Consider the following 56264-nt stretch of genomic DNA (forward strand, 5'->3'; position numbering starts at 1 on the left):
ATGCCGAGCAGCGCCAGCACCGCGAAATAGAGCGCCATGATCGGCCCGAACCAGGCAGCGACGCGCGCAGTGCCGCGGCGCTGGATCAGGAACAGGCCGGCGAGGATGGCGATGGCGAGCGGCACCACGAAGCGGTCGAAGCCGGCCTCCACCACCGTCAGCCCCTCGACCGCGGACAGCACCGAGATCGCCGGGGTGATGATCGCATCGCCATAGAAGAGCGCTGTGGCGAGCACGCCAAGGGCTGCGACCACGCCCCTCCAGCCATTGAGCTTGCTCCGCCGCATCACCAGCGCGAGCAGCGCCATGCTGCCGCCCTCGCCCTCATTGTCGGCGCGCAGGATCAGCACGACATATTTGAGCGTGACGATGATCGTCATCGTCCAGAACACCAGCGAAAGCACGCCATAGATGTGCGCCTGATCGACGGCGAGCGGATGGTGGCCGACGAAGCTTTCCTTCAGCGCATAGAGCGGCGAGGTGCCGATATCGCCGAACACGACGCCCAGCGCGCCGAGCGCCAGCGCGTGGAGGCCGCCCTTGGGCTCATGATGCGGCTTGGCGCCGGTCTGGTCGGTCATTCCCACTCCGCTTGCATCGGTCGGCATAGGATCTCCAGAGGGGTTTCCGGTCACCGGCATAGGATTGGCATAGGATTTCGCGCCGCGCGATCGATCCTTGCAGCGCATCCTACGCAATCCCTACGCAAAGCCCGGCCCCTCGATCTCGAATAGCTATGTCGCCCCCCGTAACTCCGCGGCGTGCAAAGGAGTTGCGTAACCATGGCGAACTGGCGGGGGCGCCGCGACGTCGATCTGACGCTGCGGCTGGCGGGGCTGCTGCTCGGCGGGCTCGCCTTCCATCTTTCGGCGCTGCTGGCGCGGCATCTGCACGGCCATGCGGCCGGTGGCGTCGGCGCGCTCGACCTGCTGCTCGCGACTTTGTTGTTCCTGAGCGGCAGCGCGGGCGCCGCGCTGTTCTTCATCGGCCGTCACCTGCTGGACGAGGTGCGCGTGTCGCAGCGCTGGGCGCCCCGCGGCTGACCCCATTTTTCACCCTTTTTCCCCCCTTCCTCCCCCTTCGGACCCCATGAGCCCCGCCGACGTTCCTCCTGCGTAGGAATGACTGGGCCGGCGCGACCAGCGCCGGCCCCCTTTTCGATTTTGTCGAATGAGCGCCATGAATCTTTGCGACTGATCCGGCATGGGGCGGCACGCTATCCCTCCTCCCACGGACAGCGCAGGAGGATGCCATGCCTGAGGATGGGTATCGGCACCGATCGCCGCCGGTTACAACCCCGCGCAGATCGATGCGATCGCGCAGCTCGCCGCCTGAAACCGAAAGGAAGCACCATGGCCCACGGCACCGCCCATATCGGGCGCGACACCTATCGCACCAAAATCGAGGTCAGTGGCCACAGCCTGGTCGCGGACGAGCCGTCCACGCTCGGCGGCGCCAATGCCGGCCCTGCGCCCTATGACCTGATCCTCGCCGGGCTCGGCGCCTGCACCGCGATCACCTTGCGGATGTATGCCGATCGCAAGGACTGGCCGCTGGAGAGCGTCGATGTCGCGCTGCGCACCGTGCAGGGCGAAAACGGCCTAGAGATCAAGCGCACGCTGACCATCGCCGGGCTCGACGAGGAACAGCGCGCGCGGCTGGCAGAGATCGCCGAACGCACCCCCGTCACCTTGACACTCAAGGGCGGGCTCCCGATCCATACGACCCTCGCCTGACCGCCAATCGCGCCACGGAGATCTGCTTGCCCACGCGCCCGTTCGATTTTGTCGGCTCGGCCGGCCACCGCCTCTCCGGCCGCATCGAGATGCCCGAAGGGCGCCCGCGCGGCTGGGCGCTGTTCGCCCACTGCTTCAGTTGCGGCAAGGAGAACATCGCCTCCGTCCGCATCGCGCGGGCACTCGCCGGCTGCGGCATCGGCACGCTGCGCTTTGACTTCGCAGGGCTCGGTTCCAGCGAGGGCGCGTTCGGTGAGACCAGCTTCGCTGCCAATGTCGAGGACATCGTCGCCGCGGCGAAAGCGATGGCAGAAGCCGGCCTGGCGCCGGCCCTGCTCGTCGGCCACAGCCTCGGCGGCGCCGCGGTGATCGCCGCCGCGGGCGACTTGCCGAGCGTGACGGCGGTCGCGACAATCGCGGCGCCGTTCGACGTCGCCCACACCCTCCACCAGTTTGAACCCGCCGCACTCGCCGCGATCGAGGCGAATGGCCGGGCCGAGGTCTCGCTCGCCGGCCGCGCCTTTTTGGTCGACAAGGGCCTGATCGACGATCTGCGCCGTCATGATCAGGGCGCGCGCATCGCCGGGCTGCGGCGCGCGCTGCTGGTGATGCACGGCCCGCGCGACGACACGGTGGGCATCGAGAATGCCGAACGCATCTTCGTCGCCGCCAAGCATCCCAAAAGCTTCATCTCGCTCGACGACGCCGACCATCTGCTGCACGACCGCGCCGACGCCGACTATGCCGCGCAGACGATCGCGAGCTGGGCGGCGCGCTATCTGCCCGAACTGCCCGAGGGGCCGGCGCTCGCGACCGACGCCGAAGCGGAAGAGACCCGCGCCGGCAAGTTCCAGGTTGCGATCCAGGCCGGCGGCAAGCGCTTCCTGGCAGACGAGCCGGTAAGCGTGGGCGGGATGGGCACGGGGCCGACGCCCTACAACCTGCTCTCCGCCGCGCTCGCCGCCTGCACGACGATGACCTTGCGGCTCTACGCGGATGGCAAGGGCTGGCCGGTCTCACGCATCCGCACCGCGGTGGGCCACCAGCGCCGCGCCGGGCAGACGCCCGCGGACTTCTTCAGCCGCCGCATCTCGATCGAAGGCCCCCTGGACGACGAACAGCGCGCGCGGCTGCTGGAGATCGCCGACCGCTGCCCGGTGCATCGCACATTGGAGCGGGGATCCACGTTTGCCACTGTGGAGGGTGAGCCGCCGGCCGAGGCCGAGCCGGCGGAGGCGCATATGGAGGCGATGGAGCATATCGCAACGCCGGTGGAGTAGGCATTTCCTCCCCGGCGCTGCGCGCCGGGGAGGAAATCAAGTTACGCCACGAAATTCCCGGCGAACGCGATCTCGCCCAACGGCTTGCGGTCGCTCGGCACTTCGCGCTGACGCAGGCCCTCGGGCAGGGTCGCGGGGTCGCCAATCTTGCCAAGCGCAATCGCGGCCTCGACGCGGAAATCCTCGGGCACGCCCAGTTCGGTCTGCGCGCGCGGGAAATCGACGCCGCTCATGCCGTGGGTGACATAGCCGGCGATATGCGCCTGCAGCGCGAGCTGCGCCCAGGCGGCGCCGGCATCGAAGCTGTGGCTGTGCGAAGGCTTGTCCGGCGCGCCCATCGTCGTCGCGGAAACGACGAAGATCAGCACCGACGCGTCCTTGGCCCAGCCCTGGTTGAACGGGATCAGCAGATCGAGGAAGCGCGCCCAGTTGGCGTCGCCGCGATGCGCGTAGAGGAAGCGCCAGGGCTGATAATTGTAGGCCGAGGGCGCCCAGCGCGCGGCATCGAGAATGAGATCGAGATCGGCCTGCGGCATATCCGATCCGTCGAACGCGCGCGGCGACCAGCGGTCGAGGAACAGGCGGTCGAGCGCAGTGTCGGTGGTACGGTTGGTCATCAGATCCCCCATGAGGCAAGCAAAGGAAAAGCCGGCGCCGCAGGACGCGACGCCGGCTGTCTAAAGCAGGTTAGCGGCGCGCGTCGAGCGCAACGCGGCCGGCGCCGAGCGCGACGATCTGGAGCAGACCGCCCGCAATCGCGATATTCTTGAAGAAATGGATGAACTGGTTCTGGTCGGCGAGCTGGTTGTGGAAGCCGAACGCAGCCGCGACCGAGAAGATCGCCAGCGCTGCGGCGACGAAGCGGGTGCGATAGCCGAGGATCAGCGCGATACCGCCGAGCAGCTCGACCGCGACCGCGATCGCATAGGCGACGGTCGGCAGCGGCAGGCCGGCGGAGGCGATATAGCCGATCGTGCCGGCGGGCGCGGCAATCTTCGACGCGCCGCTGAGAATGAAGATCGCCGCGATTGCGATGCGGCCGCCGAACGCCGCGACGCCGGCCGCGCGATCGGCGGAGTGGGGCGCCGCCGCAGCGGCAAGGGTGGTGCTGTTCATCTCGAATAATCCTTGTCCAAAGCGGCGGCTGCGACAGCGCGGCGCCGTTGAGGAGAAGATGGACCTGCACCGGCGCATCAAACAGCCGAATAAACTCAATTGAAATGTTCGAAAAATCGGAAAAGCCGATGACGGAACCCATCGCCCGGACTGCCGTTGAATAGCCGTAATGACCCGCGTTGCCGTTCTCGCCTTCCTCATCCTCATCACCGGTTGTGACGCCCTGCCGCGCGATCCGGGCGGCACGCTGAAACGCGTCGAGACCACGCACCGGCTCATGGTGGGCGTGGCCGCCGGCCTGCCGATATCCCGCAACGACCGCCCCGTGCGGCTGATCGAGGCGCTGGAACGGCACACCGGCGCACGCGCCGAGATCAGCCGTGGCGCGGCGGAGCCCCTGTTTACGGCGCTGCGTGCCGGCCGGCTGGACCTGGTGATCGCGCCGGTCGCCGCGGACAGCCCGTGGGCAACCGAGGTCGCGTTCGGCCCGCCACTTGCGATCGCCGGCACGGGCGACGAGCGGCTCGAACTCGTCGCCGCAATGCGCAACGGCGAGAATCGCTGGATCATGCTGGTCGAGCGCAGCAGTCGCGCGGTCGCACCCGCGGCGGCAGGCCGATGAGCGGCGGCACCCTTCCCGCACCGCTCGCGCGGCCCATGCGCCGCGCGATCCGCCTCGAATGGTGGAACATCGGCTGGACGATCAGCATCGTCATCGTGATGGGCCTCGTGCTCGGCCAGAGCCAGACGATGAAGACGGCGTGGATCGAGGACATGCTGGGGCTGGTGCCGCCGGTGATGTTCCTGATCGCCGCACATTTCGAAACGCACCACGGCCGATCCGCGCGCTTCCCCTTCGGCTTCGAGCGCGTCAACGGGCTTGGCTTTTTCCTTGCCGCCGTCGCGCTGACCGCAGTGGGCGCCTTCCTGCTCTACGACGCGGCGAAGACCCTGGTCACTGCCGAGCATGCCACAGTCGGATCGGTGCGCCTGTTCGGGCGCGACATCTGGCTGGGCTGGCTGATGATAGGTGCGCAGACTTATGCGATCATCCCGCCGCTGATCATCGGCCGCAAGGAACTGCCGCTGGCCAAGACCCTGCAGGATAAATTGCTGCACACCGACGCGCTGATGAACAAAGCCAACTGGATGACGGGCGCTGCCGGTCTTGCCGGCATCATCGGGCTGGGGCTCGGCTGGTGGTGGGCGGATTCGGTCGCGGCGGCGGCGATCTCGTTCAGCGTGCTCAGCGACGGCATCAAAGCGCTGCGATCGTCGACCGCCGAACTGGTCGATGGTGCGCCGCGCGGCCTTTCCAGCGCCGATCTGTCCGAGGATGCCGAAGCGGTGAAGAAGACGCTGGCGGCAGCGTTTCCGGGCACCGAGGTGCGGCTGCGCGAGACGGGCCGCCTGATCCGTGCCGAGGTGCATGGCGCCGCACCGCCGGCCGAAGCACTGCCGCCCGGCACCTACTGGCCGCATGAAGAGGAGCGCGCATGGCGGCTGGCGCAGGTGAGTTTCGTTCCGCCCGCCGAGGATGAGAGCGTCGCGCACTAGCCCGGACGTAGCGGGCGGCCGAGAGAAGCCGGGACAGGAAAGGTGCGCCAAGCACCATTGTCCCGGCTTCGCTTAAAAGATAGGAAGAGCCTTCACCCGTCACAGGTCCGCCGTACAGACAATTCCGGCCGAGCGCAGGCGGTGAAAGCATCCGCCACTATAGGGGGCTGATTCAGCCGACAGGCTTCAGATGCGGAGAGATGAGCTTGTTCATCTCGAACATCGTCACCTTATCCTTGCCGAAGACCTTGGCGAGCTTTTCATCGGCCAAGATATCACGCTTGTTGGCCGGATCCTGCAGATTGTTCTTCTTGATGTAAGCCCACATCGCGCTGACCACCTCTGCGCGGGTCAATGGCTTGGTGCCAACGACGGCGCCCAGTTCGGGCGAGGGCTGTACGGGACGATTGAGGCCGTCGGTCTTCTTCTTCTCTGCCATGGCTTTATCCTGTCCTAGCGTTATCCGCTGAACTAGCGATGGCGCGATTGGCTCCCTCGCGCAAGCATTGCGTTATTCGCGGCGCCGCTCGACCGGGGGCAGCAGCAATTCGTCGCGATCGTCGCGCGGCGGCGGAGGGGCGTTCTCGGCCGGGCGCGTTTCCAGTTCGATGCCCTGCGGGCCGATGCGTAGACCGACGCCGACATCGCCGATCTTGCCGTCCACAGACAGGCTGTCATTGCCGATGTTGACACCGATATCGCCGGCATTGCCGATCAGCGCGCCTTCATCCTCATCCTCACCCTCTTCGATCGCGCGCGGCGCCGCGCGCGATTTCACGCCGAGCGCCGATGCCATGAAGTCACGCCACACCCGCGCCGGCAGGCCGCCGCCGTTGACGCCGGAAAGCGGGCTGTTGTCGTCATTGCCCACCCATACGCCGGTAACCAGATCGCCGGCGAAACCGATAAAGATCGCGTCGCGATTGTCCTGACTGGTGCCCGTCTTGCCATAGACGGGGATCGACAGCGCAGCCGCGCGGCCGGTGCCGCGCTTGACCACCGACGACAGCAGATCCTTCAGCGCCGGCAGCATCTCCTCGTCGAACGGGCGCTGCCTGTCCCACACCGAATCGAACCAGCTTTCACGCGCATCGGGCAGCCCGCGCGGGCGCACCGGATAGCGATCCCCGGCAACCGCAGCATAGGCGGCGGTCATTTCGAGTAAGGTGGTGCCCGAACTGCCCAGCGCCAGCGTGGCATCGTCGGCGAGCGCGCTGCGCACCCCAAGATCGCGAGCGGCGCGAATCACATTCTTGCGCCCGACCTTTTCCGACAGCCGCACCGCCGCGACGTTGGAAGAAACCGCGAACGCTTCCCTGAGCGTGATCTCCCCGCGGTAGCGGTCGCCGGAATTGCGCGGGCTCCATTCACCGATCGTCAACGGCTTGTCTTCCACCTTGTCGTCAGGACGCATGCCCGCGCGCAACGCGGCGAGATAGACGAACAGCTTGAAGGTGGATCCGGGCTGGCGCCGCGCCTGCGTGGCGCGGTTGAACGCGCCATCGGCATAGGTGCGTCCGCCGATCATCGCGACCACCTGCCCATCCGGGCGCATCGCCACCAGCGCGACATCCGCCTTGCGCAGGCCGGCGTTGCGCACCGCGCGCTCGGCATAGCCCTGCAGCTTGCGGTCGAGCGTCGTCTTCACTTCCTGTTCGGCGTAGACCGCGCCCGAACCGTCGCGCGCCTGCGCCATCGCCCAGTCCGAAAACCAGGTGCCGGTGGGCAACGCCTTGACCTTGCGGATTTTCAGCCGTGCGGGACCGGCGCGATCGGCGACCGCCTTTTCGATGAAGCCGGCATCGAGCATCGCCGCGACGACCAGCTTCTGACGCGCACGGGCTCCCTCCAGGTTGCTGCTGGGCGCCAGCCGCGACGGCGCCTTGAGCAACCCGGCGAGCATTGCCGCCTGGCTGACGCTCAGATCCTCCGGCGGCACGCTGAAATAATGTTGCGCGGCGGCGCGCAGACCATAGACATTGTCGCCGAAATAGACGTTCGACAGATAGCGGGCGAGGATCTCGTCCTTAGAGAGCCGCGCCTCCAGCCAGAATGCGATCAGCACCTCGCGCGCCTTGCGGCCGAAAGTGCGATCGGCATCGAGGAAGGCGACCTTGGCGAGTTGCTGGGTGATCGTGCTGCCGCCCTCCCGCACACCGCCGGCGCGCAGATTGTTCCAGGCAGCGCGCATGATCCCCCAGGGATCGACTCCCCAATGCTGGCGAAAGCGCCGATCCTCGATCGCCAGGAAAGCATGTGGCACGTGCGCGGGCAGTTCGGCGATGACGACCGGCTTGTCGATGATCGCCCCACGCCGCGCGATCGGCGTACCATCCGCCGCGAGCAAGGTGATCCGCGGCGCCGCGACCGGCTGCAGCGAGCGCGACAACGGCGCGGTGACCGCGAGATAGCCGACCAGCAGCACGAAGATCAGCAGGAAGGCGAGCAGCCCCAGCTTGATCCGGCGGATGACCCGCGGCAGCCGCGACGGCGGAAGTGGTACCGGTTGCCCGGGCGAATCGACCGGCGGCGCCGCATAAGTGTCGGCCGGCGGCGGACCTGCGGGAACCGGCTCGGGACGGCGGTCTCGCGACCAGAACATCAGCGGCGAGACCCGGAAAATGGCATGGTGGCTGCTGTCATACCTTGGCAATACAGCCAATGCGAGACCGAAAAATTGCCGTACGTCACAGTTTGAGCTAACAGCCGCCGCGCCAGAGGATCGGGCGGCCGCTGCCTTCGCTTGTCGGGGGGAGAGGAAAGTCCGGGCTCCACGGAAACACGGTGCCGGGTAACACCCGGCGGAGCACGCAGCTTCGGCTGCGCGCTTCAGGGACAGTGCAACAGAAAGCAGGTCGCCGAAGCTTCGGCCAGGTGACATTGAAAGGGTGCGGTAAGAGCGCACCGCGCCCCCGGCAACGGGGGTGGCATGGTAAACCCCACCGGGAGCAAGACCGAATAGGGGCGACACCGGGTTTCGTACCCGAGGGCCTGGTTCCGGCCCGTCGCCCGGGTTGGTTGCTTGAGGCACGGAGCAATCCGCGCCCTAGAGGAATGGTCGCCCAGTCCCCCTTGGGGATGGACAGAACCCGGCTTACAGATCCTCTGGCATGAGATTCCGACGCGCCGCCCGGGCGGCGCGCCCCGTGAGGAGAAGGCAAGAGCGATGCTGCGATGGCCCCACCCCGTCCCCGCCGCCACGCCGCGCCGGAGCGCGCGATGCGCAGCCTGAACCGCGGCGAACGCGCGCTGGCCTATGCGCTGGCCGGCATCGCCGGCTTCGTCGACGGCGTCGGCTTCGTCTGGCTCGGCGGCTATTTCGTATCCTTCATGAGCGGCAACTCCACCCGGCTGGCGGTCGCCGTCGCGGGCGGCGCCTGGGAACAGGCGCTGTTCGGGCTGGGACTGGTGGCGCTGTTCATCGGCGGCGTCGCCGGCGGCCACCTGATCGCCGCGCGGGCCAGCGGCGAACAGGCGCGGATCCGCCGGCTGCTGCTGGTGGAGGCGCTGCTGCTGCTGGTCGCCGCCTGGCTGTTCCGGATCGGGATGGGCGGCAGCGCGATCCCGCTGATGGTGCTGGCGATGGGGATGGCCAACGCGATCGTCGCGCCTGACGGTCAGGGCTTCGCCGTCACCTACATGACGGGCGCGCTGGTGCGGATCGGCGAAGGCATCGCCAACAGCAAGACCGGCGCGCGCCGCACGATCCTACCCTGGCTGGTGCTGTGGCTGGCGCTGGTCGGCGGCGCGATCACCGGCGGCGTGCTGAGCCTGCGCTGGGGCGGCATCGTGCTGGGGCTGCCCGCGGCGGCGCTGCTCGCGCTGGCGCTTGCCGTGCGCACCCCTGCACTCAAGCCGGGCGCCGGCTCAGGCACGGGATCGGGCGATGGCCCATGGCAAAACCATCCGCCCGCCTCTACATGAGCAGGGATGGCGCGTTCCTCCCGATCCTATGACTGGGGCTTCCCCCGCTGGCGTGGCTATGGCTCCAAGCGGGAGGCGGTCGAGGTGCGCCTGTGCGACCGGCACGGCTGCGACCGGCCGGGCGATCGGCCCGCGCCGAAATCGCCCAACAGCCCCGAGCGCTGGTATTTCTGCGAGGAACATGCCGCGGAATACAACCGCAACTGGAACTATTTCGAGGGCCTGAACGCCGAGGAGGCCGCCGCCCGCGAGGCGCAGGAGCGGCGTTCGGCCTCCGGCTATGCCGAAGCATCGCATTATAGCTGGGGCGGCGCCGGCGACGGCAGCCGATCACGCGACGAGTTGCGCGCGCTTTCGGTGCTGGGGCTGGAGAGCGACGCCGATTTCGACATGGCGAAATCCGCCTGGCGCGCGCTGGCCAAGGCGAACCATCCCGACATCAAGCCGGGCGACGCAGAAGCAGCGGTGCGCTTCCAGGCGATCCAGGCCGCCTATGAGGTGCTGCGCGCAGCCGAAGAGCGGCGGAGCCAGCCGAGCCGGCCGCGTTGAAGACGAGCGTGAGATCCGACTGGCGCGGCGCCGTGCTGGTCTGCGCGAAATGTTCGAAGAAAGTGGGCGGCGGCTTCGGCGATAAGGGCAAGACGCCGCTCGCCAAGGCGCTCAAGAAGCATCTCGGCGCCCGCAACGGCCGCAAATCGCCGATTGGTATCCTCGAAGTGCGTTGCCTGGGTGTGTGCCCCGGCGGTGCGGTGACGGTGGTTGACGGCAACAATCCTCGGCAGTGGCTGCTCGTCCGCCCGGGGACAGACATCGACGAGGTTGCCGCGCAACTGGCCGACACGCCGGGGCCGACCGGCTGACCACTCTCGACGCCGGTGCGACGCTGGGGCATGGTCGCCCCGCACCGCCGACCATCGGCGACACGCCAAGGGGACCCTGGAATGATCGCTGCGCACGGGCGGGCCTTGCTCGCTTCGACCCTGATTCTTGCCGCCGCAGCGGGCGCCGGGACCCGGCTGACCGCGCAGTCGCGCAGCGCCGACCCGGCCGTGCAGCGCGGCTATGACGCGTGGACGCGCAGCGATTATGCGACGGCGGTGTCGGAATGGCGCAAGCCTGCCGCGGCGGGCAATGCCGACGCGCAATATAATTTGGGCCAGGCCTATAAATATGGCCGCGGCGTGCCCGCCGACCTGAAGCAGGCGGAAGACTGGTTCCGCCGCGCAGCAGTGCAGGGCCATTTGCAGGCCGCCGACAATTACGGGTTGCTGCTGTTCCAGAACAATCGCCGCGCGGAAGCGATGCCGTGGCTGGAGAAGTCTGCGGCACGCGGTGAGCCGCGCACGCAATATTTCCTTGGTGTAGCGCTGTTCAACGGCGATGGCGTGCCGCGCGACTGGCCACGCGCCTATGCGCTGATGACCCGCGCCTCCGCCTCCGGCCTCGCGGCTGCAACGCGCGCGCTGGGCGAGATGGACAAGCATATTCCGGCCGACCAGCGCCGCCGCGGCACCGAGATGGCCGCCGCGATGGCACGCGGCGCGCCGGCGCCCAAGCCCGCTTCCACACCGGCGCCGGTGCCGAAGCCCACACCAGCACCGGAACCGAAACCGACGCCGCGCCCCACGCCCGTCCCTGCACCGACCCCGGCGCCGCCCCGCCCCGCCCCAGCCCCTGCGACCGGCGGCGCGTGGCGCATCCAGCTTGGCGCGTTTGGTGACGCTGCCAATGCCGACAAGCTGTGGGGCCGGCTGTCACAGCGCGTCAGCGGCCTTGGCGGGCTCACCCCCTACAAGATCAAGGCAGGCGCGGTGACACGCCTGCAGGCCGGCCCGATCGCGACCAAGGCGGCGGCCGACCGGCTGTGCACCGCGGTGACCGCGGCGGGGAACCCGTGCATCGCGGTGAAGCCGTAGACTCTTTCTTTCGCCGGCGCGCAGCGTCGGGGGCCTTATCAGCCCCTCCCCTGAAGGGGAGGGGCTGAAACGCGTCAGCGCTTGCCAACTCCGTTCAATCCGCGCTTGCCCACTCCGCGCGCGGCAGGCCCATCGCATAGAGCAGCACACTGAGATCGCCGTTGCGCACGCGTGCATCGGCGGCAGCGGCGACCTTGGGCTTGGCGTGGTAGGCGACGCCGAGGCCGGCGACGCCGATCATCAGCAGGTCGTTGGCGCCGTCGCCGATGGCGATGCTCTGTTCAGCGCCGATGCTCAGCGATTCGAGCGCGCCGATCAGCACTTCGCGCTTGGTTTCGGCGCCTACGATCGGCCGCGCGACGGTGCCGTCGAGCCGGCCATCGGCGACGCCGAGGCGGTTGGAGATGGCGCGGTTGAAGCCGATCTGTTCGGCGACTGAATCGGCGAAATGGGTGAAGCCGCCCGACACGAGGATCGCAGTGCCGCCGCGTGCGCGCACCGTGCGGACAAGCGCCTTGGCGCCCGGCATGATCTTGACCCGCTCGGCGAGGCAGCGGTCGAGCACCGTGGCATCCATGTCGCGCAGCAGGCCGACACGCGCGTCGAGCGCCGCCTCGAAATCGAGTTCGCCGCGCATCGCGCGCTCGGTGACCTCGGCGACCTGCGGCTTGATGCCGGCATAGTCGGCCAGCTCGTCGATGCATTCCACGGTGATCATCGTCGAATCCATATCGGCGACGAGCAGAGTCTTCAGACGGTGTTCGGGTCTCTGGACGATCACATCGATGCCGGGCAGCGCCGCCTCGATCGCATCGCGCGCCACGAACGGCTCGGCGCCGAGCGCGAGATCCGCGGCGATGCCGGATTCGATCCAGCGCGCCTCACCCGGCTGGCCGCCCGCGGCGACCGCCGCGTCGCGCGCGATGTTCAGGGCGCTCTCTTCAAGCCCCGTCAATGCTATCAGCGTCGCGATGTACAAAGATCTTCCTCCCACCGGAACCCGGGTGGCGCTCATCGCAGGGCCGACCGCCAGCGGCAAGTCGGCATTGGCGCTGGCCCTTGCCGAACGCCTGCCAGCGACCATCGTCAACGCCGATTCGGCCCAGGTCTATGGTGACCTGCGGGTGCTTTCCGCCCGTCCCTCTATCGAAGAGGAAGCGCGGGCGCCGCACGCGCTGTTCGGCTATATCGACGGCGCGGAAGCCTGCTCGGCGGCGCGCTGGGCCGCCGATGCCCGCCGCGCGATCGCCGACAGCACCGCCGCCGGCAGCCTGCCGATCCTTGTCGGCGGTACCGGCCTCTACCTGCGCACCTTGCTGAACGGCATCGCGCCGATTCCCGACATCGATCCGGACGTGCGCGCTGCGGTGCGCGCGCTGCCGGTCGCGGACGCGCACCAAGCGCTGAGCCGCGAGGATCCGGCCGCCGCAGCCCGGCTCGCCCCCGCGGACACCACCCGCGTCGCCCGTGCGCTGGAGGTGATCCGCTCGACCGGGCGAACGATCGCGGCGTGGCAGACGGATCTCAGCGGCGGCATCGGCGATCGCATCCGCCTCACGCCTTTGCTGCTGCTGCCGCCGCGAGACTGGCTGCAGCGGCGCTGCGACGAGCGTTTCGTGACGATGCTGGAAACCGGGGGAATCGAAGAGGCCGAAGCGCTGGCGGCGCGCGATCTGGACCCCGCCCTGCCGGTGATGCGCGCAATCGGGGTGCCCGACATCATCGCCTGGCGAAAGGGTGACATCGATCGCGAAACCATGATCGTTCGCGCGCAGACCGCCACCCGCCAATACGCAAAGCGCCAATACACTTGGTTCAGCCGCCAGCCGCCGGCGGGCTGGCCACGCGCAGTCGCGCAATTGAATGGCGATGACATCGTCGATTTAGCAATAAAATTAGCCAATGAAGCATTGACACTATAGTTTATTACCTTTAGCGGAGCCGGCCTTGCCAAGCCTCTCGTCCGTTGCGAGAGGCCCGGCGTTCTGACACGAGGATGACATGGCCACCGAATTGAGCGGCGCTGACATATTGGTCGAAGCCCTGAGCGATCTCGGGGTCGAGGTCGTATTCGGCTATCCCGGTGGCGCGGTGCTTCCGATCTACGACGCGATCTTCAAGCAGAAGCGCATCCGCCACATCCTGGTGCGCCACGAACAGGCGGCGACGCACGCGGCGGAAGGCTATGCGCGCTCCACCGGCAAGCCGGGCGTCGTGCTGGTCACCTCGGGGCCGGGCGCCACCAACGCGATCACCGGCATCACCGATGCGCTGATGGATTCGATCCCGATGGTCGTCATCACCGGGCAGGTCGCGACGCACCTGATCGGCAGCGACGCATTCCAGGAAGCCGACACGGTCGGGCTGACGCGCCACTGCTCGAAGCACAACTACCTGGTAAAGTCGCCGGCGAAGCTGGGCGACACGATCCACGAGGCATTCCACATCGCCACCTCCGGCCGTCCGGGCCCCGTCGTCATCGACATCCCCAAGGACGTCCAGGTCGCGACCGCGCCCTATCGCAAGCCCGGCGCGATCCAGCACAAGACCTATCGCCCGCAGGTGAAGGCCGACGCGAAGCAGATCGAGACCGCCGTCGACATGCTGGCAGCGGCAAAGCGGCCGATCCTCTACACCGGCGGCGGCGTCATCAACGCCGGCCCGGCGGCATCGGCGGTGCTGCGCGAACTGGCGCGGATCACCGGCGCGCCCGTCACCTCCACGCTGATGGGTCTCGGCGCGTTCCCCGCCTCGTCCGACCAGTGGTTGGGCATGCTCGGCATGCACGGCACCTATGAGGCGAACCTGGCGATGAACCAGGCGGATCTTATCGTCTGCCTGGGCGCGCGCTTCGACGATCGCGTGACCGGCCGGCTGGATGCGTTCGCGCCCAGCTCGCGCAAGATCCACATCGATATCGACCGCTCCTCGATCAACAAGACGGTGCGGGTGGACCTGGGCATCGTCGGCGATGTCGGCCGCGCGATGGAAGACATGGTGCGCATCTGGAAGGCGCGCCAGAATCCCAAGGTCGATCTGTCCGGCTGGTGGCAGCGGATCGAGGAGTGGCGCGGCCGCAAGTCGCTTTCCTACCCCGAATCCAAGACCGAGATCATGCCGCAGCTCGCCATCCGGCGGCTGTGGGAAGCGACGCGGGATCGCAAGCCGATCATCACCACCGAGGTGGGCCAGCACCAGATGTGGGCGGCGCAGCATTTCGACTTCGAGGGGCCGAACAAGTGGCTGACCTCGGGCGGGCTCGGCACGATGGGCTATGGCCTGCCCGCCGCGATCGGCGCGCAGGTCGGCAACCCCAACGCGCTGGTGATCGACATCGCGGGCGAGGCCTCGATCCAGATGAACATTCAGGAGCTGGCGACGGCGGTGCAATATCGCCTGCCGGTGAAGGTGTTCATCCTCAACAACGAATATATGGGCATGGTCCGCCAGTGGCAGGAGCTGACCTATTCCAGCCGCTATTCGGAAAGCTACAGCGAGGCCCTGCCGGACTTCGTGCGGCTGGCCGAAGCCTATGGCTGGAAGGGCATCCGCATCGACGGCACGCAGGAACTGGACGCCGGCATCGCAGAGATGATCGCCTACAACGGGCCGGTGATGGTCGATTGCCGCGTGGCGAAGCTCGCCAACTGCTTCCCGATGATCCCGTCGGGCGCCGCGCATACCGAAATGATGCTCCATTCGGACGAGGTTTCCGGCGAGCTGAACGACGAAGCGAAGGCGCTGGTCTGATGCACATCAAGGAAGAAGCGAAGGAGCGGCACACGCTCTCGGTGATCGTCGACAACGAGGCGGGCGTGCTCGCCCGCATCGCCGGCCTATTCACCGCGCGCGGTTACAACATCGAGAGCCTGACCGTCACCGACATCAGCGCCGACGACCTGATCAGCCGCATCACCATCGTCACCTCCGCCTCGGCATCGGTGATGGAGCAGATCATCGCCCAGCTGGAGCGGCTGGTGCCGGTGCACAAGGTGATCGACCTCACGGCGCTTGGCCCCCATGTCGAGCGCGAGCTGGCGCTGGTGAAGGTGGCCGGCACCGGCGACCATCGCATCGAGGCGCTGCGGCTGGCCGAGGTCTATCGCGCGCGTGTGGTCGATGCGACCACCTCGAGCTTCGTGTTCGAGGTGACCGGCGGGACCGAGAAGATCGACAAGTTCATCGAGCTGATGCGCGAGGTCGGCCTGATCGAGGTCGCGCGCACCGGCATCGTGGCGATCGCGCGGGGCCGGGAAGCGGCCTGAGCCCCCCGCTCCCCGATGGAGCGCCGACCAACACTGATCCTGACGCCCCGACCGGGCGAACCTATTTGAAAGAGGGAATGACAATGCGGGTTTATTACGATCGCGACGCCGACCTGAAGCTGGTCACGGGCAAGAAGATCGCCATCGTCGGCTATGGCAGCCAGGGCCATGCCCATGCGCAGAACCTGCGCGATTCGGGTGTGGAGCAGGTCGCGATCGCGCTGCGCGCCGGTTCGGCGACCGCGAAGAAGGCCGAGGGTGCCGGCTTCAAGGTGATGTCCAATGCGGAAGCCGCGCAGTGGGCCGATATCGTCATGATCCTGGCGCCGGACGAGCATCAGGCCGCGATCTATGCCGAAGACCTGCACGCCAACATGCGCCAGGGCGCGGCGATCGCGTTCGCGCACGGCCTCAACGTCCATTTCGGCCTGATCGAGCCGCGCGCCGACCTCGACGTGATCATGATCGCGCCGAAGGGCCCTGGCCACACCGTGCGTTCGGAATATGTCCGCGGCGGCGGCGTGCCCTGCCTGATCGCGGTGGCGCAGGATGCCAGCGGCAACGCGCATGACGTGGCGCTCGCTTATGCCTCGGCGGTCGGCGGCGGCCGTTCGGGCATCATCGAGACCGACTTCAAGGAAGAATGCGAAACCGACCTGTTCGGCGAGCAGGCGGTGCTGTGCGGCGGCCTGACCCACCTGATCCAGGCGGGCTTCGAGACGCTGGTCGAGGCCGGCTACTCGCCTGAGATGGCTTATTTCGAGTGCCTCCACGAGGTGAAGCTGATCGTCGACCTGATGTATGAGGGCGGCATCGCCAACATGCGCTACTCGATCTCGAACACCGCCGAATATGGCGACATCACCACCGGCCCGCGCCTGATCACCGACGAGACCAAGGCCGAGATGAAGCGCGTGCTGGCCGACATCCAGTCGGGCCGGTTCGTGAAGAATTTCGTGCTCGATAACCGCAGCGGCCAGCCCGAGCTGAAGGCGGCGCGCAAGACCGCGGCAGCGCATCCGATCGAGAAGGTCGGCTCCGAACTGCGCGCGATGATGCCGTGGATCGGTGCCAACAAGCTGGTCGACAAGGACAAGAACTGATCTTTGACGGGGAAGGTCGCCCGTGCGGCCTTCCCCGTTTAATGGCCGGGCGGCTGGGCCTCAGCGGCGGGCGTCGAGCGCCTTCGCGATGATCCCAGCCAGCACGCGCGTTCCCTGCGCCGACGGATGGATGTCGTCGACATAAAATGCGGGGCTCCACGCCCCGTCGGCCTTCACGCATCGGATGATGACGCCCGGGACGTGCGCCACAGGCGGCAGCGGGAACCCGCAGGGGTCTGCGCTGCCGGTCTGAAGCCGGTTGGGATAGAAGACCAGCAACACTGGCTTGCGCGCGCGGGCGACCAGCGCCATCAGATCGGCGAAATTGTCCCGTCGGGCGACGCGCATGTCGTCTGGAACCCGCACGGGCACCGGATCGGGCCTTGTACCGGTCAATCTGCGAACACGGCGCATGATCGCCTCCCCCAGCAGGAAACGCGGCGGCGGCGGCAGGGGATGGCGCTGGTCCGTCTTCCATTCGGATGGATCGCCGAAATCCAGCCAGTTGAGAACGAAAACGATCTGGTCCGCGCCCGCCACGACCTCGGGATGGTCACGAAGATATTGGAGTTCGTTCTGCAGCGCCCAGCTCGGCGCACCGATCGGCCAGACGGTGGCACCGATCGCCTTTTCGAGCTGCGGCCCCAGCTTGTCCGGCTGATCCAGTTGCGCACCGAACACGATACTGTCCCCCACCAGCGCGATATCGCGCCCGGCGGTCGGAGCAAACGGCTGTGCGGTGCCCATGCTGCGTTCGTTGAGGACCCAGCGCGCGCCGCGAAAGACGCCCGACTGGCCGGGAAGCGGAATATAGCCGATGCGGTCGTCGGCATGGTAATAGGGCAAGCTGTCGGTATGCACCGGCGCCCTCAGCCGCAGGATCATTTCCGCGCCGGCAACCATCACCACCGCGGCCGCGCCCATCATGAGCGCCGTCCTCGTCATGCCCGCCATTCCGTCCGCCCCTTCGTCGCTGGGACCAGCCGTCACCGCGCCACCCGCGCGATGCCCGCTCGGTCCCTCCCCCTTTGATATTCCCCGCCGGACTGCCCGCGCCTATCTGACGCCCCCGAGAGGATTTTGGATGATTCGTCGCAGATGAAGACCAGCTATCACCGGATCGCAACCGGCGCGACGGCGCACGCGGCGCAACTAATGGCGCTTGCGGAGGAAAGCCGGCTTCGCACGCTCGCCCCGCGCAAGGGGCTCGACTTCGCATCCAACGACTATCTCGGGCTTGCCGGCAGCGCGGATTTGCGCGCGGCGGTGGCCGATGCTGCGGCGGCGGGCATCCCTGTCGGTTCGGGCGGATCACGGCTGCTGCGCGGCAATCACGAAGAGCATGAGGCGGTCGAAGCGGAGGCAGCGCTGCATTATGGCAGCGAGGCGGCACTCTTCCTCGCCACCGGCTTCGCCGCCAATGCGGCGCTGTTCGGCACATTGCCGCAGCGCGGCGACCTTGTCGTCCATGACGAGCTGATCCACGCCAGCACCCATGACGGCATAAAGCTGGGCCGCGCCGAGCGCGCCGCCGCGCGGCACAATGACGTGCAGAGCTTCGCAGACGCGATCGCGCACTGGCGTGCCGCCGGCAATACCGGGCAGGTCTGGATCGCGGTCGAGAGCCTCTACAGCATGGACGGCGACCAGGCGCCGCTCGCCGACCTCCTCGCGCTCGCCCGTGCCGAGGGCGGCTGGCTGGTGGTGGACGAAGCACATGCCACCGGCGTGTTCGGCCCGGCCGGGCGCGGCCTTGCGCACGCCATCGCCGGTGAGCCCGACGTGCTCAGCCTGCACACCTGCGGCAAGGCGCTGGGCGTTGAGGGGGCGTTGCTCTGCGGGCCGCGCGTGCTGATCGACTTCCTTGTCAATCGCGGCCGGCCCTTCATCTTCTCGACCGCGCCCTCCCCGCTGATCGCGCATGCCGTGCGCCACGCGATCCGGCTGAGCGCCGCCGCGGACGATCGCCGCGCCGCGCTCAGCGCCCAATTCGACCATGCCAATGCGCAGCTCGCCGCGCGGCTGGGCGTGCCGCGCACCGGCAGCCAGATCATCCCCGTCATCATCGGCGACAACGGCCTGACGATGCGCACCGCCGCCGCGCTCCAGGCGGGCGGCTTCGACGTGCGCGGCATTCGCCCGCCGACCGTGCCCGAGGGCACCGCGCGGCTGCGCCTGTCGATCACGCTCAACGTCACCCGCGCCGATGTCGACGCGCTGGTAGACCTGATGGCGGGATCGCTCGCCGAGGCGGCATGACCACGCGCTTCGTCGTCACCGGCACCGATACCGGCATCGGCAAGACGCTGTTCAGCGCCGCGCTGTGCGGCGCGATCGGCGCAACCTACTGGAAGCCGGTGCAGTCCGGGCTGGAGGAAGAGACCGACAGTGAGGCCGTCGCCCGGCTCGCAGGCGTGCCTGTGCTGCCGGAAGCGTGGCGGCTCGCGCTGCCCGCCTCGCCGCATCTCTCCGCCGAGCGCGAGGGCGTCACCATCGATGTCGATGCGCTGGTGCCCCCCGTCACCGATGCGCCGCTGGTGATCGAGGGCGCGGGCGGCGCGCTGGTGCCGCTGACCCGCGAGATGCTCTACGCCGACCTGTTCGCGCGCTGGGCGATCCCGGTGATCGTTTGCGCGCGCACCGGGCTCGGTACGATCAACCACAGCCTGCTGACGATCGAGGCGCTGAAGACGCGCGGTGTGCCGATCCACGGCATCGCCTTCATCGGCGAGGCGGTGGAGGACAGCGAAGCGATCATTCCCGCGCTGTCCTATGTGCGGCGCCTCGGCCGGCTCGACCGGCTGGCGAACGTGACCCCCGATACACTGACCGTCGCCTTCGCGCGCGGTTTCGACCCGCAGGATTTCCGATGACCGATTCCCCCGTCTGGCACGCTTTCACCCAGCACGGGCTGGGCGAACCGGTGCCGCTGATCGCACGCGCCGAGGGCGCCTGGCTGTATGGCGCGGAGGGCGAGCGCTGGCTCGATGCCATCTCTTCCTGGTGGGTGACGACGCACGGCCATTGCCACCCCCGCATCATGGCGGCGATCCGCGCGCAGACCGAGCAGCTCGACCAGTTAATCTTCGCAGGGTGGACGCACCAGCCGGCGGAAGACCTTGCTCTGGGGCTGCGCGCGATCATGCCCGAGGCGCTGACCCGGGTGTTCTTTTCGGATAGCGGCTCGACCGCAGTCGAGGTGGCGCTCAAGATGGCGCTTGGCCACTGGGCCAATCTCGGCACGCCGCGCCATCGCATCGTCGTGATGGAGCACAGCTATCATGGCGACACGATCGGCGCGATGTCCGTTGGCGCGCGCGGCGTGTTCAACCAGGCCTATGCGCCCTTGCTGTTCGACGTCGTGCGCATCCCCTTCCCCGCCGCAGGCGCGGAACAGGCGACGATCGACGCACTGGAAGCGGCCTGCCGCGAGGGGCCGGCGCCCGCCGCCTTGATCGTCGAGCCGCTGCTGCTGGGGGCGGGCGGGATGCTCGGCTATGGCGCCGCGACGCTCACCGAACTGGCGGCGATCTGCGCGCAGCACAACGTGCTGTTCATCGCGGACGAGGTGATGACCGGCTGGGGCCGCACCGGCACCTTGCTGGCATGCGAGCAGGCGGGCGTGGTTCCCGACATCCTCTGCCTCTCCAAGGGGCTGACCGGCGGCGCGGTGCCGCTGGCGGTGACGATGGCGGCGGAGCGGATCTTCGAATCGCATTATTCTACCGATCGCACCAAGACCTTCTTCCATTCCTCCAGCTACACAGCCAACCCGATGGCCTGCGCCGCTGCCAACGCCAACCTTGCGATCTGGAAGGAAGAACCGGTGCTGGAGCGGATCGCGGCGCTCGGCACGTTGCAGGCGGAGCGGCTGGCGGACATCAGCCTCCACCCCCGCGTCGAGGCGCCCCGCCGAATCGGCACGATCGCGGCGTTCGAGATCGCCGCGCCCGAGGCCGGCTATCTCGCGGCGATGGGGCCGAAGCTCACCGCCTTCTTCCGCGATCGCGGGCTGCTGCTGCGACCGCTGGGCAACACCGTCTATGTCATGCCGCCCTATTGCGTGACCGGCGACGAACTGGACATCGTCTATTCGGCAATCGGCGAGGCGCTCGACGGTTGAACCGCGCCCATGCTAGGGCAGCATCCGGCGATTTCCGCCAGAAATTACAGGGATGTTGATCGATGCGTGCACTCCTGATCGCAAGCGCCTGCCTCGCCGCCGTCGCGGTTCCCGTCGTCGCGCAGCAGACGATGTCGGTTCCGGGCGCGAAGGATCCCAAGCGGGTCACCGCCGGCACCTACACCGTCGATTCGGGTCACACCCAGGTCGAGTGGCGCGTCAACCATCTCGGCTTCAACGATTATTTCGGCCTGTTCGGCAGCGCCACCGGCACGCTGGTGCTGGATCCGGCGAAGCCTGCCGCCTCCACCGTTTCGATCGAGATCCCGATCAACAAGGTGGCGACCAGCCATGACGGGCTGACCAAGCATCTGATGGGCGCCGATTTCTTCGATGCGGAGAAATTCCCGACGGCAAGCTTCAAGTCGACCTCGGTCACCGTGCATGGCGAACATGCGATCGTCGCGGGCAATCTGACGATCAAGGGCGTGACGAAGCCCGCCACGCTGGACGTGCAGTTCAGCGGTGCGGGCAAGCTGCCCGAGCAGATGGGCGGCAAGGAAGGCCTGGGTTTCCATGCCACCACCAAGATCAAGCGCAGCGATTTCGGCATCAGCTATGGCATTCCGCTGGTGCCGGACGAGGTGCCGCTGACGATCAGCGTCGCCTTCATGAAGCAGTGATTTCGGGCAGCGGGCGGTAGACACGGCCCGCCATTCCGGATTAAGGGGGTCGCGATGGCACTGCATCGCGGCCTCCTTCTGCTTCGACTTACGCGCCCTTAGGCGCGTGCGTTCCTGCGCGGCCCGAGGGGCTGTGCCGCCGCCTAAGGGCTGATCCGAACCGACCGATCAACCGCCTGCCGCGGCGCGGGCGATGCAGAACGAGACTTGAGCCATGTTGCGCGATCCTTCCGTAAAATACCGCCCCTTTCCGCAGGTCGATCTGCCCAACCGGCAGTGGCCTACGCGCACCATCACCAAGGCGCCGATCTGGCTCTCCACCGACATGCGCGACGGCAACCAGGCGCTGATCGACCCGATGGACAGCGAGAAGAAGACGCGCTTCTTCGACCTGCTGGTGAAGGTGGGGCTGAAGGAGATCGAGGTCGGATTCCCCTCCGCCGGAGCGACCGAATTCGATTTCATCTCCGGCCTCGTCCGAAACGATCGCATCCCCGAGGATGTGACCGTGCAGGTGCTGACCCAGTCACGCGCGGACCTGATCGAGACCAGCTTCAAGAGCCTGGAAGGCGCGAAGACCGCGATCGTCCACCTCTACAACGCGGTGTCGCCGGCGTGGCGCAACATCGTGTTCCGCATGAGCCGCCCGGAAATCCGCGACATCGCGGTGATGGGCGCCAAGCTGCTGCGGGACGAGGCGGCCAAGCGCCCCGGCACCGACTGGCGTTTCGAATATTCGCCCGAGACCTTCTCCACCGCCGAGCTGGATTTCAGCCTGGAAGTGTGCGCGGCGGTGATGGATATCCTCAAGCCCACGCCGGAAAAGCCGCTGATCCTGAACCTGCCGGCGACGGTAGAGGCGGCGACACCCAACATCTATGCCGACCAGATCGAGTGGATGCATCGCAACCTGCCCAACCGCGACAGCGTGCTGATCAGCCTGCACCCGCACAATGATCGCGGCACCGGCGTCGCCGCGGCGGAGCTGGGGCTGATGGCCGGCGCCGACCGCGTCGAGGGCTGCCTGTTCGGCAATGGCGAGCGCACCGGCAATGTCGATCTGGTGACCTTGGGGCTGAACCTCTACACGCAGGGTGTGAACCCCAAGCTGGACTTCTCGGACATCGACGAGGTGATCCAGACCGTCGAATACTGCAACGCGATCCCTGTTCACCCGCGCCACCCCTATGCCGGCGACCTGGTGTTCACCGCCTTTTCCGGTAGCCACCAGGACGCAATCAAGAAGGGTTTCGCCGCGCAGGAACAGCGCAACGACGAATATTGGGAAGTTCCCTACCTGCCGATCGACCCGGCCGATCTGGGCCGCAGCTATGAGGCGGTGATCCGGGTCAATTCGCAGAGCGGCAAGGGCGGCGTCGCCTGGGTGCTGGAACAGGACAAAGGGCTGAAGCTGCCCAAGCGGCTGCAGGCCGACTTCAGCCGCCATGTGCAGGCGCTGGCCGACGAAACCAGCCGCGAACTGCACGCCGGCGACATCTGGCAGGCCTTCGCCAGCACTTATCGGCTGGAGGGCGAGCAGCGTTTCACGCTCGACGCCTATGACGAGACCCGCGCGCCCAATGGCGATCGCGTGTTCGCCGGCCACATCAATGTCGATGGCGAGATGCGCTCGGTCAGCGGCCGCGGCAACGGGCTGATCTCCAGCGTCGTCGCAGCGCTGCGCGACCAGTGCGACATCGACCTCGACGTCGCCGACTATAGCGAGCATGCGATCGGCAAGGGCTCCAACGTGCAGGCGGCGGCCTATGTCGAGTGCCGCACCGGCGAAGGTCGCACCGTATGGGGCGTCGGTATTGACGAGGATGTCGCCACCGCCTCGGTCCGCGCGGTGCTGAGCGCGGCAAACGCCATTTAAGCGTCCTCCCCCTTTCCGAACGACGCTCGGAAAGGAAAAGGGAATGCCCGCCATGCCACGATCCTGGCTGATCACCGGCTATGCCATGTCCGCGATCGGCGCGATGCTGTTCGCGACCAAAGGCATCGTCGTGAAGCTCACTTATGCGCATGACGTCAGCGTGCTCGCGCTGCTGGCGCTGCGCATGCTGCTCTCCACCCCGGTGTTCGTCGCGGTCGGCATCGTCGAATGGCGGCGGCGACCGGTGCATGAGCGGCCGGGCGTGAAGCCGCTCGGCGCCGCCGCCGCGGTGGGCATGATCGGCTATCACCTCTCGTCCTGGCTGGACTTTGAGGGGCTGGCGCTGCTCGACGCGCAGTCCGAGCGGCTGATCCTGTTCACCTATCCCTTCCTCGTCATCCTGTTCGGCCGGCTGATCTTCAAGCGCCCGTTCGCGCCGCACGCGGTGCTGGGCGCGCTGATGAGCTATGCCGGCATCGCCGCGATGTTCGGCGGCGCGCCCGCGCGAATGACCGACGACGCGCTGACCGGTGCCGCCCTCGTCCTGACCGCCGCGGTCAGCTTCGCGCTCTACCAGTTGTTCGCGCGCGAGCTGATCGTGAAGTGCGGTGCGGCGCTGTTCACGGCGGTCGCGATGAGCGCCGCGGGCGTATCGCTGCTTGCACAATTTTTCCTGACGCACCCGGTGGGCGAACTCGCGGTTGAGGCGTCGGCCTGGCCGCTGATCGTCACATTGGTGCTGCTCGGCGAGCCGTTCGGCTGGCCCGAGGCGCTGGGTACCGTGCTGGTGCTGGGCGGTGTCGGCCTGTTCATGCTGGTCGATGCGGCGCGGGCGCGGCGCGCCGCCGCGCCATAGCCGCCGATCATGGACGAGGGCGGCTGAAGGGCCTTCTCAGCGCGCCGCCAGCGCCTTCCGCGGCCGCGGCGTAACCGCCATCGCCCGGATCTTCGCTTCCGGCGCGTTGACGATCTGGAGCACATAGCGGCCCGGCACCACATCGAACTCGACGATCTTGGCGATCCCCGAACAGTCCGGACCATGGCCGTGCGCAGCCGATGCGACCGGCGCCCAGCGCTTCGGCCCCACGACCAGATCCACCCATGCGCGGCCGTCGAGCGCGACCTTGAGGCGGCCGGCACGCTCGACGCGGATCGCCATCAGCCCGCCATGCGTACCCGGCGCCACCGGTTTTGCGGGCTTAACGAGGAACGCGACCTTCTCGACCGGGTAGAGCGAGACGCGCGTTGCGAGCCCGCGCAGCAGGTGGGCATCCGGATAATATTTGGTCATCGCCCGGTCGGTGGCGGGTGCCGTCCAGCCGATCAGGTCGTCGGGCAAGGGGGCGGGCTTTGCCGAGCAGGCCGGCGCAGCAGCCTCGGGCGCGGCGGGCGTTTTCTGCGCACTTGCCGCGACCGGCATCGCCGCCGCCATCAACATCATGCCGGACCAGAGCCGCAACCGATCGCCCATCGTTCGTCTCCCCTTACGCCACATGGCGCTGATATCATGTTCGGAGGAAAGGGGGAGACCCGTCTTTTCCTCACCGGCGCGCAGCGTCGGCGGACGGGAAATGTGCCCTTCACTTCCGCCCGAACAATTTCTCGATATCGCCATGCGCCAGCTTCACCCAGGTGGGGCGGCCGTGATTACACTGGCCGGAGCGGGGCGTGACTTCCATCTCGCGCAGCAGCGCATTCATCTCGGCGACCGACAGCACGCGGCCGGCGCGCACCGAGCCGTGGCAGGCCATGGTCGCGGCGACATGGTCGAGCTTCTCGCGCAACGAAAGCGCCTCACCGAACGCGGCGAGTTCATCGGCGAGGTCAGCTACCAGCCCCTTCACATCGCTCTGCCCCAGCATCGCCGGCGTCGCGCGGACGAGCATCGCGGCGGGGCCGAAGCGCTCCAGCTCAAGCCCGAATTCGGAAAGCTCGGCAGCGCGCGCCTCCAGCCGGTCACACGCGGTTTCCTCCAGTTCGACGACTTCGGGAATGAGCAGCGCTTGTCGTGAGACCGCGCCGCCATCCATCGCCTTGCGCATCCGTTCGAGCACCAGCCGCTCATGCGCGGCGTGCTGATCGACGATGACGAGGCCATCCTCCGCCTCGGCGACGATATAGGTCTTCGCCACCTGCCCACGCGCGACGCCGAGCGGATGGCTGACCGTGGCGGGCGGCGGCGTATAGGCCGGCTCGGCGCGGCCCACGGGCGGCGGCGCGGTAAAGCCCGCGCGGCGTTCCCACAGCATCGTCGGCGCGCGCGGCGGCGGCGCGGCGGTGACGGGGGCGGCATAGGCAGGGCCGCCATAGCCGGAATGGTCATAGGCGGGATCGTCATAGACCAGGTTCGGCTGTTCGATCGGTTCGGACTGCCAGGCGGCGAGCGCGTTTTCGGCCGGCCGCTGGACGCTGCGCTGCCCTTCCGCCTCCAGCGCGCGGCGCAACCCCGAGACGATCATGCCGCGCACGAGCTGCGGATCGCGGAAGCGCACTTCGGTTTTCGCCGGGTGGACGTTGACGTCGACTTCTGCGGTGGGGAGTTCGAGGAACAGAGCGACCACCGCGTGCCGATCGCGCGCGAGCATGTCGGCATAGGCGCCGCGCACCGCGCCGGCGAGCAGCCGATCCTTCACCGGGCGGCCGTTGACGAATAGATATTGATGATCGGCGACGCCGCGGTTGAAGGTCGGCAGCCCGGCGATGCCGCCCAGCCGCACGCCCTCGCGCGCCAGATCGACCGCGACGCTGTTTTCCCGCAATGCCCGGTCGGTCAGCGCCGCCACCCGCTGCGGCGCATCCTGCCCGGACTGGACGGAGAGCGCGACGCGCCCCTCATGTTCCAACGTGAAGCCGACATCGGGGCGCGACATCGCCAGCCGGCGGATCGCATCGACGCAGGCGGCGAACTCGGAGCGCGCCGAGCGCAAGAACTTGCGGCGCGCCGGCACGCGTTCGAACAGCGATTCGACGCGGACGCGCGTGCCGGGCGGCAGCGCCGCCGGCCCTTCCGAAACCACCGCGCCATTGTCGACCACGCGGCTCCAGCCATCGCCACCGCGCACGCGGCTTTCCAATGTCAGCTTCGCGACGCTGGCGATCGACGGCAGCGCCTCCCCTCGAAAGCCCAATGTCGTCACCGCCTCGATCGCCTCGTCGGGCAGCTTGGAGGTGGCGTGGCGCTCGAGCGCAAGCGCCATGTCGTGGGGCCGCATGCCGCAGCCATCGTCGCTCACCTCGATGAGATCGGTGCCGCCGGCGGCAAGCTTGATCGCGATCCTGAGCGCGCCGGCGTCAATCGCGTTCTCCACCAACTCCTTCAACGCACTGGCTGGTCTCTCCACCACTTCACCGGCAGCGATACGGTTGACAAGATGCTCGGGCAGGCGGCGTATTGACATGCAGGTTGGTCTAGCCCAAGCGGCCCCATCCTGCGACCCGGTGCGACACAAAAATCAGGGCATCCACATCCTCGATCGGCGGCGTATCGGGCACATCACGGGCGCACACAAGAAGGTTGGAAACGGACAGGCGATGGTCTTTTCGCGTTGGTTCAAGTTCATGTCCCACGACATGGCGATCGATCTGGGGACGGCGAACACCGTCGTCTATCTGCGCGGGCGCGGGATCGTCCTCAATGAGCCGTCGGTGGTCGCGATCGAGACCTTGAACGGCGTCCGCAAGGTGAAAGCGGTCGGCGACGACGCCAAGCTGATGATGGGCAAGACCCCGGGCACGATCGAAGCGATCCGCCCCTTACGTGATGGCGTGATCGCGGACATCGACGTGGCCGAGCAGATGATCAAGCACTTCATCCACAAGGTGCATGGCCAGCGCCGCTTCCCGTCGTGGCCCGAGATCGTGATCTGCGTTCCGAGCGGCTCGACCTCGGTCGAGCGCCGCGCGATCCGTGACGCCGCGCAGAATGCCGGCGCCTCCAAGGTGTGGCTGATCGAAGAGCCGATGGCGGCCGCGATTGGCGCCGACATGCCGGTGACCGAGCCGATCGGCTCGATGGTCGTCGACATTGGCGGCGGCACCACCGAGGTCGCGGTGCTCTCGCTGCGCGGTCTCGCCTACACCACCTCGGTGCGCGTGGGCGGTGACAAGATGGACGAGGCGATCGTCTCTTACGTCCGCCGCAACCACAACCTGCTTATCGGTGAAGCAACCGCCGAGCGCATCAAGCAGGAAGTGGGTGTCGCCAAGCCCCCGATCGACGGCGTCGGCACCACGATCCAGATCAAGGGCCGCGATCTCGTCAACGGCGTGCCCAAGGAGATCCAGATCAACCAGGGCCAGATCGCCGAGGCGCTGGCCGAGCCGGTCGGCACGATCGTCGAAGGCGTGCGCATGGCGCTGGAGAACACTGCGCCGGAACTCGCCGCCGACATCGTCGACCAGGGTATCGTGCTGACCGGCGGCGGCGCGCTGCTGCAGGGTCTGGACGAGGTGCTGCGCGACGAGACCGGCCTGCCGGTGACGGTGGCGGACGATCCGCTGACCTGCGTCGCGCTGGGGACGGGTCGGGCACTGGAAGACCCGATCTACCGCGGCGTGCTCCTCACCGCCTGAAGGAGTCTCGAGGATGGCGCTCGGAACCACGCGCCAGCCCGGTTATTCGCGCCGCCTGCGCTATTCGCTGTTCGCCGCCTATGTGGCGGCAGTGGCGGCGGCGGTGGCGGGACTGCTGCTGTTTGTCGTCTCGATCATAGATCCGACCGGTTTTGGCGCGATTCGCGGCGCCGCGAGCGACGTCACGGCACCGATTTCCGCCGGCGGCCGCTCGGTCATCCGCTGGTTCGGATCGGTGGGTGACGCCGTGGGCGCCTATATCAATGCCGGCGCGCAGAACCGCCAGTTGAGCGAGGAAGTGGCCGCCAGCCGGCCCAAGCTGATCGAGGCCAAGGCGCTGGCGCATGAGAATGAGCGGTTGCGCAAGCTGCTGAAACTCGTCGACCGCGATCCTGGCGCAGTCGCGACCGCGCGCATCGTTAGTTCCAGCGCCACCAGCACGCATCGCTATGCGATATTGACCGCAGGCCGTTCCAACGGCGTGCGCCCCGGGCTGCCGGTACGGTCCAGCGAGGGGCTGGTCGGCCGCATCGTCGAGACCGGGCTATTCTCGTCGCGCGCGATGCTGATCCTCGATCCGGCAAGCGTGGTACCGGTGCGCCGGCTGACCGACGGCATGCCCGCGATCGCCACCGGGCGCGGCGATGGCTCGCTCGACATCCGGCCGCTGGCCGCCGCGCGCAATCCCTTCTCTCCCAAGGATATCTTCGTCACCTCCGGTGTCGGCGGCATCTATCGCCCCGGCATTCCGGTGGCGATCGCGCTGCGCGTCGACAGCGAGGGCGCGATCGGGCGCCCCTTCGCCGACCCCGACCGCATCGACCTGGCGGTGATTCAGGATGTGTATGTGCCGCTGGAAGTCACGCCGCCGCCCGCGGTTGCCATCGGCGGCAACTGACGCGTGACGATCGCCGGCCGATGATCCACCCGCTACGGGCCCGCCTTACCCCGACGATCTCGGTGCTGGTCGGCAGCCTCCTTACGATCGTGCCGGTCGTCGCCGACGCGCCGGTGCTGCCCCCGTTCGGGCTGTTGATGCTGATCGCCTGGCGTCTGCTGCGGCCGGATTACTGGCCGATCTGGGCGGCCGCGCCCTTCGGCCTGTTCGATGACCTGTTGAGCGGCCAGCCGGCCGGCAGCGGCGTGCTGCTGTGGAGCCTGATCTTTATCGCCGTCGAGGCGGTAGACAGGTGGCTCGTCTGGCGCGATTATTGGCAGGACTGGCTGATCGCCGCCGCCGCCATCGTCTTCGCGCTGTTCGGCGGGCTGATGCTGGTCCTGTTCTCCGGGGGCGGAGGCCATGCCCTGCTGATCGTTCCGCAAGTCGTCATGTCGATCCTGCTCTATCCCCTCGCCGCGCGCACCGCCGCGGCGCTCGATCGCTGGCGCCTCAGCGACCGATGAACAATCGCCGCAAGATCGTCACCGAAGCTTCGCAAAGCTTCACGCTCACCCGCCGCGCGCTGTTCATCGGCGGCGTGCAGGCGGCGTTCGGCGCGGTGCTGGCGGGCCGCATGGGGTGGCTCGCGATCGCCGAGAACGAGCGGTACAAGCTGCTCGCCGAGAGCAACCGGGTAAACCTGACATTGATCCCGCCGCGCCGCGGCTGGATCGTCGACCGCAACGGCCGCCCGATCGCCGACAACCGTACCGACTTCCGCGTCGACGTGATCCCCGATCGCCTGCGCGACGTGGAAGCGACAATCCAGACGCTGCAGCACCTGATCGGCTTCGACGAGGACGAGCATCAGCGCATCCTCGACGAGATCAAGCACAGCCCCGGCTTCCGCCCTGTTGAGGTCGCCGCGAGCATGGATTATCAGCGCTTCGCCGCGATCAGTGTGCGCCTGCCCGACCTGCCCGGCGTGGCGCCGACCCGAGGCTTCACCCGCAATTATCCGACCGGCGCCGCGGTGGCGCATCTGATCGGCTATGTCGGCGGCGCTTCTGCCGAGGAATATAAGCAATCGCGCGATCCGCTGCTCGTCACCCCTGGTTTCAAGGTCGGCAAGGACGGGCTGGAAAAGACGATGGACGCGATGCTGCGCGGCAAGCCCGGTGCCAAGCGCACCGAGGTGACGGCGCGCGGCAAGCTGGTGCGCGAGCTCACCACGCGGCCGGACGTGACCGGCGATACGCTGAGGCTGACCATCGATGCAGGGCTGCAGCATTATGCCGCGCGTCGCATCGGCCCCGAATCGGCCTCCGTCGTGGTGATCGACACGCTGACCGGGGCGATCCTGGCGCTGGCATCGATGCCCGCTTATGATCCCAACAGCTTCTCCGACGGCATCGGCCACAATGAATGGGCGATGCTGCGCGAGGATGATCATATCCCGCTGCTCAACAAGTCGCTGCAGGGGCTGTATCCGCCGGGATCGACCTTCAAGCCGGTATCTTCGACGGCACTGCAGGCGGCGGGGATCAAGCCGGAAGAGATCGTGCATTGCAATGGCGGCTACCAGCTGGGCAACCGCCGCTTCGCCTGCCTTGGCCGACACGGGCCGATGGACATGTATCGGGCGCTCGCGCGCAGCTGCAACACCTACTTCTACACGATGGGCCACCGCATCGGCATCGACAAGATCGCGGAAGCGGCGCGGACCCTGGGGCTGGGCCAGGAATATCCGCTGCCGGTGCCCTCGCAGCGCTATGGCACCGTGCCCGATCCGGCGTGGAAGCAGCGCAAATATGACCAAAAATGGAGCCAGTCCGACACGCTCAACACCTCGATCGGCCAGGGCTATCTGCAGGTCAGCCCGTTGCAGCTCGCGGTGATGGCGTCGCGCGTCGCCTCCGGCCGTAACCTGATGCCGACGCTGATCGCGAGCCAGCTCAAGCGCCCGGAAGAATTGCCGATCCCGCCCGAGCATCTCGCGGCGATCCGGCAGGGAATGGACATGGTGGTGAACGGCGGCGGCACCGCCGGGCGCAGCCGGCTGCCGCTGGAGGGCATCCGCATGGGCGGCAAGACCGGCACCGCGCAGGTGCGCCGCATCGCCGGCAGCTTCCGCGGCGGATCCAACGTGCCATGGAAATATCGCGACCATGCGCTGTTCGTCGGCTTCGCGCCGGTGGACGACCCGCGCTATGCGGTGTCGGTGGTGGTGGAGCATGGCCTCCACGGGTCGAGCGCCGCGGCGCCGATCGCGCGCGATGTCATCACCTATCTCTACGATCCGGTGAAGGCGATGGCCACGCTGGAGGAATTTGAAAAAGGCTGGGGCGGCAATATCGAGCAGCGCATGGCGGCAAAGGCCGCGGCGTGGAAGGCCGCGCGCAGCGGCACTTCGCCGCCTGCGGCCGAGGCTATGGGCGCAGCCGGCACCGCCAACGCCTCCGCCACGGCGCCCGCGCCGGCCGCGAGCCCCACTCCGCCCTCCGAACCGGGGGTCGCCGAATGACGCCGCGCAGTCTCGTCCCCGCCTTCCTCGCCGAACTGCCCTGGCGGATCATCCTGCTGGTGCTGGCGATCGGCGGCTTCGGCCTGGTCGTGCTCTATTCGGCGGCGGGCGGCAGCCCGACGCCCTGGGCAGCATCGCAGGGGATCAAGCTGGTCGCCTTCATCGGCATGGCCCTGGCGCTGTCACGCGTGCCCGAGGACTGGTGGCGCAACGCCGCCTTCCCCGCCTATGCCGCCATCATCCTCGGCCTGTTCGCGGTGGAGGTGTTCGGCTTCGTCGGCGGCGGCAGCCAACGCTGGCTGGATCTGGGTTTCATCCGCCTCCAGCCGTCTGAATTCATGAAGCTGGCGATCATTCTGACTTTGGCGCGCTTCTATGAATTGCTGCCCGCGGGCGAGGTGCGAAGCTGGACGGCGATCTGGCCCGGGCTGGCCGCGATCGGCGTGCCGGCAGCGCTGGTGATGCTGCAGCCCGATCTCGGCACCGCGCTGATGATCACCGCGGGCGGCATCACCGTGATGTTCCTCGCGGGCCTGCCGCTCCGCCTGTTCATCGGCGGCATCGGTGCGCTGATGGTGATCGCGCCGCTCGCCTTCTTCTTCGCGCTGCACGAGTATCAGCGCAACCGCGTGCTGATCTTCCTCAACCCCGAAAGCGACCCGCTGGGCACCGGCTATCACATCAGCCAGTCCAAGATCGCGATCGGTTCGGGGGGCATTTTCGGCAAGGGCTTCCTCAACGGCACGCAGAGCCACCTCGATTATCTGCCCGAGGGCCATACCGACTTCGTGTTCGCGACGATGGCGGAGGAATGGGGGCTGATGGGTGGTTGCGCACTGATCATCGGCTTCGTGCTGCTGACCCGCTGGGGAATCAACATCTCGCTGCGCGCCAATTCGCGCTTCGCCCGGCTGACCTCGGCGGGTCTTTCGGCGACGATCTTCTTCTATGTGGCGATCAACCTGTCGATGGTGATGGGCCTGGCGCCGGTGGTCGGCATCCCGCTGCCGCTGGTGTCGTTTGGCGGCTCGGCGATGCTCACGGTGATGCTCTGCCTCGGCATCCTGATGTCGCTCGACCGCGCCAGCCGGAAGAGCACGGGCTTCAGCTGAACTTTATCGAAGATAGAGGTTTACAGCGCCGCGGATCCCATGTTAGGGGCCGCGCCCTGCCAGCGAGCGGAAGGAACCTCCCTCCACTCGCGACTATGTGGACGCATAGCTCAGTTGGTAGAGCAGCTGACTCTTAATCAGCGGGTCCTAGGTTCGAGCCCTAGTGCGTCCACCAGGTCCTTCCCACCAAGGAAGGTCTGCAAACGGCAGATCGCTTCGGGAACGCAGGCCTGCGCTTTCCGGTAACGATATGGACGCATAGCTCAGTTGGTAGAGCAGCTGACTCTTAATCAGCGGGTCCTAGGTTCGAGCCCTAGTGCGTCCACCATCGGTTTCCCTTTCGCACATCGACGTCTTTCCAGGCTGCCGCTGCGCATGATGCCCCGCCGCGGGCAGACGCGCATTCGGAGTATCGGGCAGACTTGTTCGAGGATTGGGCATGGCAAGGTCGCGTCGCGCACCTAGATGTCCGCTCTGCCGGCACACCGGCGAGGAGGAGGGCGACAGGCATGCGGGACAATGTCAGGCAGCTATATGACGTGCCGCGGCGCACGCCAACGCGGCGCGATCGAACTCGGGCGGGTGCAGGGGCGATCGGGGCAGCCATGCTGCTGGCCGCCCCCTTTTGCGCGCCGGCATCGACCGCGTTCACGCAAGCCGCGTCCGCACCGGCCAACGAGGTCGCCGGCACCTGGCGCATGATCAGCGCCACCGTCGAGGACAAAGGTGTTGTCAGCCGCCCCTATGGTCCGCATCCGGCCGGCATGCTGGTGTTCACCCCGGACATGCATTTCATCGAAGTGTTGACCGATGGCGATGCGCCGCGCTTCGCATCGGACGCGCGGGGAGGCGGCAGCGACGCCGAGAACCGGCGCGCAATGGCAAGCAGCATCGGCTTCTTCGGAACCTATTCGGTAGACGCCGCGGGCCGCTTCGCCGGCAATCGCGTCGAGGGCGCGACCTTTCCCAATTGGATCGGCAGCGTCAGGACGACCCGCGAACTGAAAATGACGGTCCGCGGCGACCGCATGCTGGAGGTTTTCACGCGGCCCGATGGCGGCATCGTCCGCGCGGAGTTCGTCCGCGCACAGCCGCCCCGGACGCAGCCTTGATCGCCAGTTTCAGACGACGCAACGAGAGGTCCCCCGTGATGATTTTCGAAGACGCGAGCCCGCACGATGCGGCCGAGATCGCAGCACTCGTAAACAGGGCCTATCGGGCCGCGGGCGGCGCCTACGGATGGACCAACGAACGCGAACTGATCGAAGGACCACGGACCAGCGAGGACAGCGTTCGCCGCATGCTCGATCGTGGGCGAATCGTCCTGCTGCGCACGACGGTCGGGGGTCCGATCGCCGGCTGCATTCATGTCGCGATCGACGATGACGGCGCCTGGCACACCTCGATGCTCGCGGTCGAACCAGACACGCAGGCGGCGGGAAGCGGCAAGGCGATCAAGCAGGAGGTTGAGCGACAGGCGAGGATCGCCAGCGCGCCGCGCATGCGAATGGAGGTCATCCGGCAGCGCGAGGCGCTGATCGCCTGGCACCGGCGGCGCGGTTACGAACCCACCGGTGCGATCTTGCCGTTTCCCTATGACGACCCGCGCGTGGGGCGTCCGCTTCGACCGGATCTGGAGTTGGTCGTGATGGAAAAGGCGCTGCCCGCCCGCCGACCTGAATAAGCCGGACGCCGGGGGCGGAACTGCGACGTGAAAGGATCGCACGCCCGTCGGACATGAAAGGTCTTGAACCGAACATCGGCGCGCTTATTTTCAGTGTGCCGGGCGCCGTGTTCGGGTCCGGTGGGACATAGAGGGCGTCGGCTCTCCGTTACCGGCGCAACTCATGCCCAGATCGCTTCATAAGGAGGATTTGGTAGTGAGAACGACTTTTGACTTCACGCCCTATCGGCGTTCCACGGTCGGCTTCGACCGTCTTTTCGATCTGCTCGAAACCGGCATGCGCAGCGACATGGCCGATAGCTATCCGCCCTTCGATATCCTGAAGGAGGGCGAGGACAGCTATCGGATCACGCTCGCGGTCGCGGGCTTCCGCCCCGACGAGATCGAAGTGGTCGCCCAGCAGAACCTGCTCACCGTGACCGGCCAGCGCGCCGACGAGAACGGAACGGGCGAGTATCTGCATCGCGGCATCGCCACGCGCGCGTTCGAGCGACGGTTCCAGCTTGCCGATCATATCGAGGTGGGTGCTGCCAGCTTCGACAACGGCCTGCTCAGCATCGCGCTGAAGCGCGTCGTTCCCGAAGCGATGAAGCCGCGCCGGATCGAGATCGGCGGCACGGCCGCCAACGATCGGATCGAGGCGCCGAGGGAAAAGGCGCTCGAAGCGGCCTGATCCCAAGACATCGGTGGCTTGCCGGCGCTGCCCTCGGGCGGGCCGGCAGGCCCTGCCCAATTCCAGCCAGAAAGGAGAAGAGCATCATGACATTGCGTGATCTGATTCTTTGGAGCCGGCAGGAAAACCGGCTGACCGCAACCGTATCGAGCGCGTAAGAAAACGCGCTGGCGCATCATCCGCTGTTCGCGCTTCACCGCGAGGTCAACCACTTGTTCGACGACGCCTTCCGCGGCTTCGGCGTGCCTGCCCTCGCCGGGTTCGACCGGGCGGCAATCTGGCCTCGCGTCGAACTGGGCGAAACCGACAAGGACATTCTCTTCACTGCCGAACTGCCCGGCCTCGACGAGAACGATGTCGAGATCCTCGTCGATGATGGCGTCCTCACTCTGCGGCGAAAAGCGCCGAGGTCGAGGACAGGGAGCGCGGTTATTCCGAGCGCAGCTATGGGCGCTTCGAGCGGCGTATCGCCCTCCCCCAAGGCGTCGAGCGGGACCGGGCGCAGGCGACGTTCAGCAACGGTGTGCTCCGGGTGACGCTGCCGCGTTCGGTCGCAGCGAACGAGAATGTCCGGCGTATTCCGGTGAAGGCAAAAGCAGCCTGATGCCTGTGCACCGTGACGACAGCTGACAGCTTACCGATGACGCAACCAGACTTTGAATGCCCGCCACCCGAACGAGGGTGGCGGGCGCTTTTTTGACAGGTTCAGCCGAGCCGGAAGTCACCGCGCGCAGCGCGCCATTGAGCGGGCCGGACCAATTGGTCATGCGCGATGCTGATCGAGTGCAGCGGGCCTTCGATCCGACGGTTCCAATAATCGATGAATTCGAACAGCACCGGAAAGTCCGGCGCCAGATCATAGTCCTGCCAGACGAACAGATTCAGCAGAGATGGCGCATCCGGACGATGATAATGGATCTCCGCCGTCGTCAGGCCGTACCCTTCCAGCCGGACCATCAGTGCGCGATCGATCATTGCAGACGCGCATCGTCGGGGCGTTCGTCCAGTGCCTTCATGGCTGCGAGGACATCATCGACCGGTACGGGATGGCGGGCGCCGGGTGGTTTACGCATGGCCGGCTCATCCTGCACAGCGGAGCGGTCGGAAGCCCATGAGGCCAGGATGGCGCGCTTCACTTCCGGCTCAAGGCTCGGATGGCGCGCAACGTCGAAGGGGTGCAGAAAGCGGCAAAATGGCAGCGACATGGCCGTTACCTCCTTTGCAGATGTCGCATTATCCCAGTGCGGCGCAACGCCGCTGATCCAATTTTGGAGAGGCAGTCGGCAGCGTCAAGAGGCAAATCGGCTCGAAAACCCGGCGGGGGAAGCCGTTGGCACTCTCATCAAGTGAGTGCTAATTTTTCTCTTGAACCGACTCCGCCTGCGTTTTAATTGAATGACAGCTCCCCCGTTCGATCGAACGGCTGGGGCAATCACATCATGTTATGCAACTGGAGGTTTTGCCATGCATTTCCGCCCCTTGCACGACCGTGTGGTCGTTCGCCGCATCGAAGCCGAGGAGAAGACCTCGGGCGGCATCATCATTCCCGATACCGCCAAGGAAAAGCCGCAGGAAGGCGAGGTTGTCGCCGCGGGACCGGGCATGCGCACCGAAGATGGGCAGCTCTTCGCACTCTCGGTCGAAGTGGGAGATCGCATCCTGTTCGGCAAATGGTCAGGCACTGAGGTCAAGATCGGCGGCGAAGATCTGCTGATCATGAAGGAAAGCGACATCCTCGGCGTGATCGACGACGTCGTTCCGCTCAAGCAAGCAGCCTGATCGGCCGCCCGTTTCGCAAGCAATCAGAAAGGTCAAGAAAAGGAGTAGGCCGTAATGGCTGCCAAGGAAGTGAAATTTGCGTCCGACGCGCGTGATCGCATGCTGCGGGGCGTCGATACGCTTGCCAATGCAGTGAAGGTTACACTCGGCCCGAAGGGCCGCAATGTCGTGATCGACAAGAGCTTCGGGGCGCCGCGCATCACCAAGGATGGTGTGACCGTCGCGAAGGAAATCGAACTTTCGGACAAGTTCGAGAATATGGGCGCACAGATGCTGCGCGAGGTCGCCAGCAAGCAGAACGACAAGGCGGGTGACGGCACCACCACCGCCACAGTGCTTGCGCAGGCGATCGTGCGCGAAGGCGCCAAGGCCGTTGCCGCCGGCATGAACCCGATGGATATCAAGCGCGGCATCGATCTCGCCGTGAATGCCGTCGTCAGCGATCTGGAAGCGCACGCGAGGACCGTCAGCGCAAACAGCGAGATCGCGCAGGTCGCCACCATTTCCGCCAATGGCGACGCGGAGGTGGGCCGCATCCTCGCGGAGGCGATGGAGAAGGTCGGCAATGAAGGCGTGATCACGGTGGAGGAAGCCAAGAGCCTCGAAACCGAACTCGAGACCGTCGAGGGCATGCAGTTCGACCGCGGCTATCTTTCACCCTACTTCATCACCAACACCGAGAAGCTGAAGGTGGAACTGGATGATCCCTACGTCCTGATCCACGAGAAGAAGCTCTCGAACCTGCAGGCGCTCGTGCCGCTGCTCGAAAAGGTCGTCCAGTCCGGCCGGCCGTTGCTGATCATCGCCGAGGATGTAGAGGGCGAAGCGCTCGCCACGCTCGTCGTCAACAGGCTGCGCGGCGGATTGAAGGTTGCGGCGGTCAAGGCGCCGGGCTTCGGCGATCGTCGCAAGGCGATGCTGGAAGATATCGCCATTCTTACCGGCGGCAATGTCGTCAGCGAGGAACTGGGCACGAAGCTGGAGACCGTCACCATCTCGATGCTGGGTCGCGCAAAGAAGGTTACAATCGACAAGGACAACACGACCGTCGTCGACGGTGCTGGCACGAAGGCCGATATCGACGGGCGCGTTACGCAGATCCGCCAGCAGATCGATGTCACGACGTCCGACTATGATCGCGAGAAGCTGCAGGAGCGGCTGGCCAAGCTCGCCGGCGGCGTCGCCGTCATCCGCGTGGGCGGCGCCACCGAAGTCGAGGTGAAGGAGCGGAAGGATCGTGTCGACGACGCCCTCCACGCAACCCGAGCCGCCGTCGAGGAAGGCATCCTGCCGGGCGGCGGCATCGCGCTGCTGCGGGCATTGAAGGCGCTCGATGGCGTCAAGGCGGCGAACGACGATCAGCAGTCCGGGATCGACATCGTCCGCCGTGCGCTCCGCGCCCCTGCCCGACAGATCGCCGACAATGCTGGCGAGGACGGAGCGTGGATCGTCGGCAAGCTGCTCGAAAGTGATGACTATAACTGGGGCTTCAATGCCGCGACCGGCGAGTATCAGGATCTCGTCAAGGCCGGCGTGATCGATCCCGCCAAGGTCGTCCGCACGGCGTTGCAGGATGCCGCGTCAGTCGCATCGCTGCTCATCACCACCGAAGCGCTCATCGCCGAGCTGCCCAAGGAGGACAAGGTCGCGCCGGCGGCCCCATCGATGGACTATTGATGACCGTGCGGGGCCGGCGCTGACGCCGGCCCCGCATAGTCGAAGCAGACCGGGCGGGTGCCCCGCTGCCGGCCCGCAAGGAGATTGATCCGTGACATCCGCATCAGCCCGAGCCGGACGCTCGCGCAGCGCATTACTGGCGATTGTCGGCAGTTGCGCGTTGAGCAGTTTCGCGGGCGGCGCTGCAATGACCGCGGTTCTGGAGCACAGGCAGGCACAGGCAGCTGCGCCGCCGCCTGCACCCCCGCTTCCCGTCGATCAACTCACGCTCGCGCCGCTCGTCAGGCAGGTGTCGCCGGCGGTCGTCAACATCGCGGTTCTGCAGGCGTCGCCGAACCTGCAGAACCCGCTGTTGCGCGATCCCTATTATCGCCTGTTCATGGGTGTTCCGGACGAAGCGCTGGCGCCGCGGGTGTCGGCGGGTTCAGGCTTCATCGTCGATGCCGCCGGCGGACTCGTGGTGACGAACCACCATGTGATCGCGAATGCGCGCGCGATCGCGGTCGGTATCGGCGATCGCCGCGTCGAGGCGCAACTGATCGGCAGCGATCCGCGCACCGACCTCGCCGTCCTGAAAATCCAGGCGGGCGGACTGCGCCAACTTCCCCTGGCGCAGTCACGGTCTCCGCAGGTCGGCGACTATGTCGTTGCCATCGGAAATCCGTTCCAGGTCGGCCAGACGGTCACGTCCGGGATCGTCAGCGCGATCCGCACGTCGGCTGACGGTCGCCACCGCTACGTGCAGACCGATGCGCCGATCAACCCCGGCAATTCCGGCGGTCCGCTCATCAACATGCGCGGCGAGGTCATTGGCGTGAATAGCGCCATCATCACGCCGGGCGACGGCAATGTCGGCATCGGCCTCGCGGTGCCGGCTGACGTCACCCGTGCGGTGCTCGAACGCATCGCGGGCGAAAAGCTGCCCGCGTGACGGCGCATGGTCGAAGATGGAGGGCCCGGCGGCGGCCCTCGCCCCTCAGAAGCGGTACGACAGGGACAGGCCGGCAGTGGGCTGCCAGCGGCTACCTTCATCGGTAATCGGGCTGTCGGCGAGATCGCCGACCAGATAGGTCGCGCCGGCGCGGCCGATGACACCGAAATGGCGATCGAACCAATAGCCCGCGGTCAGCCCCGCCCCCACATCGCGGAAACCCGATCCCGGGCGAAAGGCGGCAAGGCCGCTGGCCGCAGCGTCGGCAGAGGTGATGCCGAAATAGGTGCGGGCGTAATCGCTGTTGGCCCAGCTCGTCTGTACGTCGAGCGACAGCATCATATCCGGCTGGCGGATCGCGGCGTAGCTCGCGCTCGCGGTGGCGACCAGTCCGTCATGCGTGCCCGAGATGTCATGGAGCAGCGACAATTCCATCTGGACGCTACCCTGCCCCAGCTCGTCGCCGCCGATCCGGTAGCCGACATAGCCGCCCGCCTCGACCGCCATGTCGATCTCCGGCAGCAATCCGACCGGGCCGTCGACATTCTTGCGCGACATGCGCGGCCCGATCACAGGGCCAATCGCCAGCCGCGCATCGGGGGCGAGATCGACTCGCGCGCGCAGGCCGCGAATCTCGAAGTTCAAACCCTGCCAGCGAACGTCGGCGAGCGCGAAGGGCACCGCGCGAACGTCACTGGCGCCGTCATAATCGGGCACCACGCCGGCGCCGAGCGCGACCATGCCGTGGACCGCGTCATCGGACGGGGCCTGCTGGGCATGGGACGTGGCGGGCAGCACGGAGGCAGCGGCAAGCAAGGCCGGAAAGAACAGGCGCATCGTCGATCATCCTTATGGTGGTGGGGAGTGCGGCCACCGAAGGCGCCCGAGGTTCGGGCTTGACCTTCGGTGGCCTTGGAGACCGCCGATAGGGGGTATACGGCAGCCTCCGCCCGGATCGGGCAGGAGAGGGCGCTTGCCCGATCCGAAACGCTTGTGTGGGGCGGCTTCAGCCCTGTGCGGGCGTAACCGCGAGACGCCGGTCGGCGACCAGATAGACGATCCCGGTCAGCACGCTGGCCACGGGCACGATCAGCAGCCCGAGGGCGAGGCCGTTGGCGATGCCGGCGCCGGTCGCGGCATCACTGACAAGGCCGACGAACAGCGGACCGAAGGCCGGGCCGAGCAGGCTGGAGCCGATCATGCCCAGGCTGGAGGCCATGCCTTCCCTGCCCTCCCCGGCGACGCGATGGGCGGTGCCGAACGCCCAAGGCAGCATATAGGCGAAGGAAAACATGCCCGGCACCATCAGCGCGACCGCCATCCAGCCGGTCGATGCGAACAGGGCAGCCGTGGTCGTCGCCGCCGCGACCAGGAAGACGATGGCGGGCGGGCGAAGCAGGCCGCCGCGGCCGGCCCGCACCGCGCGGTCGAAACCGCGCCCACCGAGCAGCGTGCCGGCGATGCCCAGCACACCCTGCAGCAAGCCGAACGCGAGCCCGGCCTCTGCGGCGGTGTAGCCATAGGTGCGGATCAGGAAGGGCGGCGCGAAGGCATAGAAGGGTGCGGCGGCGAAACCGGCGGTGACCGCGGCAACGAACAGCCAGCGGAACTGCGGCGCCATGAGCAGGTCGAGGCTCGACCGCAGGAAGGATCCCGCGCTGACCGCGGCACGCCTGACGGGCGGCGTCGGCCCGGCGGCGAGCCATGCGAACAGCGCGACCAACCCGCCGGCAGCGCCAGCGCCGACCAGTGCGACGCGCCAGCCCAGCGCATCATTGACCGCGCCGCCGATCGCAAACCCGGCCATCGTGCCCAACGGAATACCCATGGAGAAAATGCCGATCGCCAGCCCGCGGCGTTCGGGCGCGATCTTGCGCGCGATCAGCGCATTGCCCGCGGGCACCGTTCCCGCCTCCCCCACCGCGACGCCGAACCGCGTCAACGCCAGGAAGAGAAAGCCCGTCGCGAGACCGCCCAGCGCGGTCATCGCGCTCCATACCAGCATACAGCCGACCAGCACGAAGCGCGGCGAGCCGCTGTCGGATGCGCGTGCCAGGGGCAGCGACAGCGACGTATAGCAGATCGCGAAAGCGACGCCGGTGATCAGCCCGATCTCTGTATCGCTGAGCGACAGTTCGGCCTTGATCGATTCCGCGAGGATGAAGGGAAGTATCCGGTCGATCTGGGCACAACTGCTAACCAGAAACAGCGCGAACAGCATGATTGCGGAACGCAATCCGGAACGGGTTCCGGAATTAACGTCAATTGCCGGATGCGGATGATCCAGCGTATCGGACAATGACATATCGGCAATTGCCGTCATGATGCGCACCCGCTTAGCTTGATTTGCCCTTATCAAACTAGGCACGGGATGCGATGGCCTAAATGCCAGAAATCCCAATATATCTGCCTATTGCTCCATACATCGGCACGGGGATGGCCTTTTACCGCCGCCGCGCGCGCTGGCCGGAGAGCGGGCGAAGGCGGATGCCGAGGCAGATCACCGTCGGCCAGAACAATGTGTGGATGATGTCCGAGGTCGTATCCGGCCAGCGCCACGAGCCATAATGCAGCCGGTCCATGATCTCGTTCGCCGCCTCCGCCGCGACGACGAACCATAGGGGCACGAAGGTGCCGAGCCCGCGCCGGGTGACCATGCGGCCGAGCATCAGCATCGCGAGGCCGGCGTGGATGTGGAGCACGGTGTCCGACAGGCCGGTGCCGTCACCGATCCACAGGATCAACCGCGTGTAGAGGCTGGGAATGTCCATGTGGGCTGCATGGCGGGCTTTGCTGCACCGCACAAGCAGCCAGCGGCCGGCGCTGCGGGATCAGCGGCTGGCCATCATCGGATCAACGGTTACGACGGCGCAGCCGGGCCCGAGCAGGTCGGTCATGCGGACGAGGTCGGCAACCGAATCCGCCGCCATCTTGCGCATCACATGGCCGCGGTGGAGTTTCACCGTCGCCTCGGCGATGCCTACCTCATTGGCGATCTGCTTGTTGAGCAGGCCAGTGGTGACCAGCGCCATGATCTGCCGCTCGCGCTCGGTAAGCATGGCGTAGCGCGCGCGCAGCGCCGCGTTGCGCTCGGCCTCGCTGCGCCGCATCCCGTCCGCGGCGATCGCCCGATGCACGGCTTCCAGCAGATCCTCCTCGCGCACCGGCTTGGTCAGCACGTCGACCGCGCCCGCCTTCATCGCCCGCACCGCCATCTGCACATCGACATGCGCGCTGATCAGCACCACCGACTGCCGAACGTCGGCGCGCGCCAGCGCTTCCTGGAACTCGAGGCCGCTGCGCCCGGGCAGGCGGATATCGAGCACGAGGCAGCCGGCGCGGTCGGGCCGGTCGGCGGCGAGATAGGCCTGCACCGATCCGTAGCTTTCGGTGGCGAGCCCGACCGACTGGAACAGCCCACCCAGCGCCTCGCGCACGCTTTCATCATCGTCGATGACGACGACGGTGGGTGGGTCGCTTTCAAAACAGGCGGGCATGCGCATCCCCCCGCGCCGCGGCGGGCAGGCTGAAGCGGAAGACGCTGCCCGCCGGCTGGTTGGCCGCCGCCCAGATGCGGCCGCCATGGGCCTCCACGATCGAGCGGCAGATCGAAAGCCCCATTCCAACTCCCCCGGATTTCGTGGTGAAGAAGGCTTCGAAGATGCGATCACCGAGCGCCGGACTCAAGCCCGTCCCGCCGTCGGCGACGCTGACCTCGACATCGCCTTCTTCAGTCACGGTGGTGCGCACGACGATCTGCCGCTCGCTTGCCGCGCGCTCTGCCATCGCCTCCGCAGCGTTCATGATCAGGTTGAGCACGACCTGCTGAAGCTGGGTGCGATCGCCGATCACCATGATCGCGGGCGTGGTGAAATCGGTCGCCAGTTGCACGCCGCGCCGGTGCAGTTCGCCTCGCAGCAGTTCGGCGATCTCGCGGATGGCGCGTTCGAGGTCCATCTCGACCATCGTGGGCGGCACCTTGCGCGCGAGCGCGCGAATGCTGCCGATGATGTCGCCGGCGCGATGGCCGTCGCGCACGATGCGCTCGGTGGCCTGCCGCGCCTGAGCGATATCGATGCGGCCATCCTCAAGCCAGCGCAGGCAGGTGCCGGCATTGGTGACGATCGCCATCAGCGGCTGATTGATCTCATGCGCGATCGAGACCGCGAGTTCGCCCATCGTCGTCATCCGCGTGGCATGTGCGAGGTCGGCCTGGCTGCGGCGCAGATCCTCTTCAGCGCGCTTGCGGTCGTCGATGTCAATGTTGACGCCGAACCAGTGCGGCCGCCCGCCATCCGCGCTGTAATATGGGCCTGCGCGGAACAGGAACCAGCGATAGCCACCCCGCCCGTCACGCAGCCGCGCCTCGCACTCATTGCCGCGCCCGGTGGCGAGCGCCGCGTTCCACGCGTCGAACAGCGTGCTGCGATCGTCCGGGTGGATCGCGGTCGTCCAGCCCGGGCCCAGCGCATGGTCGGGCTCCATCCCGATATAATCGAGATATTGCTGGCTGAGGAAATTGACCGCGCCATCGGCGTCCGCCGACCAGACCAGCCCCGGAATGGTGTTGATGATGTGCTGTAGCCGGCGTTCGCTTTCCTTCAGCGCCGCCTCGCTGGCCTTCAGAGCATCCTCGGCGCGCTGCAGATCCTCGATATCGACGTTGACGCCGAACCAGCGAACGACGCCGTTGGCATCGGTGAACTTGCGGCCGGAGAAATAGAACCAGCGATAATCGCCATTCGCGCCACGGATGCGTCCCTTGAGGAAGGTCTGCTTGGCGCCCGCAAGATCGCGGCGCCAGGTTTCCATCATTCCCGCCACGTCATCGGGATGGTAGAGATCGAGGAAGCCCCAGCCGAGTATCTGCTCCGCCGGCAGCCCGGCATAGTCCAGCCAGCGCTGGTTGATGAAATCGGCGCTGCCATCGGGCCGCGCGGACCAGGCGAGCACTGGCAGCGAATTGATGATGAGGTTGAGGTTGCGCTCGCTCGCCAGCAGCGCCGCTTCGGTTTCGCGCAGCGCGTTTTCGGTGCGCTTGCGATCCTCGATATCGAGCAGGATGCCGTACCATTTCACGACGTTGCCGTTGGCATCGAGCAGCGGATTCTGCCGCAGGGTGAACCAGCGATAGACGCCGTCCGCGCGGATGATCCGCCCTTCGACCTCGCGCCCGCGGCCGGATGCCATGATCTCCTGCCAGGCGGCGAGCAGCACCGGCGTGTCGTCCGGATGGAAGATCCGGTAGAAGCCCAGGCCGTAGATGTCCTCCGCCGGGAAGCCGACGAAATCGAGCAGTTTCTGGTTGCAGAAATCGAGCATGCCATCCGCCTTTGCCGACCAGGCCATCGCGGGGATCGTGTTGATGATCAGGTTCAGCCGCAGTTCGCTTTCGGCCAGAGCATCCCCGGTCGGCCGTTCCTCCCGCGTGTCGGCGGGCTCGCGGTCGGCGAGGTCGCGCACTTCGCGACAGGCGAGGCTGAGCTGGGCTGCCGCGACATCGAGCCGTAGCCGCTCCATCCCGGATGGAAAATCCGCCCGGCGCGATCCGGCGACAAGCCAGCCGAGGCTGGCGATCTCGCCCAACGCCACTGGCAGCACCGCCACATCCTCGCCCCCGAGGTGCAACGTGGCGACGCCCCGCGTCGGATCGGTCGCCAGCCAGTCGTCGATCGCGACCCCGACAACATCGGGATCGCCCCCGGGGCGGTAACCCGCGTCGACGCGCATGAAGATATGCACCATCTCGGTGAAGCGCAGCCCGACGAAATCGAGATCGAGCATGTCGAGAAGTTCGTCGAGCATCGCTTCGACGATCGCGGTCGGATCCATGCCCGCCCATGTCGCTGGCATCGCGTTTAGGCGGGCAATGTCGGCGCAGCAGCGCTGCAAGTCAGCGATCGCGGTCGCGTCGAACGATGCCGGCCCGGGAACATCCGGCATGCCCCCCTTATCCGGCACGATTGACGTCGGATGTGCGTTCACAACAGCCCCCGTCCCTGCCTGGTGTCGGCGTCATCGGCCCGTCGACGATGCCCCATCCGTGTGCACGCCGCCAGCCGCGACGCGCTCCCCCGTGGCCACAGCCTAATCCGCCGCCGCGCCACCATCCACCTCGACCAAGGTCGATCCGCATACGACCATCAGCGACGCGGCCGCGACCAAATCGGATTTGAGCCGGTCTGCCGATCGCGATAGCCCGCTTCATGGCCGCTGCGACATCGCGGCCGGAAGGAGCTCGATCTCGGGGGCGGGATATGGGACTTGCGCCAGGACTGCGGTGGATGATCGGCGCGACTCTGCTCGCTGCCGCCGCGCCGACACTCGCGCAATCGCCCGCCACCGGCGGTGCCGGTGGCGGAGGCGATGGCGACATCATCGTCACCGCAACGCGGCAGGAGACCCGGCTGCAGGACACGCCGCTCGCCATTTCTGCCTATACCGCCGCACAGATGGAGGCGAGCGGCACGCGCGACCTGCGCGACATCATGACCTTCACGCCCGGGCTGACGATCGGCACCGGCGAGGGCCAGGGCGCGGTCCCGATCTCGATCCGCGGCGTCGGCCAGAACGATCTCGGCATCGGCGCGGATGCACCGATCGGCATTTATCTCGACGGCGTCTATCTTGCGCGGCCCTATATGAACCTGTTCGACCTCGTCGACGTGGAGCGAATCGAGGTGCTGCGCGGGCCGCAGGGCACACTCTACGGCCGCAACGCCACCGGCGGCGCGATCAACGTCATCACCCGGCGGCCGGAACGCGCGGTGGTGGTGGAGGCGGCCGTGCGCTACGGCAATTATGACTCCTGGGGCGCGCAGGCGCTGGCGATGGCGCCGCTCGGCCCCACGCTTTCAGGCAAGATCGCGATCTCGGCGAGCCATCATGACGGCTATACGAGGCGCATCCCCTCCGGCGACGATCTCGATCCCGAACGCAGCTTTGCGATCCGCGGCGCGTTGCGCTGGCAGCCCGACGACCGGCTCGACGTGCAGTTGAACGCCGATCGCGGCTATCACGACATGCCCGTGGTCGTGCACAACAGCGCCGCCGCCAATTTCGATCCCAGGCGCATCGCGCTGGATGCGACGCCGCGCGAGGATCGCGACTATTGGGGAGTATCGGTCGACGCGACACTCGATCTCCACGCGATCAGCCTCACCACGGTCACCGGCTATCGCGAGGCGAAACTCGCCAACCTGATCGATACCGACGCCAGCGCCGCCAAGCTCGTGCACTTCGGCCAATATGACGAGACCGCACAGTTCAGCCAGGAAGTGCGCGCCCGTTCGGCGGGCGGCGGACGGCTGCAATGGCTGGCCGGGCTCTACCATTTTCGCGAGAATGCCGACACGTTCAGCCCGATCTATCTCGATTTCACGACGATCCTGGGCCTGCCGCTGCCCACCACCCAGCACATCAACGCCTCCAACCGGACCCGCGCCATCGCCGCGTTCGGACAGGCGAGCTACAGCATCACCGACCGGTTGAGCCTGTCAGCAGGGCTGCGCTGGAGCCGTGAGACCAAGAGCTTCACCTTCCTGCAGCAATTCACCGTCGACATTCCGCCGATCTTCAGCTCTTTCCCGCGGTCGCGCCAGAAGACGAGCTGGACGGACCTGTCGCCGCGCATCTTGGTCGACTATCGCCCCAATGATCGGCTGCTGCTCTACGCCAGCTATTCGGAAGGCTTTAAAAGCGGCGGATCGACCTCGGTCAGCCTGATCACCACGCCCCTGCCCAACATCTTCGCGCCCGAGGCGCTGGAGGCGTTCGAAGCAGGGACGAAGGGAGATTGGCTGGATGGGCGGCTACGCGTCTCCGCCACCGCCTTTCACTATGACTATAAAAATCTGCAGGTCCGTACCGCCGACAATCTCGGCTTCCTCGTCGTGCGCAATGCGGCGACCGCCAGCATCGACGGGCTGGAGCTGGAGGTTACCGCACATCCGATGGGGCGCCTCCAGTTCAACGCGGTCGCGGCGCTGCTCGATGCGCGCTACGACCGGTTTGTCGACCCGGTCTCGCTGGTCGATTATTCGGGAGACCGGCTGAACCGCGCGCCCGACGTGAAGATCGCCCTGGGCCTGCAGAACGGCTTCGCACTCGGTGATCGCGGCGAGCTCATGCTGCGCGGCGAGTATGAGTATATGAGCCGGGTCTATCACCAGCCGGGCGAGAACCTCCAATTCTCGAGGGCGCCGACCAACGTCTTCAACGCGCGCATCGCGTTCACCGCGCCCGACCGGCGCTGGTCCGTCGCGCTGTTCGGCAAGAACCTGACGAACGAGCGCTATATCGGCCACGCCTTCGTCGTGCTGGGCGAACCGCGTGCGACGATCACGCCACCGCGGATCTTTGGGATCGAGGTGCGGGCGGCGAATTAGGCTGCCACCTCGACCAAAGTCGAGGTGCGCAAGACCTCCATCCCATGCCCCGAGACCAAGAGGGAAATTGAAGCGCGGCCGAGCGGCCCGCTATAACTTGGCTCCGGGCCAGCAAGAGAGGCTGAACCTTGCCAACACAGCCGACAATCGCGTGCATCGACGATGATCTCTTCGTGCGCGAAGCCCTGGAGGGGCTGCTGCAATCGATCGGCTATACGGTGCTGCTCTTCGCTTCGGCCGAGGAATTCCTTCAATCGCCGGCGCTGCTCCAGCTTTCCTGTTTGATCACCGATATGAAGCTCGGCGGCATATCTGGTCTGCAATTGCTTAGGCAGTTGGCGCATGACGGCCACATCATCCCGACGATCGTCATCACGGCGTTCGGCGACGATCAGATGCGCGAGCAGTCGATGGCGGCGGGCGCGATCGGATTTCTCAACAAACCCATCCACGAGGCGGATCTGCTCGCCTTGCTGAAGACGGCGGCGGATCGCGGCACGCCCTGAACCGGTACGGGCACGGGAGCGCCCGGCAGAAGCGTGAGGCATGTATGAATGATGCACGGATCTTCGCTTTCGGACCGTTCCGGTTGATACCAGAGCGGCAATTGCTGCTCGAGGGCGATACCGCCGTTCGCATCGGCGGGCGCGCGCTGGACCTGCTGATCGCGCTCGTGGAGCGACCGGGCGAGCTGATTTCCAAGCATGAACTGATTGCCTTCGCCTGGCCGACGACGACGGTCGAAGAGAGCAACCTCAAGGTCAACATGGCGGCGCTGCGCCGGGCGCTCAACGACGACGCAGGTGCTGCCCGCTACATCGCCACCGTCGCCGGACGCGGCTATCGCTTCATCGCGCCGATCCGCATGCAGGAGCTGCCCGCCCATCATGACGGCACCGCGCCGCGCCTCCAACCCGCCTGGTACGAACTCGATCAGCCCCGCTTCGTGTCGATCCTCGCACCTGGCAGGGCCGGACAGGATGCGGATGCGCCCCAGACCACGCGCATCCGCTTCGTCGACCTGCCGCCGCTCGCCGAATATGTCGCCGTCCCCGCGCCGGCGCCTACCCTGCCGAGCGCGATCGACGAGCGAGCGATGCCGGCGCCCCAGGTTTCGGCGGCAGCCTGCGATGGCGCGATCGATCTCGGCATCGTACTCGATGGCGAGATCACGCTGATGCTCGACGACGCCAATGTGCCGCTCAAGCCCGGCAGTGTCGTCGTCCAGCGCGGTATCGACCATGCGTGGGCAAACCATTCGGGCAGCCCCTGCCGCATCCTCTTCGTTCGCCTCGACAGCGGGCAGGATATGGGGCGTCTCGGAGCGCTTGGGGGGTGGTGAAGGGGCTCGTCGCCGCACACGCTGCCCCCTCACCCCAGCGGCGGCAGCCCATCCATGATCGCAGTCAGCGCCAGCACCGTTTGTGCCTCCATCGCGCTGTGGCCGGCGTTGGTGATGGCGAAGCTTGCCGGCGTCGCGCCTGCGCCCGCCATCGCCTCGATCAGGCGTGAGGCCTGTGTCAGCGGGCAGACCTGGTCGAAGCGGCCATGGACGATGTGGGTCGGAATCGCCGCGATGCGGCCGATATTATCGATGATTTCGCCGGGTGCCAGGAACAGGTCGTTGGCGAAGAAATGCGCCTCGATCTGCGCGAAGGAGAGCGCGAACGCCGCCTCGCCGAACTTGCCCGGATCATCATCCTGCGGGATCATGTTGGAGATGGTACCTTCCCACACCGACCAGGCTGTCGCCGCCTGCAACTGGCGCAGGCGATCGGCATCGTCGCGCGGGGCCATGTCGAAGATCGCCTTGTAGGCCGCCATCATGTTGCCGCGCTCGGCCGGCGCGATGGTCTCGACGAAGGTCCGCCACTCGTCGGGATAGGCGACATAGCTGCCCGGCGCGGTGATCGAGAAGGGCGCCGCGGCATAGGTTTCGGCATTGCCCTGATACATGTAGAGCAGATCCTCGCGCTCCCCCAGGAAGATGCCGCGCAGCACCAGCGTCGCCACATCCTCAGGATGGCGGATCGCATAGACCAGCGCGAGCGTGCTGCCCCAGCTGCCGCCGAACACATGCATCCGGCCGGTTATGCCCAGCGCGTCGCGCAGCGTGCGGATGTCAGCAACCAGATGATCGGTGGTGTTGCGGGTCAGCGCGACCGCCGGCCCCGCCGCCGCTACGGTCGGCTCGCTCTTGCCGCAGCCGCGCTGGTCGAACAGGATCACGCGGTAGCGCGCGGGATCGAAGAAGCGCGCCATCACCGGCGCGCACGCCCCGCCCGGGCCGCCGTGCAGGAACATCACCGGCTCGCCCGCGGGGTTGCCATATTCTTCCCAGTAGAGCCTGTGGTCGGGCGCATGATCCACCTGCAGTAGGCCGGATCGATTGGCAGTGGCGGCGGGATATCTCCATTCGTCTCGCACCGTGCTTGCCTGCTGGAGCCCTGAGAAATCGATCACGCCCTACCTCGCATCTTCCACCGGCCATGAGCGGCCCATTACGCGAAATAACGCCGTTCCATCGGGGTTGGGAACAGCCCTCTGCTACTCTGCGGCCACGCGCATCACCCAACCGCCGAACGAGGTTTCATGCCCAAGGGATTATTTGTCGCCGCCTCTGATCGCGTCGCGCCTGTCTGCGACCCGGTCATCATCGACGATGGCACCGGCACGCAGCCGGGAAACTACCCGATCGGATAGGATCTCCCTCTCCGCCGTGCGTAGCGATCAGGCCCCACGCCGCCGAGTCGCGCGCGTAGGCCCTGCCCCACCTGAAGCTCCAATCCCACGCCGCCGGCATGTGGCAAAGACAACCGACGATCGCCCGCCTGGTGGAGCCATGGCCAAGCGCGGCGATCGTGGATTGACGAGATGGCACCGGACCTCAGCGGGTGACGGGGCCGCCCGCCTCCGACCTCAGAAGCCGATCCGGCCGCCGCCCGGCTTGAGCGCGACTTCCGCGCCCAAGCGCGCGACGATCGCCTCCGCATCCGTCACGCCGAGGTGGCGGATCTGCCGCCGCACGACCGCAAAGTCGCCCGGCGTCAGGCTGGTCAGGTCCGCCAGCGATGCCGGCGCCGCCATCCCGAAGAAGCGCGCGAACGCCCGTACCGCCCGCGCCGCGCCGAACGGACGCAGATCGAGCTTGAACACGAAGCGCCTGAGCGCCGCCGGATCCAGCCGCGAGGCGTGGTTGGTGGTCGCGACGAAGGGCAGCGGGTGGCGATCGAGCCAGGTCAGCAACTCGTTGACCTGCGTCACCTCCCAGCTCCGCGTCGCGCCGCCCCGATCGTAGAGCAGCGAGTCGACCTCATCGAATAGCAGCACGCCGCCGCGACGCTCGGCTTCGCGGAACGCGCCGGCGATCTGCGCCTCGGTCTCCCCCACCCACTTCGACAGCAGGTCGGAGGCGCGGCGGACGATCAGCGGCCGGTCGATCGCGTGGGCGAGATGATGGCCGAGCGCCGTCTTGCCGGTGCCTGGCGGGCCGGTGAGCAGCAGCGAGAAATCGCTGGGTCCATCGGCCCGCGCGAAGCGGTCGAGCAGGCTCGGCACGTCGAGGTCGGTCTCGAACAGGTCGAGGTCGGCCAGCGGCTCCGCATCCACCACCGGACGCCCGGCGCGCAGCGCGGTCACCAGCGAACGCGCGGAAGCGGTGATGTCTTCCGCCTCGCCCGAGAGCCGGCCGACACGCATCGCGACGCGCGCCACCGTTGCCGCCTCTGGCGCCGCCGCAAGCAGCGGATCGAAGGCCGGCGGCACCGCCACCGCCTCGTCATCGGCGATACGCGCGAGCATCCGCCGCGCCGCCGCCGGGGTCGGCACGTCGAGATGGAGCACGAAGCTCATCCGGCGCAGGATCGCGGGTTCGACATTGCCGATCGCGTTGGTCGTCCAGATCACCGGCACCGCATTGGTTTCAAGCAGACGGTTGATCCAGATCTTCGATCCCTCGCGATCATGGAACCAATCTCCCGGCCCCGGGCTCGCATCGCCGATCATGTCTTCCATCTCGTCGAACAGCAGCAGCGCATCATCGCGGCCATTAAGGACGCGGTGGGCAAGCTGCAGCGCGTTGGCACGGTCCCAGCGGCTGGGTTCCTCGCCATCCTCATCCGCCTCGCCGACGCTGAACAGCGTCGCGCCGGCAGCCGCCGCCAATGTGCGGGCAAGCTCGGTCTTCCCCGTGCCCGCCGGGCCGTGGATGAGGATGTTGACCCCCGCCGCCCGCTCCCGTAGCGCGCCGGCCAGCAACCGCACCAGCCGCGCCGCATCGTCGGCGATGCCGGAGAAATCCTCCAGCCCAAGCCGCGCGGCCTGGCGCAGGCCGACGATCGCCTCGATCAGCCCACCACGATCGGTAACGCCGCGATCGAGCAGGCGCGTCAGTGCCCAGCCGAGATCGAGTTCGGCAGCACCGCCGCGGTTGAGCCGGAAGCGGATGAGGCCGAGGGTGAGTAGCAGGCTCATCCGCAGCCCCTGTTCGGTGTGCCCGGCAATCTCGGCGATCAGCACCGGCATGTCGCGGTGATGCTCGCCGATGCGCCGCGACAGATCGGCAAGGCGCGACACGCGGTCGAGCCCTACCGCCAGTTGAAGCAGCCGCGCATCAGCCTCACCCAGCCGCAGCGCTTCGGCAAGCGCTGCGGCGATGCCTAGCGCGCGCGGCGTTTCGATTCCGGCGGCAGCCGCGGGTTCCGCCTCCAGCGCGGCTATCAGCCGGCGCAAGCCGACCTTGCCCGCCTTGAGTTCGACCCGCACGCCGCGTTCGCCCAGCCAGGCGCGGTTTTCCGTCGCCCATTCGCCAAGCGCGGTGCCCAGCGGCGTCCGCCCCTTCACAGTCTTCAGCCGGAGCAGCACGCTCCGGACGATATCGATCTCTTCCATCTTCATCCCGATCCCGCCCACCGCGCGATCCAAAGGGAGCCATGACAATGGCCCTGTCGACGCACGCAGGCGCCCGATATTCATCGTTCTGGGTGGAATGCCGCGAGCCCATCCGGCCGCGGCGCGGGACGCGCTACGGCTGGAGGCTGACGATCCGGGGCATCACGCCCGCTTTCAGCGTTTCTACCAGCAATCCATATCTCCGATGGCTGCCGGCGATTGGTCCGGCAAGGCGCGGCGCTTTAACCCGAAAGCCGATTAGCTGCAACTGTCGCTTGCCCCGCTTGTGATCGCTACCGCGCTCGATATACGACTGAATATCGAGGTAATTAAGAAGGGTTTGTTCCATGACCATGCGCGCACATCTGCGTTGGCTCATGCTCGCCGGCGCGAGCTTGCTTGGCACCGGCACCGCTTCGGCCCAGACCGCCCCCGCGGATCCGGCGGCGGAAACATCGGGCGGCGTCGCGGACATCACCGTCACCGCCCGCCGCCGCAACGAGGATCTGCAGACGGTGCCGCTCGCGGTCTCGGTGGTTGGCGGCGATCTGCTCGACCAGTCCTACACGATCAACACGCAGGGGCTGACCACATTGGTGCCCGCGCTCAACTATTCGAGCGCCAATCCGCGCAACACCGCCTTCACCATCCGCGGCCTCGGCTCCAGCGTGGTCGCGGTCAGCCAGGCCAATGACGGGCTCGAACCCGGCGTCGGCTTCTATATCGATCAGGTCTATCACGCCCGCCCCGCCACCGCCGCGTTCGACTTTTCGGACATCGAGCAGATCGAGGTGCTGCGCGGGCCGCAAGGCACATTGTTCGGCAAGAACACCACCGCCGGCGCGATCAACATCACGACGCGCGAGCCGAGCTTCACGCCGGGCGCGACCGAGGAGATCAGCGTCGGCGACTATGATTTCGTGCAGGTGAAGGTCTCGGGCACCGGCCCGATCGTCGACGACCGCCTCGCGTTCCGCGTCTCCGGGCTGATGACGCGGCGTGACGGCGTAATCCGCAACAGCGTCACCGGGCGCGACCATAATCGCATCGGCAACCAGGCGGTGCGCGGCCAGTTGCTCTTCACCCCCACCGAGACCTTCCGGCTGCGGCTGACTGCTGACTTCACCAACTTCGAGAGCGACTGCTGCACCCAGGTTCATCTGCGCGTCGGCGAGAGCTTGCGTTCGCCCGCGCGCCAATATCCCGCGCTGGCCGCGGGGCTTGGCTATGCGCCGCCCAGCACCAATGCTTATGACCGGCTGACCGACATAGACGCGCCATTGGGCGTCGACACCAATGAAGGCGGCGTCTCCGCGATTGCCGACTGGACGCTGGGCGGCGCGACGCTCACCTCGGTCAGCGCGTGGCGCTTCTGGAACTGGGATGCCGCCAACGACCGCGACTATACCGGTATCCCGATCCAGCTCACCCAGCACATCCCATCGCGGCAGGACCAGTTCAGCCAGGAACTGCGCCTCGCTTCCAACGGCGACGGGCCGTTCGGCTATATCGCCGGCCTCTATTACTTCCGCCAGCAGATCACCGGCCGGCCGATCAGCATCTATGGCCCGGCGGCGGCCTATTGGCTGATCGGGCCGACGACGGGGGCCAACGCCACGCCGGTGCCCGGCAACCTGCTCGACGGCTATGGGCAGGACGGCCACACCCGCTTCACCACCGACAGCTATGCCGCCTCCGGCGAGGTCAACTGGCGGCCGTTGCCGCGACTGACTCTGACCGCCGGGCTGCGCTACACATATGAGCATAAGGAAGGCGATTACGACACGACGGTGTTCGGCGGGCTGGCGACGAGCAGCACCGCACTGAACAACGCCAAGCTCTCGATCCTGCGCCCGCAATCCTATGCGGCGCGTGACAATGACGGCAGCCTTTCGGGCCGCGGCAACATCGCCTGGCAGTTGACCGACGCGATTCTCGGCTATGCGAGCTATGCGCGCGGCTTCAAATCGGGCGGGATCAACATGTCCGGCCTGCCGCTCGATGCGCAGAACCAGCCGGCGCTGGCGACCGCGGTGGTCGATCCCGAACGCAACACCACCTATGAGGTCGGCCTAAAGACCCGGCTGTTCGACCGCCACCTGGTGCTCAACCTTGCCGGTTACTGGACCGACGTGAAGGATTTCCAGGCGACGATCGTCGACAGCACGCAGACCGTGGCGCTGCGCGGCTATCTCTCCAACATCCCCAAGGTGACGGTGAAGGGCATCGAGGCGGATGCCACCGCGCAGATCGGCCGCCACCTGCAGATCCGCGGCTCACTGGCCTATGCGCATGGCGAATATGCCGATTATCCGGCCGGCCCCTGCCCGCTCGAGCTGCAGGGCAGCGCCACCACCGCCTGCGACCTCACCGGCCGCCGTCTTTCCGGGCTGCCGCGCTGGTCCGAGACGATAGGCGCGGATTATGCGCTGCCGGTGCGCGGCAGCGGCGCGATCGTGCTTCACGCCGATTCGAACTGGCGCAGCGGCTATTATGGCGATCCCAGCCTGTCGCGCTTCACCTTCATCAAGGGCTACAACCTGACCAATGCCAGCATCGGCTACCGCTCCCAAGCGGGCTGGGAAGTGGCGCTGTTCGCGCGCAACCTGTTCGACGAGGACTACATCCAGAACCTGACGATCCAGGCTGGCAATTCGGGGCTGATCCTCGGCACGCCAAGCGATCCGCGGCTGATCGGGGTGACATTCCGGGCGCGGCAGTAAAAGTCGTCCCTTTCCTCCCCCGACACTGCGTGCCGGGGTGGGACATGACTGCTCAGCCCTGCTCGACCCGATAGGCACGCAGGAACAGCATCACCGAGCGGTCGGCATCCGCGACGATCATCTCGGGCGTCGCCTCTTCGATGATGCGCAGCAGGAGTTGCTGGTGGCAGCCCGTCATGCACAGCCCCACCAAGGTGCGCGCGGCGAGCAGCGGATCGTCGCGCAGCAGCAGTCCACGATCCATCGCGTTTTCGAGGAAGGCGGCGAGCAGCGCCTGCATCTTGCGCGGCGCGCGTTCAAAGAAGATGCGACCGACCTCGGGGAAGCGCAGCACCTCCCCAACCACCAGCCGGTGCAACGCGATCGCCTGCGGCGACGTCACCTTCTCGAGGAAGCTGGCGGCGAAGGATCGCAGACTCGTCTCCAGATCGCCGCCGGGTTCGAGCAGCGCCGAAAGCCGCGCACGGAAATCGGAGGCGGCGCGATCGATCACCGCCGAGAACAGATCCTCCTTGGATGGAAAATAATTCCACAAGGTCGCCTTCGACCCGCCTACTTCCGCCGCGACCGCCGACATGCTGGTGCCGGCGTAGCCCTTTTCCAGAAACGAGCGGCTGGCGACCGCGACAATGGCGTCGTGGCGACCCTGGCGCCGCGCCTCCCGCCGATTCGGCCTTTGTGTATGAGACGTTTCCATGACCGTACCGTACAGTACGATTTCTGATTGACAAGACCCATATCGGGGGCGCATTGCCACCCCCGTACCAATCAGTACGGGTTCCCATGAACGCGAGTCGATCCCCCCTTCGTCTTACCGGCGCGCTGGCCGTGGCGCTTGCGCTTGCCGGCTGCG

55 protein-coding genes, 2 tRNA genes, 1 other RNA gene and 1 pseudogene (2 of these 59 cut by a window edge) are annotated in these 56264 nt (G+C 67.1%); 39 read left to right on the top strand and 20 right to left on the bottom strand.

The annotated features are described in order from the left end of the window. Window positions 1–581: the 5' portion of a potassium transporter Kup gene (locus tag FHS96_RS14025; protein WP_429592443.1), read on the bottom strand. The gene continues 1312 nt to the left of window position 1, outside the view; 581 of the gene's 1893 nt are visible here — the first part of the coding sequence; the start codon lies at window positions 579–581; its stop codon lies off the left edge, out of view. A gap of 201 nt (window positions 582–782) precedes the next feature. Between FHS96_RS14025 and FHS96_RS14030 the strand changes: the two genes are divergently transcribed. The 3 genes from FHS96_RS14030 to FHS96_RS14040 all read left to right on the top strand — a co-directional run bounded on the left by FHS96_RS14030 (window position 783) and on the right by FHS96_RS14040 (window position 3016). Beyond that, entirely contained in the window at window positions 783–1043 is a 261-nt protein-coding gene (locus FHS96_RS14030; RefSeq protein WP_429592446.1) for a hypothetical protein, read from the top strand. Between the two features lie 309 nt (window positions 1044–1352). Beyond that, entirely contained in the window at window positions 1353–1736 is a 384-nt protein-coding gene (locus FHS96_RS14035; protein ID WP_429592448.1) for an OsmC family protein, read from the top strand. A gap of 26 nt (window positions 1737–1762) precedes the next feature. Then, entirely contained in the window at window positions 1763–3016 is a 1254-nt protein-coding gene (locus tag FHS96_RS14040; RefSeq protein WP_429592451.1) for a bifunctional alpha/beta hydrolase/OsmC family protein, read from the top strand. Between the two features lie 41 nt (window positions 3017–3057). Here FHS96_RS14040 and FHS96_RS14045 read toward each other — a convergent pair whose 3' ends face one another. Both FHS96_RS14045 and FHS96_RS14050 read right to left on the bottom strand, forming a co-directional pair. Continuing rightward, window positions 3058–3633: a nitroreductase family protein gene (locus FHS96_RS14045; protein ID WP_429592454.1), complete on the bottom strand. Its 576-nt coding sequence runs from the start codon at window positions 3631–3633 to the stop codon at window positions 3058–3060. 70 nt (window positions 3634–3703) lie between these two features. Continuing rightward, the gene (locus FHS96_RS14050; RefSeq protein ID WP_429592457.1) at window positions 3704–4132 is read right to left on the bottom strand and encodes a DoxX family protein; all 429 of its coding nucleotides are present in this window, start codon (window positions 4130–4132) and stop codon (window positions 3704–3706) included. A 169-nt stretch (window positions 4133–4301) separates the two neighbouring features. Between FHS96_RS14050 and FHS96_RS14055 the strand changes: the two genes are divergently transcribed. Then, complete coding sequence (locus FHS96_RS14055; RefSeq protein ID WP_429592459.1) at window positions 4302–4754, top strand: type 2 periplasmic-binding domain-containing protein; 453 nt, start codon at window positions 4302–4304, stop codon at window positions 4752–4754. Beyond that, a complete protein-coding gene (locus FHS96_RS14060; RefSeq protein ID WP_429592462.1) occupies window positions 4751–5689 on the top strand; it encodes a cation efflux transmembrane domain-containing protein in 939 nt (312 codons plus the stop codon). The genes FHS96_RS14055 and FHS96_RS14060 overlap by 4 nt, the downstream gene beginning before the upstream one ends. A 172-nt stretch (window positions 5690–5861) precedes the next feature. On the opposite strand, the gene FHS96_RS14065 is transcribed toward FHS96_RS14060, so the two are convergent. Both FHS96_RS14065 and FHS96_RS14070 read right to left on the bottom strand, forming a co-directional pair. Beyond that, a complete protein-coding gene (locus FHS96_RS14065) occupies window positions 5862–6128 on the bottom strand; it encodes an SWIB/MDM2 domain-containing protein (RefSeq protein WP_429592465.1) in 267 nt (88 codons plus the stop codon). Between the two features lie 72 nt (window positions 6129–6200). Continuing rightward, window positions 6201–8291: a transglycosylase domain-containing protein gene (locus tag FHS96_RS14070; RefSeq protein ID WP_429592468.1), complete on the bottom strand. Its 2091-nt coding sequence runs from the start codon at window positions 8289–8291 to the stop codon at window positions 6201–6203. A gap of 112 nt (window positions 8292–8403) precedes the next feature. Between FHS96_RS14070 and rnpB the strand changes: the two genes are divergently transcribed. The 5 genes from rnpB to FHS96_RS14095 all read left to right on the top strand — a co-directional run bounded on the left by rnpB (window position 8404) and on the right by FHS96_RS14095 (window position 11529). Continuing rightward, window positions 8404–8802, top strand: an RNA gene (gene rnpB / locus FHS96_RS14075) — RNase P RNA component class A. Window positions 8803–8863: 61 nt separating this feature from the next. After that, window positions 8864–9613 carry a YoaK family protein gene (locus FHS96_RS14080; RefSeq protein ID WP_429592471.1) on the top strand — a complete coding sequence of 250 codons (750 nt, stop codon included), beginning with the start codon at window positions 8864–8866 and terminating at the stop codon, window positions 9611–9613. Between the two features lie 6 nt (window positions 9614–9619). After that, window positions 9620–10162, top strand: coding sequence for a J domain-containing protein (locus FHS96_RS14085; protein ID WP_429592474.1), 543 nt, complete (start codon window positions 9620–9622; stop codon window positions 10160–10162). Between the two features lie 8 nt (window positions 10163–10170). Continuing rightward, window positions 10171–10473 carry an NADH-quinone oxidoreductase subunit NuoE family protein gene (locus FHS96_RS14090; protein WP_429592477.1) on the top strand — a complete coding sequence of 101 codons (303 nt, stop codon included), beginning with the start codon at window positions 10171–10173 and terminating at the stop codon, window positions 10471–10473. Window positions 10474–10554: 81 nt separating this feature from the next. Continuing rightward, window positions 10555–11529 (top strand): SPOR domain-containing protein, encoded by a 975-nt coding sequence (locus FHS96_RS14095; protein WP_429592480.1) that lies wholly within the window; start codon window positions 10555–10557, stop codon window positions 11527–11529. A gap of 94 nt (window positions 11530–11623) precedes the next feature. On the opposite strand, the gene serB is transcribed toward FHS96_RS14095, so the two are convergent. Then, the gene (gene serB / locus FHS96_RS14100; protein ID WP_429592482.1) at window positions 11624–12508 is read right to left on the bottom strand and encodes a phosphoserine phosphatase SerB; all 885 of its coding nucleotides are present in this window, start codon (window positions 12506–12508) and stop codon (window positions 11624–11626) included. Between serB and miaA the strand changes: the two genes are divergently transcribed. From miaA to ilvC, 4 genes are all read left to right on the top strand, one after another. Further along, entirely contained in the window at window positions 12501–13451 is a 951-nt protein-coding gene (miaA, locus tag FHS96_RS14105) for a tRNA (adenosine(37)-N6)-dimethylallyltransferase MiaA (protein WP_429592485.1), read from the top strand. The genes serB and miaA overlap by 8 nt on opposite strands. Window positions 13452–13530: 79 nt before the next feature. Continuing rightward, complete coding sequence (locus tag FHS96_RS14110) at window positions 13531–15279, top strand: acetolactate synthase 3 large subunit (protein ID WP_429592487.1); 1749 nt, start codon at window positions 13531–13533, stop codon at window positions 15277–15279. Beyond that, a complete protein-coding gene (ilvN, locus tag FHS96_RS14115; protein WP_429592490.1) occupies window positions 15279–15794 on the top strand; it encodes an acetolactate synthase small subunit in 516 nt (171 codons plus the stop codon). Before FHS96_RS14110 ends, ilvN begins: the two co-directional genes overlap by 1 nt. An 83-nt stretch (window positions 15795–15877) precedes the next feature. Continuing rightward, window positions 15878–16897, top strand: a complete 1020-nt coding sequence (gene ilvC, locus FHS96_RS14120) for a ketol-acid reductoisomerase (protein ID WP_429593065.1) — start codon at window positions 15878–15880, stop codon at window positions 16895–16897. A gap of 60 nt (window positions 16898–16957) precedes the next feature. Here the strand turns inward: ilvC and FHS96_RS14125 are convergent, their stop codons facing one another. Next, complete coding sequence (locus FHS96_RS14125) at window positions 16958–17842, bottom strand: SGNH/GDSL hydrolase family protein (protein ID WP_429592493.1); 885 nt, start codon at window positions 17840–17842, stop codon at window positions 16958–16960. Window positions 17843–17995: 153 nt separating this feature from the next. On the opposite strand from FHS96_RS14125, the gene FHS96_RS14130 reads away from it, so the two are divergent. The 6 genes from FHS96_RS14130 (at window position 17996) to FHS96_RS14155 (ending at window position 24435) form a co-directional block, all read left to right on the top strand. Continuing rightward, a complete protein-coding gene (locus FHS96_RS14130) occupies window positions 17996–19156 on the top strand; it encodes an 8-amino-7-oxononanoate synthase (protein ID WP_429592496.1) in 1161 nt (386 codons plus the stop codon). Continuing rightward, window positions 19153–19770, top strand: coding sequence for a dethiobiotin synthase (gene bioD / locus FHS96_RS14135; protein ID WP_429592499.1), 618 nt, complete (start codon window positions 19153–19155; stop codon window positions 19768–19770). The genes FHS96_RS14130 and bioD overlap by 4 nt, the downstream gene beginning before the upstream one ends. After that, on the top strand, window positions 19767–21020 hold the full coding sequence (locus FHS96_RS14140; RefSeq protein ID WP_429592502.1) for an adenosylmethionine--8-amino-7-oxononanoate transaminase: 1254 nt from the start codon (window positions 19767–19769) through the stop codon (window positions 21018–21020). Before bioD ends, FHS96_RS14140 begins: the two co-directional genes overlap by 4 nt. Before the next feature lie 62 nt (window positions 21021–21082). Next, window positions 21083–21703 (top strand): YceI family protein, encoded by a 621-nt coding sequence (locus FHS96_RS14145; RefSeq protein ID WP_429592504.1) that lies wholly within the window; start codon window positions 21083–21085, stop codon window positions 21701–21703. 214 nt (window positions 21704–21917) lie between these two features. Then, a complete protein-coding gene (leuA, locus tag FHS96_RS14150; protein WP_429592507.1) occupies window positions 21918–23579 on the top strand; it encodes a 2-isopropylmalate synthase in 1662 nt (553 codons plus the stop codon). A 43-nt stretch (window positions 23580–23622) separates the two neighbouring features. Further along, window positions 23623–24435: a DMT family transporter gene (locus tag FHS96_RS14155; protein ID WP_429592510.1), complete on the top strand. Its 813-nt coding sequence runs from the start codon at window positions 23623–23625 to the stop codon at window positions 24433–24435. Between the two features lie 36 nt (window positions 24436–24471). Here FHS96_RS14155 and FHS96_RS14160 read toward each other — a convergent pair whose 3' ends face one another. Beyond that, window positions 24472–25050 (bottom strand): homogentisate 1,2-dioxygenase, encoded by a 579-nt coding sequence (locus tag FHS96_RS14160; RefSeq protein ID WP_429592512.1) that lies wholly within the window; start codon window positions 25048–25050, stop codon window positions 24472–24474. Window positions 25051–25159: 109 nt separating this feature from the next. Beyond that, on the bottom strand, window positions 25160–26977 hold the full coding sequence (gene mutL / locus FHS96_RS14165) for a DNA mismatch repair endonuclease MutL (RefSeq protein ID WP_429592515.1): 1818 nt from the start codon (window positions 26975–26977) through the stop codon (window positions 25160–25162). Window positions 26978–27110: 133 nt separating this feature from the next. On the opposite strand from mutL, the gene FHS96_RS14170 reads away from it, so the two are divergent. The 11 genes and pseudogenes from FHS96_RS14170 to FHS96_RS14220 form a co-directional block, all read left to right on the top strand. Then, window positions 27111–28151, top strand: a complete 1041-nt coding sequence (locus tag FHS96_RS14170; RefSeq protein ID WP_429592518.1) for a rod shape-determining protein — start codon at window positions 27111–27113, stop codon at window positions 28149–28151. 13 nt (window positions 28152–28164) lie between these two features. After that, window positions 28165–29049 (top strand): rod shape-determining protein MreC, encoded by an 885-nt coding sequence (locus FHS96_RS14175; RefSeq protein ID WP_429592521.1) that lies wholly within the window; start codon window positions 28165–28167, stop codon window positions 29047–29049. 20 nt (window positions 29050–29069) lie between these two features. Further along, complete coding sequence (locus tag FHS96_RS14180) at window positions 29070–29555, top strand: rod shape-determining protein MreD (RefSeq protein ID WP_429592523.1); 486 nt, start codon at window positions 29070–29072, stop codon at window positions 29553–29555. Next, window positions 29552–31555 (top strand): penicillin-binding protein 2, encoded by a 2004-nt coding sequence (mrdA, locus tag FHS96_RS14185; protein WP_429592525.1) that lies wholly within the window; start codon window positions 29552–29554, stop codon window positions 31553–31555. Before FHS96_RS14180 ends, mrdA begins: the two co-directional genes overlap by 4 nt. After that, on the top strand, window positions 31552–32667 hold the full coding sequence (rodA, locus tag FHS96_RS14190) for a rod shape-determining protein RodA (protein ID WP_429592528.1): 1116 nt from the start codon (window positions 31552–31554) through the stop codon (window positions 32665–32667). The genes mrdA and rodA overlap by 4 nt, the downstream gene beginning before the upstream one ends. 99 nt (window positions 32668–32766) lie before the next feature. Beyond that, window positions 32767–32842 (top strand) — tRNA-Lys (locus FHS96_RS14195). A gap of 77 nt (window positions 32843–32919) precedes the next feature. Further along, window positions 32920–32995, top strand: a tRNA-Lys gene (locus FHS96_RS14200). Between the two features lie 277 nt (window positions 32996–33272). Further along, window positions 33273–33779 (top strand): lipocalin-like domain-containing protein, encoded by a 507-nt coding sequence (locus FHS96_RS14205; RefSeq protein ID WP_429592530.1) that lies wholly within the window; start codon window positions 33273–33275, stop codon window positions 33777–33779. A gap of 38 nt (window positions 33780–33817) precedes the next feature. Beyond that, window positions 33818–34351, top strand: coding sequence for a GNAT family N-acetyltransferase (locus tag FHS96_RS14210; protein WP_429592533.1), 534 nt, complete (start codon window positions 33818–33820; stop codon window positions 34349–34351). Window positions 34352–34547: 196 nt separating this feature from the next. Beyond that, a complete protein-coding gene (locus FHS96_RS14215) occupies window positions 34548–35024 on the top strand; it encodes an Hsp20 family protein (RefSeq protein ID WP_429592535.1) in 477 nt (158 codons plus the stop codon). Between the two features lie 460 nt (window positions 35025–35484). Next, a pseudogene (locus FHS96_RS14220) lies at window positions 35485–35628 on the top strand (Hsp20/alpha crystallin family protein); the annotation flags it as partial. A gap of 101 nt (window positions 35629–35729) precedes the next feature. Here the strand turns inward: FHS96_RS14220 and FHS96_RS14225 are convergent. After that, complete coding sequence (locus FHS96_RS14225; RefSeq protein WP_429592538.1) at window positions 35730–35999, bottom strand: usg protein; 270 nt, start codon at window positions 35997–35999, stop codon at window positions 35730–35732. After that, complete coding sequence (locus FHS96_RS14230; protein ID WP_429592540.1) at window positions 35996–36229, bottom strand: hypothetical protein; 234 nt, start codon at window positions 36227–36229, stop codon at window positions 35996–35998. Before FHS96_RS14230 ends, FHS96_RS14225 begins: the two co-directional genes overlap by 4 nt. Window positions 36230–36488: 259 nt before the next feature. Between FHS96_RS14230 and groES the strand changes: the two genes are divergently transcribed. From groES to FHS96_RS14245, 3 genes are all read left to right on the top strand, one after another. After that, window positions 36489–36803: a co-chaperone GroES gene (gene groES / locus FHS96_RS14235; protein ID WP_429592543.1), complete on the top strand. Its 315-nt coding sequence runs from the start codon at window positions 36489–36491 to the stop codon at window positions 36801–36803. Window positions 36804–36857: 54 nt separating this feature from the next. Then, on the top strand, window positions 36858–38480 hold the full coding sequence (groL, locus tag FHS96_RS14240) for a chaperonin GroEL (protein ID WP_429592546.1): 1623 nt from the start codon (window positions 36858–36860) through the stop codon (window positions 38478–38480). 187 nt (window positions 38481–38667) lie between these two features. Beyond that, window positions 38668–39411, top strand: a complete 744-nt coding sequence (locus FHS96_RS14245; RefSeq protein WP_429592549.1) for a trypsin-like peptidase domain-containing protein — start codon at window positions 38668–38670, stop codon at window positions 39409–39411. A gap of 45 nt (window positions 39412–39456) precedes the next feature. On the opposite strand, the gene FHS96_RS14250 is transcribed toward FHS96_RS14245, so the two are convergent. From FHS96_RS14250 to FHS96_RS14270, 5 genes are all read right to left on the bottom strand, one after another. Next, the gene (locus FHS96_RS14250) at window positions 39457–40248 is read right to left on the bottom strand and encodes a MipA/OmpV family protein (protein WP_429592552.1); all 792 of its coding nucleotides are present in this window, start codon (window positions 40246–40248) and stop codon (window positions 39457–39459) included. Between the two features lie 169 nt (window positions 40249–40417). Then, a complete protein-coding gene (locus FHS96_RS14255) occupies window positions 40418–41632 on the bottom strand; it encodes an MFS transporter (RefSeq protein ID WP_429592555.1) in 1215 nt (404 codons plus the stop codon). Window positions 41633–41855: 223 nt separating this feature from the next. Further along, the gene (locus FHS96_RS14260) at window positions 41856–42182 is read right to left on the bottom strand and encodes a hypothetical protein (RefSeq protein WP_429592558.1); all 327 of its coding nucleotides are present in this window, start codon (window positions 42180–42182) and stop codon (window positions 41856–41858) included. 60 nt (window positions 42183–42242) lie between these two features. Beyond that, window positions 42243–42908 (bottom strand): response regulator transcription factor, encoded by a 666-nt coding sequence (locus FHS96_RS14265; RefSeq protein WP_429592561.1) that lies wholly within the window; start codon window positions 42906–42908, stop codon window positions 42243–42245. Further along, window positions 42892–45354 (bottom strand): PAS domain S-box protein, encoded by a 2463-nt coding sequence (locus tag FHS96_RS14270; protein ID WP_429592564.1) that lies wholly within the window; start codon window positions 45352–45354, stop codon window positions 42892–42894. Before FHS96_RS14270 ends, FHS96_RS14265 begins: the two co-directional genes overlap by 17 nt. A 341-nt stretch (window positions 45355–45695) precedes the next feature. Here FHS96_RS14270 and FHS96_RS14275 point away from each other — a divergent pair, with 341 nt between their 5' ends. The 3 genes from FHS96_RS14275 (at window position 45696) to FHS96_RS14285 (ending at window position 49140) form a co-directional block, all read left to right on the top strand. Further along, the gene (locus FHS96_RS14275) at window positions 45696–47798 is read left to right on the top strand and encodes a TonB-dependent receptor (RefSeq protein WP_429592566.1); all 2103 of its coding nucleotides are present in this window, start codon (window positions 45696–45698) and stop codon (window positions 47796–47798) included. 128 nt (window positions 47799–47926) lie between these two features. Further along, a complete protein-coding gene (locus FHS96_RS14280; RefSeq protein WP_429592569.1) occupies window positions 47927–48304 on the top strand; it encodes a response regulator transcription factor in 378 nt (125 codons plus the stop codon). 44 nt (window positions 48305–48348) lie between these two features. After that, on the top strand, window positions 48349–49140 hold the full coding sequence (locus FHS96_RS14285) for a winged helix-turn-helix domain-containing protein (RefSeq protein WP_429592572.1): 792 nt from the start codon (window positions 48349–48351) through the stop codon (window positions 49138–49140). 29 nt (window positions 49141–49169) lie between these two features. On the opposite strand, the gene pip is transcribed toward FHS96_RS14285, so the two are convergent. The 3 genes from pip to FHS96_RS14300 form a co-directional block, all read right to left on the bottom strand. Continuing rightward, entirely contained in the window at window positions 49170–50261 is a 1092-nt protein-coding gene (gene pip / locus FHS96_RS14290) for a prolyl aminopeptidase (protein ID WP_429592575.1), read from the bottom strand. 456 nt (window positions 50262–50717) lie between these two features. Beyond that, on the bottom strand, window positions 50718–52688 hold the full coding sequence (locus FHS96_RS14295) for an AAA family ATPase (protein WP_429592578.1): 1971 nt from the start codon (window positions 52686–52688) through the stop codon (window positions 50718–50720). A gap of 133 nt (window positions 52689–52821) precedes the next feature. Next, window positions 52822–53037 carry a hypothetical protein gene (locus tag FHS96_RS14300; protein ID WP_429592580.1) on the bottom strand — a complete coding sequence of 72 codons (216 nt, stop codon included), beginning with the start codon at window positions 53035–53037 and terminating at the stop codon, window positions 52822–52824. Between the two features lie 4 nt (window positions 53038–53041). Between FHS96_RS14300 and FHS96_RS14305 the strand changes: the two genes are divergently transcribed. Continuing rightward, entirely contained in the window at window positions 53042–55411 is a 2370-nt protein-coding gene (locus tag FHS96_RS14305) for a TonB-dependent receptor (protein ID WP_429593068.1), read from the top strand. 52 nt (window positions 55412–55463) lie between these two features. Here the strand turns inward: FHS96_RS14305 and FHS96_RS14310 are convergent, their stop codons facing one another. Then, window positions 55464–56108 carry a TetR/AcrR family transcriptional regulator gene (locus FHS96_RS14310; RefSeq protein ID WP_429592583.1) on the bottom strand — a complete coding sequence of 215 codons (645 nt, stop codon included), beginning with the start codon at window positions 56106–56108 and terminating at the stop codon, window positions 55464–55466. Window positions 56109–56194: 86 nt separating this feature from the next. Here FHS96_RS14310 and FHS96_RS14315 point away from each other — a divergent pair, with 86 nt between their 5' ends. Next, a protein-coding gene (locus FHS96_RS14315; RefSeq protein ID WP_429592586.1) for an efflux transporter outer membrane subunit crosses the window boundary here: on the top strand, window positions 56195–56264 show its 5' portion. It continues 1391 nt past the right edge of the window; the window shows 70 of its 1461 coding nt (coding positions 1–70); its start codon is at window positions 56195–56197; its stop codon lies beyond the right edge, outside the window.

The sequence above is a fragment of the Sphingomonas zeicaulis genome (assembly GCF_050433225.1).
Taxonomy (GTDB): Bacteria; Pseudomonadota; Alphaproteobacteria; order Sphingomonadales; family Sphingomonadaceae; genus Sphingomonas_D; species Sphingomonas_D zeicaulis.

Coding starts and splice junctions, on each gene's coding strand:
- FHS96_RS14305 (WP_429593068.1), top strand. CDS start 53,042: ATGCGCGCACATCTGCGTTGGCTCATGCTCGCCGGCGCGAGCTTGCTT.
- FHS96_RS14170 (WP_429592518.1), top strand. CDS start 27,111: ATGGTCTTTTCGCGTTGGTTCAAGTTCATGTCCCACGACATGGCGATC.
- FHS96_RS14225 (WP_429592538.1), bottom strand. CDS start 35,999: ATGATCGATCGCGCACTGATGGTCCGGCTGGAAGGGTACGGCCTGACG.
- FHS96_RS14230 (WP_429592540.1), bottom strand. CDS start 36,229: ATGTCGCTGCCATTTTGCCGCTTTCTGCACCCCTTCGACGTTGCGCGC.
- FHS96_RS14140 (WP_429592502.1), top strand. CDS start 19,767: ATGACCGATTCCCCCGTCTGGCACGCTTTCACCCAGCACGGGCTGGGC.
- FHS96_RS14210 (WP_429592533.1), top strand. CDS start 33,818: ATGATTTTCGAAGACGCGAGCCCGCACGATGCGGCCGAGATCGCAGCA.
- FHS96_RS14080 (WP_429592471.1), top strand. CDS start 8,864: ATGGCCCCACCCCGTCCCCGCCGCCACGCCGCGCCGGAGCGCGCGATG.
- FHS96_RS14030 (WP_429592446.1), top strand. CDS start 783: ATGGCGAACTGGCGGGGGCGCCGCGACGTCGATCTGACGCTGCGGCTG.
- mutL (WP_429592515.1), bottom strand. CDS start 26,977: ATGTCAATACGCCGCCTGCCCGAGCATCTTGTCAACCGTATCGCTGCC.
- groES (WP_429592543.1), top strand. CDS start 36,489: ATGCATTTCCGCCCCTTGCACGACCGTGTGGTCGTTCGCCGCATCGAA.
- leuA (WP_429592507.1), top strand. CDS start 21,918: ATGTTGCGCGATCCTTCCGTAAAATACCGCCCCTTTCCGCAGGTCGAT.
- bioD (WP_429592499.1), top strand. CDS start 19,153: ATGACCACGCGCTTCGTCGTCACCGGCACCGATACCGGCATCGGCAAG.
- ilvN (WP_429592490.1), top strand. CDS start 15,279: ATGCACATCAAGGAAGAAGCGAAGGAGCGGCACACGCTCTCGGTGATC.
- groL (WP_429592546.1), top strand. CDS start 36,858: ATGGCTGCCAAGGAAGTGAAATTTGCGTCCGACGCGCGTGATCGCATG.
- FHS96_RS14130 (WP_429592496.1), top strand. CDS start 17,996: ATGAAGACCAGCTATCACCGGATCGCAACCGGCGCGACGGCGCACGCG.
- FHS96_RS14050 (WP_429592457.1), bottom strand. CDS start 4,132: ATGAACAGCACCACCCTTGCCGCTGCGGCGGCGCCCCACTCCGCCGAT.
- FHS96_RS14070 (WP_429592468.1), bottom strand. CDS start 8,291: ATGTTCTGGTCGCGAGACCGCCGTCCCGAGCCGGTTCCCGCAGGTCCG.
- FHS96_RS14205 (WP_429592530.1), top strand. CDS start 33,273: ATGCTGCTGGCCGCCCCCTTTTGCGCGCCGGCATCGACCGCGTTCACG.
- FHS96_RS14035 (WP_429592448.1), top strand. CDS start 1,353: ATGGCCCACGGCACCGCCCATATCGGGCGCGACACCTATCGCACCAAA.
- FHS96_RS14270 (WP_429592564.1), bottom strand. CDS start 45,354: ATGCCGGATGTTCCCGGGCCGGCATCGTTCGACGCGACCGCGATCGCT.
- FHS96_RS14250 (WP_429592552.1), bottom strand. CDS start 40,248: ATGCGCCTGTTCTTTCCGGCCTTGCTTGCCGCTGCCTCCGTGCTGCCC.
- FHS96_RS14160 (WP_429592512.1), bottom strand. CDS start 25,050: ATGGGCGATCGGTTGCGGCTCTGGTCCGGCATGATGTTGATGGCGGCG.
- FHS96_RS14145 (WP_429592504.1), top strand. CDS start 21,083: ATGCGTGCACTCCTGATCGCAAGCGCCTGCCTCGCCGCCGTCGCGGTT.
- miaA (WP_429592485.1), top strand. CDS start 12,501: ATGTACAAAGATCTTCCTCCCACCGGAACCCGGGTGGCGCTCATCGCA.
- ilvC (WP_429593065.1), top strand. CDS start 15,878: ATGCGGGTTTATTACGATCGCGACGCCGACCTGAAGCTGGTCACGGGC.
- FHS96_RS14295 (WP_429592578.1), bottom strand. CDS start 52,688: ATGGAAGAGATCGATATCGTCCGGAGCGTGCTGCTCCGGCTGAAGACT.
- mrdA (WP_429592525.1), top strand. CDS start 29,552: ATGAACAATCGCCGCAAGATCGTCACCGAAGCTTCGCAAAGCTTCACG.
- FHS96_RS14275 (WP_429592566.1), top strand. CDS start 45,696: ATGATCGGCGCGACTCTGCTCGCTGCCGCCGCGCCGACACTCGCGCAA.
- FHS96_RS14085 (WP_429592474.1), top strand. CDS start 9,620: ATGGCGCGTTCCTCCCGATCCTATGACTGGGGCTTCCCCCGCTGGCGT.
- FHS96_RS14310 (WP_429592583.1), bottom strand. CDS start 56,108: ATGGAAACGTCTCATACACAAAGGCCGAATCGGCGGGAGGCGCGGCGC.
- FHS96_RS14265 (WP_429592561.1), bottom strand. CDS start 42,908: ATGCCCGCCTGTTTTGAAAGCGACCCACCCACCGTCGTCGTCATCGAC.
- FHS96_RS14255 (WP_429592555.1), bottom strand. CDS start 41,632: ATGCTGTTCGCGCTGTTTCTGGTTAGCAGTTGTGCCCAGATCGACCGG.
- FHS96_RS14055 (WP_429592459.1), top strand. CDS start 4,302: ATGACCCGCGTTGCCGTTCTCGCCTTCCTCATCCTCATCACCGGTTGT.
- rodA (WP_429592528.1), top strand. CDS start 31,552: ATGACGCCGCGCAGTCTCGTCCCCGCCTTCCTCGCCGAACTGCCCTGG.
- FHS96_RS14285 (WP_429592572.1), top strand. CDS start 48,349: ATGAATGATGCACGGATCTTCGCTTTCGGACCGTTCCGGTTGATACCA.
- FHS96_RS14245 (WP_429592549.1), top strand. CDS start 38,668: ATGACCGCGGTTCTGGAGCACAGGCAGGCACAGGCAGCTGCGCCGCCG.
- FHS96_RS14110 (WP_429592487.1), top strand. CDS start 13,531: ATGGCCACCGAATTGAGCGGCGCTGACATATTGGTCGAAGCCCTGAGC.
- FHS96_RS14045 (WP_429592454.1), bottom strand. CDS start 3,633: ATGACCAACCGTACCACCGACACTGCGCTCGACCGCCTGTTCCTCGAC.
- FHS96_RS14065 (WP_429592465.1), bottom strand. CDS start 6,128: ATGGCAGAGAAGAAGAAGACCGACGGCCTCAATCGTCCCGTACAGCCC.
- FHS96_RS14180 (WP_429592523.1), top strand. CDS start 29,070: ATGATCCACCCGCTACGGGCCCGCCTTACCCCGACGATCTCGGTGCTG.
- FHS96_RS14155 (WP_429592510.1), top strand. CDS start 23,623: ATGCCCGCCATGCCACGATCCTGGCTGATCACCGGCTATGCCATGTCC.
- FHS96_RS14095 (WP_429592480.1), top strand. CDS start 10,555: ATGATCGCTGCGCACGGGCGGGCCTTGCTCGCTTCGACCCTGATTCTT.
- FHS96_RS14175 (WP_429592521.1), top strand. CDS start 28,165: ATGGCGCTCGGAACCACGCGCCAGCCCGGTTATTCGCGCCGCCTGCGC.
- FHS96_RS14260 (WP_429592558.1), bottom strand. CDS start 42,182: ATGGACATTCCCAGCCTCTACACGCGGTTGATCCTGTGGATCGGTGAC.
- FHS96_RS14060 (WP_429592462.1), top strand. CDS start 4,751: ATGAGCGGCGGCACCCTTCCCGCACCGCTCGCGCGGCCCATGCGCCGC.
- FHS96_RS14300 (WP_429592580.1), bottom strand. CDS start 53,037: ATGGAACAAACCCTTCTTAATTACCTCGATATTCAGTCGTATATCGAG.
- FHS96_RS14125 (WP_429592493.1), bottom strand. CDS start 17,842: ATGACGAGGACGGCGCTCATGATGGGCGCGGCCGCGGTGGTGATGGTT.